At 71.5% G+C, this 54176-nt stretch carries 56 protein-coding genes and 1 pseudogene (1 of these 57 running past the window's edge); 22 read left to right on the top strand and 35 right to left on the bottom strand.

The annotated features are described in order from the left end of the window. Positions 1-1034, top strand: partial view of an NPCBM/NEW2 domain-containing protein gene (locus tag ACFYO9_RS32110; protein WP_358775440.1) — the 3' portion only. 1015 nt of this gene lie to the left of the window's left edge; the window shows 1034 of its 2049 coding nt (coding positions 1016-2049); its start codon lies beyond the left edge, outside the window; its stop codon occupies positions 1032-1034. 1 nt (position 1035) lies between these two features. On the opposite strand, the gene ACFYO9_RS32105 is transcribed toward ACFYO9_RS32110, so the two are convergent. Further along, entirely contained in the window at positions 1036-1167 is a 132-nt protein-coding gene (locus tag ACFYO9_RS32105; RefSeq protein WP_358775438.1) for a hypothetical protein, read from the bottom strand. A gap of 79 nt (positions 1168-1246) precedes the next feature. Continuing rightward, positions 1247-2215: an ROK family protein gene (locus ACFYO9_RS32100; protein WP_358775436.1), complete on the bottom strand. Its 969-nt coding sequence runs from the start codon at positions 2213-2215 to the stop codon at positions 1247-1249. A gap of 191 nt (positions 2216-2406) precedes the next feature. Here ACFYO9_RS32100 and ACFYO9_RS32095 point away from each other — a divergent pair, with 191 nt between their 5' ends. Together ACFYO9_RS32095 and ACFYO9_RS32090 are read left to right on the top strand one after the other, a co-directional pair. Continuing rightward, positions 2407-3474 (top strand): LacI family DNA-binding transcriptional regulator, encoded by a 1068-nt coding sequence (locus tag ACFYO9_RS32095; RefSeq protein ID WP_358775434.1) that lies wholly within the window; start codon positions 2407-2409, stop codon positions 3472-3474. Positions 3475-4154: 680 nt separating this feature from the next. Beyond that, positions 4155-4709 (top strand): hypothetical protein, encoded by a 555-nt coding sequence (locus tag ACFYO9_RS32090; RefSeq protein WP_358775432.1) that lies wholly within the window; start codon positions 4155-4157, stop codon positions 4707-4709. A gap of 750 nt (positions 4710-5459) precedes the next feature. Here ACFYO9_RS32090 and ACFYO9_RS32085 read toward each other — a convergent pair. The 3 genes from ACFYO9_RS32085 to ACFYO9_RS32075 all read right to left on the bottom strand — a co-directional run bounded on the left by ACFYO9_RS32085 (position 5460) and on the right by ACFYO9_RS32075 (position 9210). Continuing rightward, positions 5460-5942 (bottom strand): hypothetical protein, encoded by a 483-nt coding sequence (locus tag ACFYO9_RS32085; protein ID WP_358775430.1) that lies wholly within the window; start codon positions 5940-5942, stop codon positions 5460-5462. Between the two features lie 25 nt (positions 5943-5967). Next, positions 5968-7812: a serine/threonine-protein kinase gene (locus tag ACFYO9_RS32080; protein ID WP_358775428.1), complete on the bottom strand. Its 1845-nt coding sequence runs from the start codon at positions 7810-7812 to the stop codon at positions 5968-5970. A gap of 105 nt (positions 7813-7917) precedes the next feature. Beyond that, entirely contained in the window at positions 7918-9210 is a 1293-nt protein-coding gene (locus ACFYO9_RS32075; protein ID WP_358775426.1) for a DUF6986 family protein, read from the bottom strand. A 252-nt stretch (positions 9211-9462) separates the two neighbouring features. Here ACFYO9_RS32075 and ACFYO9_RS32070 point away from each other — a divergent pair, with 252 nt between their 5' ends. Continuing rightward, positions 9463-10362, top strand: a complete 900-nt coding sequence (locus ACFYO9_RS32070) for an endonuclease/exonuclease/phosphatase family protein (RefSeq protein ID WP_355813061.1) — start codon at positions 9463-9465, stop codon at positions 10360-10362. A gap of 77 nt (positions 10363-10439) precedes the next feature. On the opposite strand, the gene ACFYO9_RS32065 is transcribed toward ACFYO9_RS32070, so the two are convergent. The 4 genes from ACFYO9_RS32065 to ACFYO9_RS32050 form a co-directional block, all read right to left on the bottom strand. After that, the gene (locus tag ACFYO9_RS32065; protein WP_355813064.1) at positions 10440-11402 is read right to left on the bottom strand and encodes an electron transfer flavoprotein subunit alpha/FixB family protein; all 963 of its coding nucleotides are present in this window, start codon (positions 11400-11402) and stop codon (positions 10440-10442) included. A gap of 59 nt (positions 11403-11461) precedes the next feature. Beyond that, positions 11462-12247: an electron transfer flavoprotein subunit beta/FixA family protein gene (locus ACFYO9_RS32060; RefSeq protein ID WP_358775423.1), complete on the bottom strand. Its 786-nt coding sequence runs from the start codon at positions 12245-12247 to the stop codon at positions 11462-11464. A gap of 231 nt (positions 12248-12478) precedes the next feature. After that, positions 12479-12988: a flavin reductase family protein gene (locus tag ACFYO9_RS32055; RefSeq protein ID WP_358775421.1), complete on the bottom strand. Its 510-nt coding sequence runs from the start codon at positions 12986-12988 to the stop codon at positions 12479-12481. A gap of 234 nt (positions 12989-13222) precedes the next feature. Beyond that, the gene (locus tag ACFYO9_RS32050; protein ID WP_358775419.1) at positions 13223-13588 is read right to left on the bottom strand and encodes a thioredoxin family protein; all 366 of its coding nucleotides are present in this window, start codon (positions 13586-13588) and stop codon (positions 13223-13225) included. Positions 13589-13776: 188 nt separating this feature from the next. Between ACFYO9_RS32050 and ACFYO9_RS32045 the strand changes: the two genes are divergently transcribed. Continuing rightward, positions 13777-14505 (top strand): lysophospholipid acyltransferase family protein, encoded by a 729-nt coding sequence (locus ACFYO9_RS32045; RefSeq protein WP_358775417.1) that lies wholly within the window; start codon positions 13777-13779, stop codon positions 14503-14505. On the opposite strand, the gene ACFYO9_RS32040 is transcribed toward ACFYO9_RS32045, so the two are convergent. The 7 genes from ACFYO9_RS32040 to ACFYO9_RS32010 form a co-directional block, all read right to left on the bottom strand. After that, positions 14506-15210: a phenylalanine--tRNA ligase beta subunit-related protein gene (locus ACFYO9_RS32040; RefSeq protein WP_355813078.1), complete on the bottom strand. Its 705-nt coding sequence runs from the start codon at positions 15208-15210 to the stop codon at positions 14506-14508. A gap of 26 nt (positions 15211-15236) precedes the next feature. Then, entirely contained in the window at positions 15237-15830 is a 594-nt protein-coding gene (locus ACFYO9_RS32035) for a transglutaminase domain-containing protein (protein ID WP_358775415.1), read from the bottom strand. 69 nt (positions 15831-15899) lie between these two features. Beyond that, on the bottom strand, positions 15900-16970 hold the full coding sequence (locus ACFYO9_RS32030) for a low specificity L-threonine aldolase (protein ID WP_355813084.1): 1071 nt from the start codon (positions 16968-16970) through the stop codon (positions 15900-15902). Further along, positions 16967-17707, bottom strand: coding sequence for an SDR family NAD(P)-dependent oxidoreductase (locus ACFYO9_RS32025; RefSeq protein WP_358775413.1), 741 nt, complete (start codon positions 17705-17707; stop codon positions 16967-16969). The genes ACFYO9_RS32030 and ACFYO9_RS32025 overlap by 4 nt, the downstream gene beginning before the upstream one ends. A gap of 26 nt (positions 17708-17733) precedes the next feature. Beyond that, entirely contained in the window at positions 17734-19137 is a 1404-nt protein-coding gene (locus tag ACFYO9_RS32020; protein ID WP_355813090.1) for a DUF6421 family protein, read from the bottom strand. An 81-nt stretch (positions 19138-19218) separates the two neighbouring features. Continuing rightward, positions 19219-20325, bottom strand: a complete 1107-nt coding sequence (locus tag ACFYO9_RS32015) for an alpha/beta hydrolase (RefSeq protein WP_358775410.1) — start codon at positions 20323-20325, stop codon at positions 19219-19221. Further along, entirely contained in the window at positions 20325-21461 is a 1137-nt protein-coding gene (locus ACFYO9_RS32010; protein WP_358775408.1) for an LLM class flavin-dependent oxidoreductase, read from the bottom strand. Before ACFYO9_RS32010 ends, ACFYO9_RS32015 begins: the two co-directional genes overlap by 1 nt. Positions 21462-21790: 329 nt before the next feature. Here ACFYO9_RS32010 and ACFYO9_RS32005 point away from each other — a divergent pair, with 329 nt between their 5' ends. After that, complete coding sequence (locus ACFYO9_RS32005) at positions 21791-22621, top strand: ANTAR domain-containing protein (RefSeq protein ID WP_358775406.1); 831 nt, start codon at positions 21791-21793, stop codon at positions 22619-22621. A 62-nt stretch (positions 22622-22683) separates the two neighbouring features. Here ACFYO9_RS32005 and ACFYO9_RS32000 read toward each other — a convergent pair whose 3' ends face one another. The 4 genes from ACFYO9_RS32000 to ACFYO9_RS31985 all read right to left on the bottom strand — a co-directional run bounded on the left by ACFYO9_RS32000 (position 22684) and on the right by ACFYO9_RS31985 (position 27381). Continuing rightward, positions 22684-23886, bottom strand: coding sequence for a GDSL-type esterase/lipase family protein (locus ACFYO9_RS32000; RefSeq protein ID WP_358775404.1), 1203 nt, complete (start codon positions 23884-23886; stop codon positions 22684-22686). A 66-nt stretch (positions 23887-23952) separates the two neighbouring features. Beyond that, positions 23953-24522, bottom strand: a complete 570-nt coding sequence (locus tag ACFYO9_RS31995; protein WP_355813102.1) for a WHG domain-containing protein — start codon at positions 24520-24522, stop codon at positions 23953-23955. Between the two features lie 73 nt (positions 24523-24595). Then, the gene (locus tag ACFYO9_RS31990; protein WP_355813105.1) at positions 24596-25588 is read right to left on the bottom strand and encodes a helix-turn-helix domain-containing GNAT family N-acetyltransferase; all 993 of its coding nucleotides are present in this window, start codon (positions 25586-25588) and stop codon (positions 24596-24598) included. 56 nt (positions 25589-25644) lie between these two features. Continuing rightward, positions 25645-27381: a dihydroxyacetone kinase family protein gene (locus ACFYO9_RS31985; RefSeq protein WP_358775402.1), complete on the bottom strand. Its 1737-nt coding sequence runs from the start codon at positions 27379-27381 to the stop codon at positions 25645-25647. Between the two features lie 364 nt (positions 27382-27745). Between ACFYO9_RS31985 and ACFYO9_RS31980 the strand changes: the two genes are divergently transcribed. Beyond that, the gene (locus ACFYO9_RS31980; RefSeq protein WP_358775400.1) at positions 27746-28543 is read left to right on the top strand and encodes a hypothetical protein; all 798 of its coding nucleotides are present in this window, start codon (positions 27746-27748) and stop codon (positions 28541-28543) included. 43 nt (positions 28544-28586) lie between these two features. Here ACFYO9_RS31980 and ACFYO9_RS31975 read toward each other — a convergent pair whose 3' ends face one another. The 7 genes from ACFYO9_RS31975 to ACFYO9_RS31945 form a co-directional block, all read right to left on the bottom strand. Next, positions 28587-29729 (bottom strand): alpha/beta hydrolase, encoded by a 1143-nt coding sequence (locus ACFYO9_RS31975; RefSeq protein WP_358775398.1) that lies wholly within the window; start codon positions 29727-29729, stop codon positions 28587-28589. Between the two features lie 106 nt (positions 29730-29835). Continuing rightward, entirely contained in the window at positions 29836-30663 is an 828-nt protein-coding gene (locus ACFYO9_RS31970) for a formylglycine-generating enzyme family protein (protein ID WP_358775653.1), read from the bottom strand. Positions 30664-30813: 150 nt separating this feature from the next. Continuing rightward, positions 30814-31362 carry a cysteine hydrolase gene (locus ACFYO9_RS31965; protein WP_358775396.1) on the bottom strand — a complete coding sequence of 183 codons (549 nt, stop codon included), beginning with the start codon at positions 31360-31362 and terminating at the stop codon, positions 30814-30816. Positions 31363-31431: 69 nt separating this feature from the next. Continuing rightward, positions 31432-31818, bottom strand: coding sequence for a hypothetical protein (locus ACFYO9_RS31960; protein WP_358775394.1), 387 nt, complete (start codon positions 31816-31818; stop codon positions 31432-31434). Positions 31819-31933: 115 nt separating this feature from the next. Then, the gene (locus ACFYO9_RS31955; RefSeq protein ID WP_358775392.1) at positions 31934-32893 is read right to left on the bottom strand and encodes an alpha/beta hydrolase; all 960 of its coding nucleotides are present in this window, start codon (positions 32891-32893) and stop codon (positions 31934-31936) included. A 168-nt stretch (positions 32894-33061) separates the two neighbouring features. After that, positions 33062-33856, bottom strand: coding sequence for an SDR family oxidoreductase (locus ACFYO9_RS31950; RefSeq protein WP_358775390.1), 795 nt, complete (start codon positions 33854-33856; stop codon positions 33062-33064). A 79-nt stretch (positions 33857-33935) separates the two neighbouring features. Continuing rightward, entirely contained in the window at positions 33936-34313 is a 378-nt protein-coding gene (locus ACFYO9_RS31945) for a DUF488 family protein (protein WP_358775388.1), read from the bottom strand. 133 nt (positions 34314-34446) lie between these two features. On the opposite strand from ACFYO9_RS31945, the gene ACFYO9_RS31940 reads away from it, so the two are divergent. Then, entirely contained in the window at positions 34447-35997 is a 1551-nt protein-coding gene (locus ACFYO9_RS31940; protein WP_358775386.1) for a phosphatase PAP2 family protein, read from the top strand. Positions 35998-36054: 57 nt separating this feature from the next. Here ACFYO9_RS31940 and ACFYO9_RS31935 read toward each other — a convergent pair whose 3' ends face one another. Both ACFYO9_RS31935 and ACFYO9_RS31930 read right to left on the bottom strand, forming a co-directional pair. Then, positions 36055-37464 carry an MFS transporter gene (locus tag ACFYO9_RS31935; protein ID WP_355813131.1) on the bottom strand — a complete coding sequence of 470 codons (1410 nt, stop codon included), beginning with the start codon at positions 37462-37464 and terminating at the stop codon, positions 36055-36057. Then, positions 37461-37586 (bottom strand): hypothetical protein, encoded by a 126-nt coding sequence (locus tag ACFYO9_RS31930; RefSeq protein ID WP_355813133.1) that lies wholly within the window; start codon positions 37584-37586, stop codon positions 37461-37463. The genes ACFYO9_RS31935 and ACFYO9_RS31930 overlap by 4 nt, the downstream gene beginning before the upstream one ends. A gap of 260 nt (positions 37587-37846) precedes the next feature. On the opposite strand from ACFYO9_RS31930, the gene ACFYO9_RS31925 reads away from it, so the two are divergent. The 3 genes from ACFYO9_RS31925 to ACFYO9_RS31915 all read left to right on the top strand — a co-directional run bounded on the left by ACFYO9_RS31925 (position 37847) and on the right by ACFYO9_RS31915 (position 39632). Then, positions 37847-38668, top strand: a complete 822-nt coding sequence (locus ACFYO9_RS31925; protein ID WP_358775383.1) for a PadR family transcriptional regulator — start codon at positions 37847-37849, stop codon at positions 38666-38668. Positions 38669-38745: 77 nt separating this feature from the next. Next, complete coding sequence (locus tag ACFYO9_RS31920; protein WP_355813138.1) at positions 38746-38871, top strand: hypothetical protein; 126 nt, start codon at positions 38746-38748, stop codon at positions 38869-38871. Between the two features lie 77 nt (positions 38872-38948). Beyond that, positions 38949-39632 carry a glycerophosphodiester phosphodiesterase family protein gene (locus ACFYO9_RS31915; protein WP_358775381.1) on the top strand — a complete coding sequence of 228 codons (684 nt, stop codon included), beginning with the start codon at positions 38949-38951 and terminating at the stop codon, positions 39630-39632. Positions 39633-39641: 9 nt separating this feature from the next. On the opposite strand, the gene ACFYO9_RS31910 is transcribed toward ACFYO9_RS31915, so the two are convergent. Beyond that, positions 39642-40193 (bottom strand): GNAT family N-acetyltransferase, encoded by a 552-nt coding sequence (locus ACFYO9_RS31910; protein WP_358707760.1) that lies wholly within the window; start codon positions 40191-40193, stop codon positions 39642-39644. 80 nt (positions 40194-40273) lie between these two features. On the opposite strand from ACFYO9_RS31910, the gene ACFYO9_RS31905 reads away from it, so the two are divergent. Both ACFYO9_RS31905 and ACFYO9_RS31900 read left to right on the top strand, forming a co-directional pair. Continuing rightward, a complete protein-coding gene (locus ACFYO9_RS31905) occupies positions 40274-40666 on the top strand; it encodes a VOC family protein (protein WP_355813147.1) in 393 nt (130 codons plus the stop codon). 205 nt (positions 40667-40871) lie between these two features. After that, complete coding sequence (locus ACFYO9_RS31900) at positions 40872-42221, top strand: NAD(P)/FAD-dependent oxidoreductase (RefSeq protein WP_358775379.1); 1350 nt, start codon at positions 40872-40874, stop codon at positions 42219-42221. A gap of 96 nt (positions 42222-42317) precedes the next feature. Here the strand turns inward: ACFYO9_RS31900 and ACFYO9_RS31895 are convergent, their stop codons facing one another. Next, the gene (locus ACFYO9_RS31895; protein WP_355813152.1) at positions 42318-43076 is read right to left on the bottom strand and encodes a GntR family transcriptional regulator; all 759 of its coding nucleotides are present in this window, start codon (positions 43074-43076) and stop codon (positions 42318-42320) included. Between the two features lie 231 nt (positions 43077-43307). On the opposite strand from ACFYO9_RS31895, the gene ACFYO9_RS31890 reads away from it, so the two are divergent. From ACFYO9_RS31890 to ACFYO9_RS31880, 3 genes are all read left to right on the top strand, one after another. Further along, the gene (locus ACFYO9_RS31890; protein WP_358775377.1) at positions 43308-44618 is read left to right on the top strand and encodes a PTS transporter subunit EIIC; all 1311 of its coding nucleotides are present in this window, start codon (positions 43308-43310) and stop codon (positions 44616-44618) included. A 48-nt stretch (positions 44619-44666) separates the two neighbouring features. Next, on the top strand, positions 44667-45722 hold the full coding sequence (locus ACFYO9_RS31885; RefSeq protein ID WP_358775375.1) for a hypothetical protein: 1056 nt from the start codon (positions 44667-44669) through the stop codon (positions 45720-45722). A gap of 109 nt (positions 45723-45831) precedes the next feature. After that, complete coding sequence (locus ACFYO9_RS31880) at positions 45832-46413, top strand: SMI1/KNR4 family protein (protein ID WP_358775373.1); 582 nt, start codon at positions 45832-45834, stop codon at positions 46411-46413. Positions 46414-46419: 6 nt separating this feature from the next. On the opposite strand, the pseudogene ACFYO9_RS31875 reads toward ACFYO9_RS31880, so the two are convergent. Both ACFYO9_RS31875 and ACFYO9_RS31870 read right to left on the bottom strand, forming a co-directional pair. Beyond that, a pseudogene (locus tag ACFYO9_RS31875) lies at positions 46420-46785 on the bottom strand (transposase); the annotation flags it as partial. A gap of 326 nt (positions 46786-47111) precedes the next feature. Then, positions 47112-47906, bottom strand: a complete 795-nt coding sequence (locus ACFYO9_RS31870; protein WP_355813164.1) for an MBL fold metallo-hydrolase — start codon at positions 47904-47906, stop codon at positions 47112-47114. An 82-nt stretch (positions 47907-47988) separates the two neighbouring features. Between ACFYO9_RS31870 and ACFYO9_RS31865 the strand changes: the two genes are divergently transcribed. The 5 genes from ACFYO9_RS31865 (at position 47989) to ACFYO9_RS31845 (ending at position 50914) form a co-directional block, all read left to right on the top strand. Continuing rightward, positions 47989-48591, top strand: a complete 603-nt coding sequence (locus ACFYO9_RS31865; protein WP_358775371.1) for a CGNR zinc finger domain-containing protein — start codon at positions 47989-47991, stop codon at positions 48589-48591. 241 nt (positions 48592-48832) lie between these two features. After that, on the top strand, positions 48833-49783 hold the full coding sequence (locus ACFYO9_RS31860; RefSeq protein WP_358775370.1) for an ISL3 family transposase: 951 nt from the start codon (positions 48833-48835) through the stop codon (positions 49781-49783). Further along, positions 49780-50142 carry a hypothetical protein gene (locus tag ACFYO9_RS31855; protein ID WP_358775368.1) on the top strand — a complete coding sequence of 121 codons (363 nt, stop codon included), beginning with the start codon at positions 49780-49782 and terminating at the stop codon, positions 50140-50142. Before ACFYO9_RS31860 ends, ACFYO9_RS31855 begins: the two co-directional genes overlap by 4 nt. After that, positions 50064-50432 (top strand): transposase, encoded by a 369-nt coding sequence (locus tag ACFYO9_RS31850; RefSeq protein WP_358775651.1) that lies wholly within the window; start codon positions 50064-50066, stop codon positions 50430-50432. Before ACFYO9_RS31855 ends, ACFYO9_RS31850 begins: the two co-directional genes overlap by 79 nt. Before the next feature lie 62 nt (positions 50433-50494). Continuing rightward, the gene (locus ACFYO9_RS31845) at positions 50495-50914 is read left to right on the top strand and encodes a DUF4259 domain-containing protein (RefSeq protein ID WP_358775367.1); all 420 of its coding nucleotides are present in this window, start codon (positions 50495-50497) and stop codon (positions 50912-50914) included. Positions 50915-51019: 105 nt separating this feature from the next. On the opposite strand, the gene ACFYO9_RS31840 is transcribed toward ACFYO9_RS31845, so the two are convergent. Beyond that, on the bottom strand, positions 51020-51598 hold the full coding sequence (locus ACFYO9_RS31840; protein ID WP_358775365.1) for a TetR/AcrR family transcriptional regulator: 579 nt from the start codon (positions 51596-51598) through the stop codon (positions 51020-51022). A gap of 98 nt (positions 51599-51696) precedes the next feature. Between ACFYO9_RS31840 and ACFYO9_RS31835 the strand changes: the two genes are divergently transcribed. Next, positions 51697-52083: a nuclear transport factor 2 family protein gene (locus ACFYO9_RS31835; RefSeq protein ID WP_355813179.1), complete on the top strand. Its 387-nt coding sequence runs from the start codon at positions 51697-51699 to the stop codon at positions 52081-52083. A gap of 203 nt (positions 52084-52286) precedes the next feature. On the opposite strand, the gene ACFYO9_RS31830 is transcribed toward ACFYO9_RS31835, so the two are convergent. Continuing rightward, positions 52287-53216: an immunity 49 family protein gene (locus ACFYO9_RS31830; protein ID WP_358775363.1), complete on the bottom strand. Its 930-nt coding sequence runs from the start codon at positions 53214-53216 to the stop codon at positions 52287-52289. Between the last annotated feature and the right edge of the window lie 960 nt (positions 53217-54176).

Genomic DNA, 54176 nt, shown 5'->3' with positions numbered 1-54176 from the left:
AGGACGGGCGCTGGGTCGTCGCCAAGGAGATGAAGGACGGCAGCCGGGCCGTCGCCCTGTTCAACGAGACCGGCAGCCCGCAGACCGTCGCCACGACGGCACAGGAGACGGGCCTGCCCGACGCCGAGGCGTACACGCTGCGCGATCTGTGGCAGCACAGGAGCTACAACACCGCGGGCCGCATCGCGGCGACGGTTCCCGCGCACGGCACCGTACTGCTGCGCGTGACCGCGGACGGCGCGTGGGAGCACCAGCCGCCGGCCACCGAACTCGGCCTGGACGGCGACCTGTTGGTGGAGGCGGGAACGCCCGCCGAGGTCGCCTCCGAGGTCACCAACGCGGGCCGCACGTCCGCCCAGCGGGTCTCCGTGACGCTCGACGTCCCCAAGGGGTGGGCCGCGAAGGCCACGTCGCCGAACACGGTGAAGTCACTGCGGACCGGCGCGTCGCTCGCCACGTCCTGGAAGGTCACCGCGCCCGCCGACGCGAAGCCGGGGCCGTACGACGTGACCCTGAAGGCCACGTACCGCTCACCGCGTGGCGCGCACGCCGAACGGGTGCTGCCGCTCACCGCGCAGGTGGTCGTCGCACCGCCCTCGGGCACGTCGTCACTGGGCGACCAGCCGTGGCTCTCGGCGACCAACGGCTGGGGACCCGTCGAGCGCGACACCAGCAACGGCGAGCAGGAGGCGGGCGACGGCAACCCGCTCACCATCGGCGGGACGGTGTACGAGAAGGGTCTCGGCGTACACGCGGAGAGCGCCGTCGAGTACTACACCGGAGCGGCCTGCGAGAAGGTCACCGCGCAGGTCGGCGTCGACGACGAGAAGAGCGCGAAGGGTTCGGTCGCCTTCGAGATCTGGGCGGACGGGAAGAAGGCGGCCTCGACCGGCGTGCTCACCCCCGCCATGCCGGCGCAACCGCTGTCGGCGGACGTGCGCGGCGCCCGGGTCGTACGGCTCGTCGCCACGGACGGCGGGGACGGCGTCGACTCGGACCACGGCGACTGGGCGGACGCCAGGCTGAGTTGCTGAGTCACTGAGTGAGGGGGCGGGGAGGGAAGGCGCTGGGCAAGGTCCCGGCGCACGCCTCGTGGGCGAGGTCCCCCATGTACGCCTGGTGGGCGAGGTCCACCGCGCACACCTCGTCGGCAAGCCACCCGCGCACGCCTCGTACGCAAAGTCCCCCGCACACGCCTAGTACGGCCCCTCGTCTCATACGGTCAGCCCCCGCCCCGCCCGCACCCTCAGCCGCCCACCGCCGGCCGCAGGCCCACCGTCGCGCTCGGTTCCAGGGCGAGCGCGGCGGACGCCGCCCCCACCAGGCCCGCGTCCGTACCCGTCAGCGCGGGCGCGACGGTCAGCTGCCGTACGAAGGAGAGCGTGGCGTAGTCCCGCAGGTACCGGCGCAGCGGGGTGAAGAGCACGTCGCCCGCCTTCGCCACTCCCCCGCCGATCACGGCGATGTCGATCTCGACGAGCGTGGCCGTGGCGGCGATGCCCGCGGCCAGCGCCTGCGCCGCCCGCTCGAACGAGGCGAGCGCGACCGGGTCCCCGGCGCGCGCCGCCTCCGCCACCGCGGCGGCCGAGGTGTCGCCGTCGGGGCCCGGGTCCCAGCCGCCCTCCAGGGCGCGCCGCGCGATGTTCGGGCCACTGGCTATCCGCTCGACGCAGCCGCGCGCCCCGCACGGGCAGGGGTCGCCGTCGAGGTCCACGCTGATGTGACCGATGTGGCCAGCGTTGCCCGTGGGGCCGGGGTGGAGCTTGCCGCCCAGGACGAGCCCGCCGCCGACGCCCGTGGAGACGACCATGCACAGCGCGTTGTCGTGACCGCGGGCCGCGCCCTGCCAGTGCTCGGCCGCCGTCATCGCCACGCCGTCGCCGACCAGGGCGACGGGGAGTCCGCCGGTGGCCGCGCGGACCCGCTCGACCAGCGGATAGCCGCGCCAGCCGGGGACGTTGACGGGGCTGACCGTACCGGCCGACGCGTCCACGGGACCCGCGCTGCCGATGCCCACGGCCGTCGCCCGGCCCCACAGGTCGCTTGAGGCCAGTTCTCCGAGGACCTCCTCGACCGCCCGCATCACCGTGTCGCCGTCCTCGCGCGCGGGCGTCGGCCGCTGCGCGCGCAGGAGGAGCCGGCCGCGGCCGTCCACCAGGGCTCCGGCGATCTTGGTGCCGCCGATGTCGAGGGCGGCGACGAGGTCCATGTGCATCTGTGTCGGGTCTCCTGGTGTATCGGCAGGCCGGAGAGTGCGAAGGTCAGTCTCCCTTGCATCTGACAACGTTGTCCAGGCCCTATGCTCGACGCCACATGCTCATGCCCGTACCCGTGGAAGAAGCGTGGGCGTCCCGTGGGAACACTGTGGACGACTCCACGGACCCGAACCTCCGCGGACGGACTTTCGTGGACGACAGGACAGGACAGCGCACCGTGGCCGAGACCGCCGCCCGACGACCCGAGAACCGTTACGGCAACCGGCCGACCATGAAGGACGTCGCCGCGCGCGCGGGAGTCGGCCTGAAGACCGTCTCGCGCGTCGTGAACGGCGAGCCCGGCGTCACGCCCGACACCGAACGGCGGGTCCAGGAGGCCATCGACGCCCTGGGCTTCCGCCGCAACGACAGCGCGCGCGTGCTGCGCAAGGGGCGCACCGCCAGCATCGGCCTCGTCCTGGAGGACCTCGCCGACCCCTTCTACGGGCCGCTGAGCCGCGCGGTCGAGGAGGTGGCCCGCGAGCACGGGGCGCTGCTCATCAACGGGTCGAGCGCCGAGGACCCGGAGCGGGAGCAGGAGTTGGTGCTCGCGCTCTGCGCCCGGCGGGTGGACGGGCTCGTGGTGATCCCGGCCGGGGACGACCACCGCTACCTGGAGCCGGAGATCGCCGCGGGCGTCGCCACGGTCTTCGTCGACCGGCCCGCCGGGAAGATCGACGCGGACGTGGTGCTCTCCGACAGCTTCGGCGGCGCGCGGGACGGCGTCGCGCACCTCATCGCCCACGGGCACCGCCGCATCGGCTTCATCGGCGACCAGCCGCGCATCCACACCGCCATAGAGCGGCTGCGCGGCTACCGCGCGGCGATGGAGGACGCGGGCATCCCGGTCGACGAGGCGTGGGTGTCGCTCGGCGTCACCGACCCGGAGCGGGTGCGGACGGCGGCCGAGGCGATGCTGAGCGCACCCGACCCCGTCACGGCCGTCTTCGCGGGCAACAACCGTGTGACGGTCACCGTCGTCCGCGTCCTGGCGGCGCTCGACCGTCCCGTGGCGCTCGTCGGCTTCGACGACATCGAGTTGGCGGACCTGCTGAGCCCCGGCGTGACCGTGGTGGCACAGGACGCGGCGCAGCTGGGCAGGACGGCCGCGGAACGGCTGTTCCGCCAGCTGGACGGGGCGTCGGAGAGGCCGGAGCGGGTCGAACTGCCGACGCGGCTCATCACCCGCGGGTCGGGGGAACTGCCGCCGTCGCGGTGAGGGCACCCGTCCGGATCAGGGCGAGGATGGCGGCCCTCGGTCGGGGCCGGATCGCGGTCCCCGGTGGTGCGACATCCCGCGAGTTCCCCTGAAAACCCATCTTTGAACCGGTGCTGATCTTGCACACGCGCCCCGATGGCGGACTCGCTGCCCATGCGGCTCTGTGCCCGCGGTGGTTCGGCAGTGGGCTCTGCGGAGAGCTTTCGGGTGCTCCCTACGCCTTGGCGGAACGTCTTTCTGCGCCGGTACCTGCTGTGGTGGCCCCGTGGGCATGCGGGCCAACGTTGTGGTTGGCGCAGTTGGTGCCGCGGACGGGGAGAGGGGGATGCCGGTGGGCAAGACGAAGCAGATGTTGGCCATGCCGGTCCGGGGCCAGTGGTTTGCCCTGGACCAACTTCGGCGCCGATACGGACAGCAACGGCTCGATCAGCGCCCACAGTTCATCCGACACGGTCCACGGCCGTAGCTGGCCCGTCACTACCCAGACCTGTGCGCAAAGCGGCTGCACGTTTCATGATCAGCAACTGTTGTAAAAGCCAGTCGACTGCTCGACTTGAGTACGGCTACTCAGGCGTCGGCCACAGCCGCCGCCTACCGTCAGCCGCATGTTAAGGATTCGTCCAAGGAGCGCCCGACTTTCCGGCCGGTCCCTCCGGTACGCCGCCGCAGGGCTGGTCACCGTGACGCTGCTGATCGGCAGCGCCGTCATGGTGCGGGCCGTCTTGAGCGACGTGTGGAACGGGTCACCGTATCCGTCGGCCGAGCCGGACGCCGTCGCGCAGCGGCTCATGGTCCGTTCCGACGACGTGTACGACAGCTTCGCGGTCGACGTAGCGGTAGATGTCTCCGGCAGGGTCGAGACCGGAGCCTGCTATTACCGCGGGCTGCGCGGCATCGCCCACATCGACGAAGCGCGCGACGACGTCCGCAGCTTCGGAATCGACTGGAGCGTGCCCGACGTCCCCGAAGCTACCGCCCGCGAGGCGCAGTTGCGCGTGCGCGAACGGCTCGAGCGGCGGCACTGGAAGCTCACACATGAAGACGACCGCGCAGGTTCGACCTTGCGTGAGCGGGGCTTCCGGTATGAGGACCCTCAGGGCGGCGATCAGGTCGACGTACGGTGGAACGACTCGACGAGGACGCTGTTCGTCAGCGTCTATGCGCCCTGCACCCGGGTTCCGGATGCGTTCGACGAGTATGACTGGCCCGAGGCTGAGTGGCGTCCGAAGGGGTGAGCGGGCACTCCTTTGCCAGGTAGGAGGCGATATAACCGCGTGGCCTTGGCGATCAAGCGCGTCAGCCCGAGTCGACGTCCGCCGCCTAGTGCCAGTTCGAGCGGAGCAACTCGCTCTACGCGGCCGCCAAGGCGGGGCATCACAGCCGTACTCGCCGCCTGGAGCGTTCAGATAGCCACCACCGTCCTGGCCTCCGCCACGGGTCCCGCCTGAACGCTCCGGACGAGCGGGCGCCCGGCCCACCGCTCCATCCACACCCCGCAGCCGCACGCGGCCATACGGCAGATCGACCGGACCATCACAGTCCGTCAAGTCGCCGCCACCGTCCCGAAGTCAACGTCAGACTATGACGCCGGGAAGATCCACGACAGCACCGCCGGGCGCGAAATACTGTTCCGGCTTCGCCTGACGCACCCCGAAATCGCCATCGCCTGGGCGAAGTCCTTACTCGACCTGAGCACCAAGACCGTGAGCAGGCCAAAAGGCGTACAAGGCTTCGACGCTGCGGGACTAAGAGACACTCCCGCAGCACTCGGAAGGGATGCTCACCATCGCGGCCAACACGCTCATGACCAGCAGGAAGCGGCCGAGCTCAGCCAGTCCCGCCGCCCCGGCGGCAAGCTCATGCTCGTCCTGTGATCGCCCTGCCGGCCTGACAGAGAAGAGCGTTCCTGGACCCTCGGGTCCCGCTGAAGAACCTTCAGTTTCCGTGAACTCGCGGGGGTCCGGGGGCCGGACCGCGATCCCCGGTCAGAGCCAGAAGGCGATGGCCAGCTCGATCAGGGTGCTGAGAGCGATCAGGCCGCCCGCGACGCCGGCGATGACGGCCGCTCTCGCGGTGGCCGGCCTGCGTTCGCGCCAGCCCAGCTCCTCGGCCGCGCCCCGGATCAGGCGGTGGCCGTCGGACGACGAGAAGGAGAAGCGGGTGCCGCCCGGCGATGTGCCCCAGGTCCGGTATCTGCTGCGGCCGATCTCCACCTTGAGGCCCTGCCCGGCGAGCGAGCCGTGCTGCCGGGTGCGGACCACGTCCGTCAGGGTGAACGTGCCTTCCCGCGCGAGGAGTTCGACGCGGTACGTGTGCAGCACCTCCACGCTGCGGGTCGACTGCGGGACGTCCACGACGAGGTCGAAGCCGCGCTCCGTCCGCCGCAGGCGGTACGCCGACCCGGCGGTCGCGGCGGCCAGCCGGGCGTACAGCGCCTCGGGGCCACCGCCCGCGCGGGGCGTGTTCATCCGATCGCTCCCCTTCTCGTCCGGCTCAGCAGGTCGGCAGGCCCGGCAGCGGCTTGTCGTTGTCGCCGCCCTTGAGGTAGACGTCGCTGACGAAGACGTTGGTGTTGCCGCTGTCGTCGTCCGTCTTCGCCCACCAGACGTTGGTCCACCGCCCGTACGTCTCGCGGCGGCCCAGGTTCTGCTGGCAGTAGAAGTAGTTGGCGCCCTTGTTGAGGGTGCCGACCTGCGCGCCGCCCGCCGTGTACGACTGCGCGGTGCGCCACACGTCGCAGTTGAACTTGCCGCCACCCGCCGGATGACAGACGGGGGCCGGTGCCGAACCGCCGCCGCCACCGCCTGACGGACCGCCCGAACCGCCCTTCGTCGGCTTGGAGTTGGGGTCGGGGCGTGCGCCGGACGGGTCGCCGTCCTTGCCCTTCCCCTTCCTCCCGCCCTCGCCCTTCTCCGCGCCGGACGAGTCCTTGTCGGCAGCGTCCTTCGCGTCGTCGGCGTGTTTCCCGTCCGGCTTGCGGGACTTCCCGTCCCCCTGCTGCGAGGGCTTGGGGCGCTTCGATGCGCCGCCGAGCGGGCCGCGGCTGTCGTCGTCATCGGACGAGCCCGCGCGCCCCGGGGCTGCCGCGTCCTGCCGAGCTTGACTGCCGCCGTCCTCCTTGGCGTTGAGGACGGCGACGGTGACACCGGTCGCCGCGAGGACGACGGCCACCGCGGCGGCGACCGGCACGGCGCGGCCGCGGCGCGGGCGGTTGCGGGTGGCCCGGGTCTCGGCGCGACTGGGGGACGCGGGCGCCGGCGCGGGCCCGGCCGACATCTGGTGTTGTACGTGTTGTACGTGTTGTACGTAGGGGTCGCGGGCCTGCGGCGCGGGGCTCGCCATCTGTCCGGGCCCGGACCCGTGCCCGTATCCCGCTCCCGTTCCCCCGACCGCTCCCCCGCCCGCGAGCGGCGGTCCGAAGCCCGGCGGGGGCGCGCTGGAAATACTGCGTTCCGTGGTCGCGTACGGCGCCGCCACCGACGCCACCGACGCCACCCCGGCGAGCAGCCGCCCCGCGGCGTCCGCGTCCGGGCGCGTCTGCGGGTCCTTGTGCATGAGCTGCTGCAGTACGGGCGTCAGCGGCCCCGCACGCCGGGGCTCGGGCAGCGGGTCGGCCACGATCGCGGTGAGCGTGGACCACGTCGACGTACGACGGAAGGGCGATGCGCCCTCGACCGCGGCGTACAGCGTGGCGCCGAGTGCCCAGACGTCGGAGGCGGGGCCCGGGTCGTGGCCCTGGGCGCGCTCGGGCGCCAAGTAGTCCAGGGAGCCGACCAGTTCACCGCTGCGGGTGAGGTGCGTGGCCGAGCCGTCGCCCGGGTCGTCCATCGTGGCGATGCCGAAGTCGGTGAGGACGACGCGGCCCCCGGCCTCCAGCAGGATGTTGCCCGGCTTCACGTCGCGGTGCAGGACGCCCACCCGGTGCGCGGCGGCCAGGGCCTCCATGACCTTGGCGCCGATACCGGCGGCCTCGCGGGGGTCGAGCGTGCCTCGGTCGCGCAACACGTCGTCCAGGGAGGGGCCGTCCACGAGTTCCATGACGATGAGGGGGCGCCCGTCGACCTCCGTCACGTCGTGCACCGCGACGACGCCGGCGTGCCGCACGCGGGCGGCCGCGCGCGCCTCGCGCTGCATCCGCAGGCGCAGATCGGCCAGTTCGGGTCCTGCCGCGTCCGTGTAGGTGCGCAGCTCCTTGACCGCGACCTCGCGGTGCAGCACCTCGTCGACGGCGCGCCACACGACCCCCATGCCGCCGCGCCCCAGTTGTGCCACGACGCGATAGCGCCCGGCGAGGAGTCTGCCGACCCCGTCCGTCTGTTCCTGGTCCCCCGAATGCACCGCTGCCCCGTTCCTGCGACACCACGTTCCGTGGCGTACAGAGTACGGGGCAGTTGTGACAGGCAGGGACCGCTGTTACGTGCCTGACACCGGCAGGCCGTCCGGCTACTTGCCCGACACGGTGAGGTCGCCGCGGCGCGGGCCCGAGAAGCCCTGCAGACGGGCCAGGGTGAGGCCGGTGAGGCGGGTCACCTCGCCGGCGTCCAAGGCGCCGCAGTCCAGGCCGCGCAGCAGATAGCCGGCGAGGGCCTTGGCGGTGGCGGGCTCGTCGGCGACGCCGCCGCCCTCGTGGTGACCGGCGTAGGCGGCCAGGCGCGCGGCGGCCGCCTCGAAGCCCTCGCGGTAGAACGCGAACACGGCGGCGTAGCGGGTGGGGATGTGGCCGGGGTGCATGTCCCAGCCCTGGTAGTACGCGCGGGCCAGGGCGCGCCGGGTGAGGCCGTAGTGCAGCCGCCAGGCGTCGTGGACCTGCTCGGCGGTGCCGACGGGCAGCACGTTGGTGGAGCCGTCGGAGACGCGGACGCCGGTACCGGCGGCGGCGACCTGCATGACGGCCTTGGCGTGGTCGGCGGCCGGGTGGTCGCTGGCCTGGTAGGCGGCGCTGACGTGCAGACAGGCGCTGTAGTCGAAGGTGCCGTAGTGCAGGCCGGTGGCGCGGCCCTCGGCGGCCTGGATCATCCGGGCGACGGCGGCGGTGCCGTCCGTGGCCATGATCGACTGGCTGGTCTCGATCTGGATCTCGAAGCCGATGCGCCCGCGCTCCAGGCCGCGCGCCTTCTCGAACTCCTCCAGGAGCCGCACCATCGCGGTGACCTGCTCGGGGTACGTCACCTTGGGCAGCGTCAGGACGAGGCCGTCGGGGAGGCCGCCGGCCTCCATGAGGCCGGACAGGAAGATGTCGAGGGTGCGGATGCCGCGGTCGCGTACCGCCTCCTCCATGCACTTCATGCGGATGCCCATGTACGGGGCGGCGGTGCCGTTCTTGTACGCCTCGGCGACGAGCCGGGCCGCGCGGGCGGCGTCCTGGTCCTCGTCGGCGCCCTTGTAGCCGTCCTCGAAGTCGATGCGCAGGTCCTCGACCGGCTCGCGCTCCAGCTTGGCGCGCACGCGCGTGTAGACGTCGTCGGCGAGCGCGCCGTCCAGGCCGAGGACGGCGGCGAAGGCGGCCGCGTCGGGGGCGTGCTCGTCGAGCATCTCCAGGGCCTTGTCGCCCCAGGTGCGCAGGGAGTCCGCGGTGAACTGTTCACCGGGCACGTACACGGTGTGGACGGGCTGGCGGGTGCCTGGGTCTCCCGGGTAGAGGCGCTCCAGCTTCGCGTCGACGGGGGCGAGGGAAGCGCTGATGCCCTCGCTGACCGTGCCGGCGAGGCTCGTTGCCACCTTCTCTTGCTGACCCATTCCTGCATCCTCCACACGCTCGGTGCCGCGCCCGGCATTTCCGCTCCACGGAATCAACAATCCGTATAGCGAAGTTATCCGTGACCTTCGTGCAGGTCAACACCCTCCCGTGTCCTGCATCCGTACCCGACCTCGCGGCTTCACGCGTGTCCCGGGCCGCGCGGGGCGCCGACGCCGACAGGGTGGCCCCATCCTCCCCGCGTGCCCCGGTGCGTCCCCACGCGGGTCCGAACCCAAGGAGACCGCGTACCGATGCCGATCGACTCCCCCTTCACGCGCCGTTCCGGACTGCGCGCGCTCGCCGCGGGCGCGGCCCTCCCGCTGTTCGGCTCGGCACTGTCGGCGACCCCCGCGCACGCCGCCCCGGCGCCGGAGGCGGCCCGGCTGGAGGTCATGTCGTTCAACCTGCGCTTCGCCAGCAGCAAACCGCCGCACACCTGGGCCGAGCGCCGCCCGGTGACGCGGGAGCTGCTGCTGCGCGCCAAGCCGCACGTCATCGGCTCCCAGGAGGGCCTCTACTTCCAGCTGCAGGACATCGAGGCCGATCTCGGCGCCGACTACGACTGGGTCGGCACCGGCGTCGGCGGCGGCAGCCGCGACGAGTTCATGGCCGTCTTTTATGACAACCGCCGCTTGTTCCCGCTCGAATACGAACACTTCTGGCTCTCGGACACGCCGTACACCATCGCCTCGAACACCTGGGGCGCCAACTCGCCCCGCATGGCCACCTGGGTGCGCTTCCTCGACCTGGTCACCAACACCCAGTTGTACGTCCTCAACACGCACCTCGACCACGTCAGCCAGAACGCGCGCGAGCGTTCGGCGACCCTCATGGCCGAGCGCATCGCCTTGATGAAGACGAGCACGCCGCTCATCGTGACGGGCGACTTCAACGCGACGGCGCACGACAGCGCCGTGTACACCACGATGCTGGGCGCCGGCCTCGTCGACACCTGGGACGCCGCGAAGGAACGCGGGCCGGCCTACGGCACGTTCGGCGGCCACAAACCGCCCGTCGTGGGGGCCGGGCGCATCGACTGGATCCTGACCAGGCCGACGGCGCAGGTGCACTCGGCCTCGGTGAACACGTTCACGCTCGGCGGGCAGTACCCGAGCGACCATCTGCCGATCCAGGCGACGCTGACGCTGTGACGCGCGCGGGCGCCGCCCGACGCACCGAGGCCCCCGTTCCGCGCGGTGCGGGACGAGGGCCTCAGGGACCGACGGGGTCAGCCCTTGCGGGCCTTGACCTCTTCGGTGAGCGCGGGGACGACCTCGAAGAGGTCGCCGACCACGCCGTAGTCGACCAGGTCGAAGATCGGGGCCTCGGCGTCCTTGTTGACGGCCACGATGGTCTTCGAGGTCTGCATGCCCGCGCGGTGCTGGATCGCGCCGGAGATGCCGGAGGCGATGTACAGCTGCGGGGAGACCGACTTGCCGGTCTGGCCCACCTGGTTGGAGTGCGGGTACCAGCCGGCGTCGACCGCGGCGCGCGAGGCGCCGACGGCGGCACCGAGCGAGTCGGCGAGCGCCTCGATGATCGCGAAGTTCTCGGCGCCGTTGACGCCGCGGCCGCCGGAGACCACGATCGCGGCCTCGGTCAGCTCGGGGCGCCCCGTCGACTCGCGCGGGGTGCGCGAGACGACCTTGGTGCCGGTGGACTTCTCGGAGAACGAGACGGTGAGGGCCTCGACGGTGCCCGCGGCCGGGGCGGCCTCCACGGCGGCCGAGTTCGGCTTGACCGTGATGACCGGGGTGCCCTTGGAGACCCGGGACTTGGTGGTGTACGAGGCGGCGAACGCGGACTGCGTGGCCACCGGACCCTCGTCGCCGGCCTCGAGGTCGACGGCGTCGGTGATGATGCCGGAGCCGATGCGGACGGCGAGGCGGCCGGCGATCTCCTTGGCCTCGGCGGACGACGGGACGAGCACGGCGACCGGCGAGACGGCCTCGTACGCGGCCTGCAGCGCGTCCACCTTCGGTACGACGAGGTAGTCGGAGAACTCGGGGGCGTCGGCGGTGAGGACCTTGACCGCGCCGTGCTCGGCGAGCGTGGCGGCGGTGGCCTCGGCGCCGGTGCCGAGGGCGACGGCGACGGGCTCGCCGACGCGGCGGGCCAGGGTCAGCAGCTCCAGGGTGGGCTTGCGGACGGCGCCGTCCACGTGGTCGACGTAGACGAGAACTTCAGCCATGGGACTTCAATCTCCTGCGATTACGAAGAAGTTGGGGCGGTTGAGGGGGTGACTGAAGCTCAGATGAACTTCTGGCCGGCGAGGTACTCAGCCAGCTGCTTGCCGCCCTCGCCCTCGTCCTTGACGATCGTTCCGGCCGTGCGGGCCGGACGCTCGGCGGCGGAGTCGACCTTGGTCCAGGCACCCGCGAGGCCGACCTCTTCGGCCTCCAGGTCCAGGTCGTCCAGGTCGAGCGACTCCACCGGCTTCTTCTTGGCGGCCATGATGCCCTTGAAGGACGGGTAGCGGGCCTCGCCCGACTGGTCCGTCACGGACACGACGGCCGGCAGGGAGGCCTCCAGCTGCTCGCTGGCGGCGTCGCCGTCACGGCGGCCCTTGACGGTGCCGTCCGCGACGGAGACCTCGGAGAGCAGCGTGACCTGCGGGACGCCCAGGCGCTCGGCGAGGATCGCCGGCAGCACGCCCATGGTGCCGTCCGTCGAGGCCATGCCGGTGATGACCAGGTCGTAGCCGGTCTTCTCGATGGCCTTGGCGAGCACCAGCGAGGTGCCCATCACATCGGTGCCGTGCAGGTCGTCGTCCTCGACGTGGACGGCCTTGTCGGCGCCCATGGAGAGCGCCTTGCGCAGCGCGTCCTTGGCGTCCTCGGGGCCGACGGTCAGCACGGTGATCTCCGCGTCGTCCGCCTCGTCGGCGATCTGCAGCGCCTGCTCGACCGCGTACTCGTCGAGCTCCGAAAGGAGGCCGTCGACGTCGTCGCGGTCGACGGTCAGGTCATCGGCGAAGTGCCGGTCGCCGGTGGCGTCGGGCACGTACTTCACACAGACAACGATCCTCAAGCTCACGCCGGCTCTCCTACTGCATCGTCTTTACTGGGCTGCTGCCTTGGCTTATGGCTACTGCCTTCTTGCAGCAGCATAGGCGCCTGAAGCGGCGGATCCCGGTCGGGGCGGCCCGCGCTCCGACCGAAATATTACTCATGAGTACACCCAGTTCATTCCCGCTGAGCAAGCGCTTTGAACTGTGACGTTCCCAACGCTCCGTGAGCGCCCGACAGCCGCCCCCACCGGGAACTTTCAGTCGCGCAGCGCGTTGAAGCGGCCCTGGTGGTACAGGAGCGGGCGCCCCTCGCCCGCGCGGTCGCCGACGACCGCCTCCGCCAGGACGATGCGGTGATCACCCGCGGGTACGCGCGCGACGATCCGGCAGACCAGCCAGGCGAGCACCCCGTCGAGCACGGGCACCCCTTCCGGCCCCTCGCGCCACTGGGTGGCCGGGCCGAAACGGTCGGCTCCGCTGCGCGCGAACGTGGCCGCGAGCTCCTGCTGGTGCTCGCCGAATATGTGCACGCCGACGTGGGTGGCCTCGGAGACAGCGGGCCAGCTGGAGGAGCCGGTGCCGATGCCGAAGGAGACCACCGGGGGCGTGGCGGAGACCGAGGTGAGCGAGGTGGCGGTGAAGCCGACGGGGCGCGTGCCCTGGGCGGCGGTGATCACCGCGACGCCCGCCGCGTGCTGCCGGAAGACCGAGCGCAGCAGGTCGGGGGTGGCGAGTTGGGGTGTGCCGAGGGCCGTCGATGCCGTCATGGAGTTGTCCTTCTGCCGGAGGTACGAGCGAAGACGTCGGTGCTCAGCGGCGCGGACAGCGCGCGCTGGCGTGGCGGGCGAGGTCCACGTGGACGCGCTCGTACAGAAGGAGGTCCCGAGGCATGACAGCAGGCTCCCGACAGATGCCGCATGCGGTCAAGTCCTTTCCGGGAGATGAAAGATGCGTCACGCCCCACGGGCCCCGCCACCCCCGGTGACCTGCGGGTCGAGCGGTCACACCGCCTCGCCGAGCGCGGCGATCACATCGGCCTTGCGGGGCTGTCCGGCGGCACGGCGCACCTCGTGACCTGCCGCGTCCAGGACGAGCACGGTGGGGGTCTTCACCACGCGCAGTTCGCGGACGAGGTCGAGCCGGGCCTCGGCGTCGATCTCGACGTGGGCCACGCCGGGGACCAGTGCGGCCACGTCCGCGAGGACTCTGCGCGTCGCCCGGCAAGGCTGGCAGAAGGCGCTGGAGAACTGAACGAGCGTCGCCCGCTCCCCCAGCCGCTCGCCGATGTCGCTCGCGCCGAGCGGCCGCCCGCCGTCGCGTCCTGGCACGTCCTTGCCTCCCGCCCCGAGGGCCTGGTTCCCGATCATTCCCCTGTACAGCACGGGTGGGCCCGCAAACATTCCTACGTGACGAGAATCTCCCGGATCTGCGGCACCAAGGCTGGTCAGCCGTCCGTTCTTGGGGCACGATCTGCGCAACGCCGAAAAACCTACGGCTGCGTAACCTCCCGCCGGGAGCCCCCTCCCCAGGCAGAAACGAAGGGCCCTCCCCACCCATGGCAGAGCTTGTCTACCGTCCGGTCATCGGTGCCGCGAAAACCCTGTTCAAGGCATGGGACCTGAAGATCGACTGCAAAGGGTCGGAGAATATCCCACGCTCCGGCGGTGCGGTCCTCGTCAGCAACCACATCAGCTATCTCGACTTCATCTTCGACGGTCTCGCCGCCCTGCCGCAGAAGCGCCTGGTCCGCTTCATGGCGAAGGACTCGGTGTTCCGGCACAAGATCTCGGGGCCGCTGATGCGCGGGATGAAGCACATCCCCGTCGACCGCGCGCAGGGCGAGACGGCGTACACGCACGCGCTCGACTCGCTGCGCTCCGGGGAGATCATCGGGGTCTTCCCCGAGGCCACGATCTCGCAGTCGTTCACCCTGAAGACGTTCAAGTCCGGCGCCGCGCGGCTGGCCCAGGAGGCCGGGGTGCCGCTGATCCCGATGGCCCTGTGGGGAACCCAGCGGCTGTGGACCAAGGGCCACCCGCGCAACTTCCGGCGCAGCCACCTGCCGATCACGATCCGTGTGGGCGAGCCGGTGGAGGCCCCCAAGGACCAGTACGCGGGCGCGATCACGCGGCGGCTGCGCGAGCGCTGCCAGGAGCTCCTCGAGGCCGCCCAGCGCGCCTATCCGGTGCGCCCCAAGGGCCCGGACGACACGTGGTGGATGCCGGCCCACCTCGGCGGGACCGCGCCGACCCCGGCCGAGGTGAAGGCCGCAGAGGCGACCTGACTACTCCGGCGCGCGGACGCTGATCCGGGCGCCGGGGCTGAACTTCGCCAGGAGCTCGGCGAGTTCGGCGCCCGCGGCCTCCAGGCCGGCGTCCGGACCCATGCCCTCCAGCAGGAAGACCGCGTTCACCGACTCCTCGGTGAGAGCGGTGCGTGGACCCTGGCGCCAGTTCCACCGCCGGCAGGTGACGCCCTTGCCGTCACACCACACGACCTCGCCCGCGCCGGGGTTCTCGACGACCCGCTCGCCCCCCGCGGTGGTCACGAACTCCTCGTCGCCGGTGGCCCGCACCAGCCGCATGCCGCCCTCGATCCGGTCCAGGTCCTCGCCGCCCACGGGGATCAGGTGGGCCACGCTGATCGCGTTGTAGAGGTCGACGAGGACGTTGATCCGGGGCAGCCCGCCCTCGGCGAGCGCCCGCTTGGCCAGCGCCTCGGCGGAGTTGCGGGTACGCGAGGGCTTCGCGCCGAACGCGCTGTAGGCGGCGCGCCACGCGACCATGTGCGGGTCCTCGTGCGGGGCACGCCCGTCGAGGCGTGCGGCAAGGCGGCGGGCCGCGTCGTCGAGGAGCGCCGAAGTGTCGTCGGTGCTGGGGCCGTTGACGAGCCCGTGGGCCTCGATGGCGACGTGGGTGAAGCCGGGCGCGAGGGCGCGCACCTCGTCGGAGACGGTGAGCGCGAGGGGTTCGGAGGACGGAAGGGTCATCGGATGCCTTGCTGCGTCGGGGCTGCTCAGAGCGCGTCGGGAAGGTTCTCCCACAGATACAGCCGGTCCGGGGCGTCCTTCAGGACGCGCAGGACCGCCGGATGCGGTGCAGCAAAGAGTACGGGATGGTCCATCTCACTGTCCTTGGCGTCCGGCGCGTAGGCCAACTGCTCGCCGCTCAGGGAGAACTGGGCGTCGACGCCCGGTTTGTTGCCGCGGCAGTCCTGCCGGTGCCACGCGCCGTGGAAGCGCACGGCGACCAGGCCGTGCAGACAGTGCCCGGTGCCCGCGTCGTGGGTCAGCCGCTGGTAGCAGAGCGCGGTGGGGATGTCCTCGGCCCGCAGGAGCGCGGCGAGGGCGTGTGCCTTGGCGTGACAGATTCCGGTGCGCTTCGCCAGCACGTCCGAGGCGCGCCAGGTGACGCGCGGATCGCCGCTGTCCGCGGAGTGCGGGATGCTGTCGCGCACGAATTCGTAGGCAGCCTGGGCGTATACGTATGAATCGGCCGCGTGCTCCGCGAGGCGCGCGGAGGTCTCGCGAACGAGCGGGTGATGGTGGTCTATGACCTCATCGGCCGCCAAGTACGCCGAGAGGTCGGGGTTCTCCTGGATGAGCTGCATGGCACCGGAGCATAGGAATACGGCCGACCGTACGTCAATGACTTTACGGTCAACCGTATATCTATGCAGTCAGCGCGCCATCTCCTCCTTGAGCGCCACGAGGAAGCCGTCGACGTCCTCCTCGCGGGTGTCGAACGCGCACATCCAGCGGACGTCACCCGCCGCCTCGTCCCAGAAGTAGAAGCGGTAGCGCTTCTGCAGGCGCTCGCTCACGTCGTGCGGCAGCCGCGCGAAGACGGCGTTGGCCTGCACGGGGTAGAGGATCTCCACGCCGTGCACGGACCGGACGCCCTCCGCGAGGCGCTGGGCCATCTCGTTGGCGTGCCGGGCGTTGCGCAGCCACAGGTCCTTGCCGAGCAGGGCCTCCAACTGCACCGAGACGAAACGCATCTTGGAGGCGAGCTGCATGGACATCTTGCGCAGGTGCTTCATGTGGCGGACGGCGTCCTGGTTGATGACCACCACCGCCTCGCCGAACAGCGCGCCGTTCTTGGTGCCGCCGAGGGAGAGGATGTCGACGCCCACCGCGTTCGTGAACGTCCGCATGGGGACGTCGAGCGCGGCCGCGGCGTTGGCTATCCGGGCGCCGTCGAGGTGCACCTTCATGCCCAGCTGGTGGGCGTGGTCGCAGATCGCGCGGATCTCGTCGGGCGTGTAGAGCGTGCCCAGCTCGGTGTTCTGCGCGATCGAGACGACCTGCGGCATCGCGCGGTGCTCGTCGTCCCAGCCGAAGGCCTGTTTGTCGATCAGCTCGGGGGTGAGCTTGCCGTCCGGCGTGGGCACGGTCAGCAGCTTGAGGCCGGCCATGCGCTCGGGGGCGCCGCCCTCGTCCACGTTGATGTGCGCGGACTCGGCGCAGATCACCGCGCCCCAGCGGTCGGCGACCGCCTGGAGCGCCACGACGTTGGCACCCGTGCCGTTGAAGACCGGGAAGGCCTCGGCGGTGGGGCCGAAGTGGCCGCGGATCACCTGCTGGAGGTGGGCCGTGTAGTCGTCCTCGCCGTACGCGATCTGGTGGCCGCCGTTGGCGAGCGCGAGCGCGGCCATCACCTCCGGGTGGGCGCCCGCGTAGTTGTCGCTCGCGAAGCCGCGGACGTCCGGGTCGTGGTGGCGCCGGGCGTCGGTCTTCGGAGGGTTCACGGCTTCTCGGTCAGCCACAGGCGGTTTCCGTTCACTTCTGCGGCGGGCCGCTCCCAGACGCCGGCGATGGCCTCGGCCAGCTCCTTGACGTCCGTGAAGCCCGCGAACTTCGCGTTGGGCCGCTCCGCGCGCATCGCGTCGTGCACCAGCGCCTTGACCACCAGGATCGCAGCCGCCGCCCGCGGCCCGTCCTCGCCCCCCGCCTTGCGGAAGGCGTCCGCGAGGGCGAGCGTCCAGGCCTCGGCGGCCGCCTTGGAGGCGGAGTACGCCGCGTTGCCCGCGGTGGGCTTGCCGGCCCCCGCCGCGCTGATCAGCAGATAGCGGCCGCGGTCGCTGCGCCGCAGGCCGTCCTCGAACGCGAGCGAGGTGTGCTGCACGGTGCGGATCAGGAGCTTTTCGAGCAGGTCCCAGTCGGCGAGGTCGGTCTCGGCGAAGCTCTTGCTGCCGCGCCAGCCGCCGACGAGGTGGACCAGGCCGTCGATCCGCCCGAACTCCCTCTCCGTGCGCGTGGCCCACTCGCGGGTCGCGTCCAGATCCAGCAGGTCGACCGTGTCACCGATCACCGTCGCGCCGCCGTGCGCGTACCGCGCGGCGTCCACCGCTTCGGCGAGGCGTCCGGCGTCGGCGTCCGAGGCCACGACGGTGGCGCCCGCCTCGGCCAGCCTGAGCAGTGTGGCCTGTCCCGCGGGCCCGGCCGCGCCGGCCACCGCGATCACGGCTCCATCGAGTGCGGACATGGTCCTCGCCTCCTCCTGGCGGCCGCTCACGCGGCGACCTTCTCGGCGTCCGAGGAAGCAGTGATCCCCTTCGTGGAGGCGATCACGTTCTTGAGCTTCTTGGAGAGCGCCTCATAGAACATGCTGAGCGGAAACTCGTCGGGAAGCACCTCGTCGACGAGTTTGCGCGGCGGAAGCGAGGTGTCCAGGGCGTCCGGGCCCTTGGCCCAGCGCGATCCGGGGTGCGGGGCGAGGTAGCGGGAGACCAGGTCGTACGCCGCGAACCAGTGGACCAGCTTCGGGCGGTCGATGCCGGCCCGGTAGAGGTCCTCGATCTCGGCGCACAGCTGGTTGGTGACCAGCGGGGCGCGCTCCCAGTCGATCCGGAGCTGGTTGTCGGTCCAGCGGACCACGTCGTGCTTGTGCAGGTAGGCGAAGAGGAGCTGGCCGCCGAGGCCGTCGTAGTTCTTGACGCGGTCGCCGGTGACCGGGAAGCGGAACATCCGGTCGAAGAGCACGGCGTACTGCACGTCGCGCGCCTGCGGGACGCCCTCGGCCTCCAGCTTCACGGCCTCCTTGAAGGCGGTGAGGTCGCAGCGCAGCTCCTCCAGGCCGTACATCCAGAACGGCTGGCGCTGCTTGATCATGAACGGGTCGAACGGCAGGTCGCCGTGGCTGTGGGTGCGGTCGTGGACCATGTCCCACAGGACGAACGCCTGCTGGCAGCGGTCCTGGTCGCCGACCATCTCACGGATGTCGTCGGGCAGTTCGAGCCCGAGGAGGTCCACGGCGGCCTCGGTGACGCGGCGGAAGCGGGCCGCCTCGCGGTCGCAGAAGATGCCGCCCCAGGAGAAGCGCTCGGGGGCCTCGCGCACGGCGATGGTCTCGGGGAAGAGGACGGCCGAGTTCGTGTCGTACCCGGCGGTGAAGTCCTCGAAGGTGATGCCGCAGAAGAGCGGGTTGTCGTAGCGCGTGCGCTCCAGCTCGGCCAGCCACTCGGGCCAGACCATGCGCAGCACGACCGCCTCGAGGTTGCGGTCGGGGTTGCCGTTCTGCGTGTACATCGGGAAGACCACGAGGTGCTGCAGGCCGTCCTCGCGGTGCGCCGCGGGCTGGAAGGCGAGCAGCGAGTCGAGGAAGTCCGGCACCCGGAAACCGCCGTCGGCCCAGCGGCGCAGGTCCGCGACGAGCGCCCGGTGGTACGCGGCGTCGTGCGGGAGGAGCGGGGAGAGCTCCTCGACCGCGGATATGACGCGTCCCACGGCGAGTTCGGCGGTGCCCTGCGCCGGGGCGCCGTCCGCCTCGAAGTCGATGGAACCGTCGGCCGACTGCCAGGGCCGGATGTCCTCCACGGCGTCCTTGAGCACCGGCCACGCCGGGTGGTCCACCACACGCCCTTCAGCGGAAGGAACCGCACCCTCCGTACCCGACTGCACAAGAATTTCCGTCATAACCCATCCTCCACGGGAGAACCTCGCGTCAGCACACCGTATGCGGGCGAGGTTCTCCGGGACAAGGGGGGTCCCGGGAAATCATCCTGTGCGACCCCCTGCCCCACCGCTGTTTTTCCTGCGGGTCGCCGTCGAACCGATCGCTTCTGCCACATCGGCCAGCGCACTCCCGGCGTCGGGCAGCAGCTCCGGGAAGCCCAGGAAGCCGTGGAACATCCCCGGGTGGTGGGCCAGGGCGACGTGCACACCGGCTGCCCGCAACCGCTCCGCGTACGCCAGCCCTTCGTCGCGCAGCGGGTCGCAGCCGGCGGTGACGAGGTGGGCGGGCGGCAGCCCGGTGAGGTCGGCGGCTCGCAGCGGGGAGGCGAGGGGGTGAGTGCCGCCGCCGTCGGGGCCGAGGTACTGCCGCCAGAACCAGCGCAGGTGCGCGGCGGTCAGGAAGTACCCGTGCGCGTTCTCGCGGTACGAGGCGGTGTTCTGGGCGGCATCCAGGAGCGGGTAGATCAGCACCTGCAGGGCGAGCGCGGGGCCGCCCGCGTCGCGCGCCCGGAGCGCCACGGCGGCGGCGAGCCCGCCCCCGCTGCTGTCTCCTGCGGTGACGAGAGCGCCCGGGTCACCGCCGAGCGCGGCGCTCCGGTCCGCGGCCCAGCACAGCGCCGCGTACGCGTCGTCGACGGCCGCCGGGAAGCGGTGTTCGGGCGCCAAGCGGTACGCGACGGAGACGACCGCGGCGCCCGATCGCGCGGTCAGCCGACGGGCCGTGGCGTCGTGGGAGTCGAGGCCGCAGAGCGTGTAGCCGCCGCCGTGGAAGAAGACGACGGTCGGGCGCGGCCCGGGGCGGCGCCGCGGGTCCGGGAGGTAGACGCGTACGGGGATCTCGGGCGCGCCCGGCGGCCCCGGGACGGTCCGGTCCGCCACCGAGCCGACGGCGGGCCGCTCGGCCCTCCTGTGCGCCGCCGTGTGGGAGGCGGCGAGGATCCGCCGCGCCTCGGCGGCGTCGGTGACGGCGCCACCGAGGTCGGGGAAGCCGGCGCTCAGGGCGGAGACCAGGGGGCGGGCGAGGGGGTCGAGACGGTCCGGCGCGGAGGGAGGGCGAGCCTGTGCGCACGGAGGGTGAGCCGGGGCGGGGGTGCGGTGGTCCGGCGCGGGGGTGCGGTGGTCCGGGGTGTTCGCCGCTTCGGACCGCATCAGGACGTGGCCGCTTCCTGGGCGCGGAAGTACGGGATGACCTTCTCGCCCCACTGCCGCAGGGTCTCCAGGCAGGCCTCCTGCGGGACGGTGCCCATCTGGACGAGGCACATGATCTCGTCGGCGCCCGCGTCGCGCAGACGCTCCACGTGGGCGATGGCGTCGTCCGCGGTGCCGTAGGCGTGGTCGGCGTTGAACGTGGCGGTCGAGGTGGGCCGCACCGGTATGTCGTGTTCGTGCAGCCGCGCGACGACCTGCTCGGCGGCCCTGCGCATCTCGGCCGCCTCGTCGCTGCCCTCGACGACGGCCTCGTCGGGGATGCCCGCGCCGCCGTACCAGTGCCCGATGGACTGGGCGAAGAACCGCTGCCCCCGGATGCCCACGCGCCGCGCCGCCTCCCGGTCGTCCAGCACGATGGTCGGGCAGAGCACGGAGAAGTGGTCGTTGACCGCGCTCGACACGAACCGCGCGCCGGTGCGGGCCGCGAGGGCGGTGTCGTACGCCCGGCGCATGTCGGCGATCGCATCGGGGCCCGCGAACCCCATGACCAGGGCGCCGACGCCGAGTTCGGCGGCCTGCCGAAGCGTCTCGGTGCGGCTGCACGCGAGGAAGAGCGGGGGGTGCGGGGTCTGCGCGGGGCGGGGCAGGATCGGGTGCGGGCCGATGTCGAGGAGCGCGCCGTGGTGCTCCAGCTCCTCCTTCTCCCAGGCCTTGCCGATGATCCGCAGCGCCTCTTCGACCTCCTGCGTCGTACGGTCCCTGTCGACCCCGCACAGCGACGTCTCCTGCTCGGTGCCGCCCCGGCCCGCGCCCAGGTCGAGCCGTCCGCCGGAGAGCAGGTCCAGCATGGCGGCGCGCTCGGCGACCCGCGCCGGGTGGTTGAAGTTGAACGGCATGCAGACGACGCCGTGCCCGATCCTGATGGTGCTGGTGCGCGCGGCGACCCAGGTCAGGAAGATCTCCGGCGCGCTCATGTGCGCGTACCACTTGAGCGAGTGGTGCTCCACCGCCCATATCCGGTCGAAGCCCATGGCCTCGGCGAGTACGGCCTGTTCGACGCAGTCGTGGATGAGCCGGTGCTCGCGTTCGACGGTGGGGTCGGCGAGCTGCGCCTCGAAGATGACGGAGAACTTCATGTGCCCTCCAGGGTGTGGTGCCCTCGGTGCCATGCCCGCGGTGCCCGCACGGCACGGCCTTTGTTTCGATCAGCCATATGACTAGTCGTCACATCGTCAACATGCAAGGGATCCCACAGGGGCATTTCTCGTTGCGGCCCCTGGCCTGGAAGCGCCTCGGCGGGTCGCGGAGCCACCGGGCGGGGCATGACATCGGCAACCGGTCGCGTTACGGTCACGGAAGTGTGAAGGAGCAGGCCCCTCCTGTGGACGGAGCCGGGCACGGTCGACCCCGGTGTCGCGACCACTGCCGTTCACGGACGACGAGCAGGCCGGAGCAGGGTGCAGCCATGGAAGACCGTTCGATCAATCAGCCTGCGCTCTTGTCCGACGCCGAGCAGCTGCGCGACCAGGTGACCGAGTTGCGGGTGCAGTCGCGTGCGCGCGCGAGGGTCGCGCTGGCCGAGGGCATCCTGGTGGAGCGGTACCGTCTGGCCGACGCACAGGCCGCGTTCGCGCTGCTGCGCCAGGCGTCCCAGCGGGCCAACGTCAAGCTGCACCAGCTCGCCGCCGCGGTCGCCCGCACGCCGGGGCCGGCCCCGGGAGAGGAGACGTGGATCGTCAGACGGGCCCCGCTTCCGGCCCCCGACCTCGCCGTGCTCGGCGCGGGTCAGCTCGACGCGACGAACCAGGGCGAGGTCCTCGGCGCCGCGCTGCGCCGTGTGTTGTCCGTCACCGACACGGACATGGGGAACGTCCAGCTCGTCGAGGACGACATCCTGCGCATGGCGAAACACGCGGGTCTCCCCCGCCAGTTCACCGACTACTTCGCGTTCGTCGACGGGAACACCTCGTGCGCACGGGCGGCCGCCGCCAGCCACCAGGTCACCGTCAAGGAGGTGGCCTCGTCGGCCGGTTTCGACGACGACACCCGCCGGGTCATCCTCTCCTCCGGCAGCCGCGCCTGCCACAGCGTCCCGCTCGTGGACGACCAGAACACGGTCCGCGGCGTGATCTCCTCCCACCACGCCCGCCCCCTCGCCGGTTTCTCCCAGACCCAGCTGAGGGCACTGGACGGCACGAGCCGCGCGCTCGGCACCTGGATCAGGTGGCACCGGCAGACCGTGCTCGTCGACGCGCTGCAGGACCTGCACCGGCTCGCGCTCGCGTCCCGCGGGTAGCGACCGACGGGCGCACCGGGCCCACCGAGCTCACCGGACTTCGGACTCACCGGACTTCGGGCTCAGCCGGCTTCCGCGAAGGCGCCTCCCGCGGTGAAGGCCCGTTCCGCGAAACGCTCGCCCATGCGACGGTGCGCGGCCGCGTTCGGGTGGAGCTGGTCGGGCAGCGGCAGTTCGACGGAGTCCGCGGCGCCGTAGAGCTCGCGACCGTCGAGGTAGTACAGATTCGGGTCGTCGGCCGACCGCTGCTCGACGATCCTGGCCAGCTCGTCGCGGATCACGTTGAGCGTGAGCTTTCCGCTCGCCCGCTCCGCCGGGTCGCCCATGGCCTTGAACGTGAGCCTGCCCTCGCCGAAGTCGCTGAAGTCGGGCGCGCTCGGGCCGGGGGTGTCCTCGTGCATCGGGCACAGGATGGGCGAGATCACCAGGAGCGGGGCGTCGGGGTGTCCCTCGCGGATGGTGTCGAGGAAGCCGTGCATCGCCGGGGCGAAGGCGCGCAGCCGCATCACGTCGGCATTGACCACATTGATGCCCATCTTGACGCTGATCAGGTCGGCCGGGGTGTCCCGGAGCGTGCGCGCCGTGAACGGGTCGAGCAGGGCGCTGCCCGCCAGGCCCAGGTTGATCAGCTCCACCCCGCCCAGCGAGGCGGCGAGCGCGGGCCAGATGGTGGTGGGGCTCGCCGCGTCGGAGCCGTGGCTGATCGAACTGCCGTGGTGCAGCCAGACCTTGCGTCCCGGGTCCCGGGCCGGCTCGACGGGGGCGTCGGTGCGCAGGGCGATGAGTTCGGTGGTCTCGTTGTGCGGCAGCCAGATCTCGACGTCCTTGACGCCGTCCGGCAGCTCGGTGAAGCGGAGGGTGCAGGGCTGCCCCTCGGTGCGCTCGGTGGTGCCGGTGGTCAGGTCGATGGTCAGGACGTGGCCGCCGGTCGCGCTCAGCTGTCCGGCGGGGCGTCCGTCGACGAGCAGGTCGTAGCGGCCGTCGGGGCGCGGCGGGGCCCCCGTGTAGGAGCGCTTCGTGGGCAGTGTGTCGAGCTCGATGGTGGTGGCGCCGGTGCGGAACACCAGGCGTACGCCGGAAGGCTGGGACTCGGCCATGGCCAGCTGTCCGTCGGTGTTCTGCGCGCGGGCCCATGCGGGCAGCCGGTGCGGCAGTACGCCGTGCTCGGTGCGCTCGACGTCGAGGGCACCGCGCAGGAGGTCGGCGGTGACGGGTGTGGTGATCCATTGCTGATCGGTGTTCGCGGTGTTCATTGCGGTGTCCATTGCCTCAACCTGTTGATCAATGTGAAGGGGGTACGCACCGGACGCGGGCCGGCCCCGGGCGGCCGGTCACGCGGCGGGCCAGTTGCGGAGGAGGGCGTCGAGGGCGTCGATGACGCGGGTCCAGGTCTCCTGCGAGTCGGGGGCGCTGTGGCTGAACCCGCCACCCAGTTCCAGGCTCACGTAGCCGTGGAAGACGCTGCCGAGCAGGCGGACCGCGTGCGTCTGGTCCGGTTCCGTCAGGTCGTACCCGCGCAGGATCGCCCGGGTCATCTCCGCGTGCCTGCCGCCCGCACTGGCCGCGGCCGCCTCCGGGGTGAGCCGCAGCTGCGCCGCGGCGTACCGGCCGGGATGCTCGCGGGCGTAGTCGCGGTAGACGTTGGCCAGCGCGGCCAGGGCGTCCTTGCCGGCGCGCCCGGCCAGCGCCTCGCTCCCCCGGTCGGCGAGTTCCGCCAGGGCGAGCAGGGCGATGCCGGTCTTGAGGTCCTGGGAGTTCTTGACGTGCGAGTAGAGGCTCGCGACCTTGACGTCGAAGCGCCGGGCGAGCGCCGACACGGTCACCTGGTCGAAGCCGACCTCGTCGGCCAGCTCCGCCCCGGCCCGGACCAGCCGCTCCGTGGTCAGTCCTACGCGCGCCATGGGAACCTCCTCACTCGTTCTGCGTAACCGAGTATGCATTTGCCTAAAGCCTTTAGGCAAGAGGGTATCCGCTTTAGCTTGACGGGTTGTACGGCTTCCCTGCCCCGGCCCCGATCCGCTTCTCGAACCAGTGGTGGGCGTACGGCTCGTCGTTGAAGGCGGCCACCTCCTCGAAGCCGCAGGAGCGGTACAGGCCGATCGCGGCCGCCAGCGCCTTGTTGGTGTCGAGGCGCAGGAGATCGCGTCCGTGCCGGACGGCCAGCCCCTCCAGTTCGGTGAGGAAGCGGCGGCCGAGGCCCAGGCCGCGCGCCGCGGGCGCGACCCACATCCGCTTGATCTCCGCCGGGGAGTCGGCCGGCAGCTTGAGGCCGGCGCAGCCGAGCGCTTCGCCGTGTGCCCGGGCGACGAGGAAGAGTCCGCGCGGTGGCCGCAGGCTGCCCGCGTCGGGCAACAGGCTCTGCGCGGGGTCGAAGCCGGTGTCGAAGCGCTCCTGCAGTTCGGTGAAGTACGCCCGCAGGCAGTACCGGGCGTCGGGGTGGTCGGGGTCGACGGTGTCCAGCGTGACCGTCCCCGCGGTGAGAAGACGGTCGACCTCGGCCATGGCGGCGACGAGCCGGGTCCGCTGCGTCGCGTTGAGCGGCTCCAGGAGCGAGCCCGCGAGCTCGTCGCTGCGCTCGTCGAGCAGGGCGCGCTCGCGGCGGCCGACGTCGGTCAGCCGGACGGTGCGGACTCTGCGGTCCCCGGGGTGCGGCTCGACCACCACCAGCCCGTCGGCCTCCAGGGCCCGCAGCAACCGGCTGACGTAACCGGAGTCGAGCCCGAGGCGCTCGCGCAGCCCGCGGACGTCGGGTCCGTGCCCGTGCCCGTGACCATCGCCGTATTCGCAGCCATCTTCGGTGACCCGCTCGCCGATCTCCCACAGCAGCCGGGCCTCACCGATGGGGCGGTCGCGGCCGAGGTAGCGGTCGTGCAGCACCCCCACGCGCTCGGTGACGGTGCGGTTGAACCGCCGCACCTGCTCGATCTGCCCCCGCTGCCTCTGCACCTGTCCCGCACGTGGATCCATTCTCTGACCTTAGTCAGAGAATGGACCCGGGGCCGGTGAGCGGTCCCCGTGCGCCGTCAGGGCACGGTGATGTGGCCGGGCGCGGGCAGGCGCGGGGCCGTGGCGGGTTCGTGGATGTCCGCGAGCGCCATGAACAGCAGCGCCACGGCCAGGGCGCCGGGGTCCGGAACGCCGAGGGCGTGGTCACCGACATAGCTGGCGCGGCCTCGCCGGGGGCGCAGGGACGCGGTGGCCAGGGCGCCGCGGATGGCGGCCTGGGCGGCCTCGGTGAGCGGGGCCTCGGTCTCCGCGTCCCGGGACGCGGCCAGCGACTCGGCGGCGGGCGCGAGGGCGTCGACGAGCGTGCAGTCCCCCGGGACCGCGCCGCCCACCCGGTGGATGGCGGCGTGCCCCGCCGCGGCGGCCTCCGCGAGCGCGGCGACCGAAGGGGTCCCGCCCTCGGCGGGCGAGGCGGCGGCCAGATGCTGGAAGAAGAGCCCGAAGAGCGGGCCGCTGGTGCCGCCGACGTCGTTGAGGAACGCCTCGGCGAGGGCGGTCGTACCGTCGGCTCCCGTCTCGTCGGCCAGCTTCACCGCGCGCCGGACGCCGCCCGCGAGGTTGTCGCCGAAGTCGCCGTCGCCGACGAGCTGGTCGAGCTTGGTGAGGTTGTCGCGCACCTGCGTGACGGTGAGCGCGTACCGGTCGAGCAGCGCGCGGTCGCCGGCCTCGCCGCCCGTACGGGGCGTACGTACCGGGGAGTTCGTGGCCGTCGTCTGCGTGGCCGTCGGCGCGGCCGCCTCGGACCGGTCCGGGGTGCGGGAGGGGCGCGGCAGGACGAGCGGGGTGCGGGTGGGGGTCGTCCACAGCTCGGCCCATCCCTCTTCGAGGCGGGTGAGGGTGAGCGAGAAGCCGGCCATGTCCAGGGCCGCGGTGAAGGTGCCGGGGACGACCAGGACCGGCCGCAGGCCTCGGGCGGTGAGCTCGTCGCCGAGCAGGACGGCGATCGCGTTGAGCTCGAGCTCGGTGGTGGCGCCGAGGCCGTTGACGAGGGCGAGCACCTCGTCGGGGCCCTCCGGCAGGGCGTCCAGGAGATCGTCGGTCATGCGCCGGACGAGGTCGCCGGTGGCGGGGCGGGCGATGGTGCGGATGCCGCGCTCTCCGTGGATGCCGACGCCGTAGTCGAGGGTGTCCTGGTCGAGCGCGAAGGCGGGGGCCAGGGTGGTGGGCGAGGTCTGGGCGCGGGCGGCGACGGCGATGCTGCGGGACCGCTCCACGACGCGCCGGCCCAGGTCGGCGAGGTCCTCCAGGGTGGCGCCCCGGTCGGCGGCGGCGCCGAGGAGCTTCTCGACGACGACGGTGGCGGCGGTGCCCCGGCGACCGGTGGCGCTGTCCGCGCTGTCGGTGGCCAGGTCGTCCTCGACCAGGACCGTGGCGACCGGGATGCCGTCGTGGCGCAGCCGCTCCGCCGCGATCTGGAAGTTGATGACGTCGCCGGTGTAGTTCTTCACGATGTGCAGGACGCCGTCGCGCTTGGCGGCCGCGGCGCTCGCCTCGTAGATCTGGCGGTTGTGCGGGGAGGCGAAGATCTCGCCGGGACAGACCGCGTCCAGGCCGCCGCGTCCCAGGAGCCCGGTGTGCAGGGGCTCGTGCCCGGAGCCGCCGCCCGAGACGAGGGCGACCGTGCGGGCGGGGTCGGCGTCGCGGGCCCGCAGGTAGAGGGGGCTGCTGTTCACCTCGATCAGTCCGGCGTGCGCCTGGGCCAGCCCTCGGGCGGCGGTCAGCACGGCGTCGTTCTCCGGCAGGAAGTGGCTCATCGGGATCTCCGGGGTGTGCGGCGGACGAGGTGGTGGCGGTGGTCGAGGCGGCTTCTTTACGGGGGCGGCAAGCGGGACTCAAGAGTTTTCAAGGTCGATACCCAGCACCCGGAGTTTCCTCCCGGCCGGGCACCCGGCACGCGAGAGTGCCGACCCCGTCGGCAAGGCCGGGCGGCGGTGGACCCGGCGCTCACCATGGCCGCCCGTCCCGGCCGAAGGTCGGCACCCCGCCGTACCGGCACTCCCGCGTTCCGGTCCACCACCCCGTGTGCGAGGCTGACACCGTGCCCCGGCTCGGGCGGTGATCCGCGAAGGGCGCGCGAACCCTTCGTACGACAGCCCCTTCTTTGCGAGGTCTTTACAGGTGCCGGACGCGCGACGCGAGGATCTGGGACGGATGCTGCGCTCCTGGCGGATGGCGCGGGACCCGGGGTCGCTGCCCGGCCCCGTACCGTTCCGCGGCCACCGCAGCTATCTCACCCAGCTCGACATGGCGCTGCTCCTCGGCGTCTCCGAACGCTGGTACCGCGCCCTGGAGCGAGGCGAGGACCGCGGGTACGCGCGGGAGATGATCGCCGGCATCGCCCGCATCCTGGACCTCACCCCGCGCCAGGCGGCCACGCTCCACCGCGGCACCGGCCACGAGCCGCCGAGCGAGAGGACCGAGGCGGTCCGGCCCGACGCCGCGATGCTGGATCTGCTGCACGGGCTGCGCCGGGTGAGCTGGATCTGCGACCAGGCCTGGGACGTGCTCGCCGTCAACGCCGTCGCGGCGCGGCACTGCCCGTGGCTGGCGCGCGCGGATGCGAACGTCATGACCTGGGCGTTCTCCCCGGAGGCCCGGTACCAGCTGCGCGACTGGGACACGCGGTGGGCCGTGCCGCTCCTCGCCCGGCTGCGCCTCGCCTGGCAGCGCAGGCCGGACGACGAGCGGCTCGACGAGGTGGTGCGGACGGTGCGGCGCGCGCCGGGCGTCGCCGAGCTCTGGGACCGCACCGCCGACGACCGCGAGGCCGCGGACGACGGCCCGCACCCCATGTACTTCCCGCTGGTCGCGCCCGACCCGGTCGACGTGCGCGTCACGACGTACGGCCGCTACGACGACGCGGCGCTGCGCTGGCTGGTCCTGACCCCGGCGGACCCGGCCATCACGTTCCCCTGACGTCGGGATCCGGCCGGTCCACGTGGTGTGGAGAGGTCCCGTGTCACAAGCTCTTGGGCCGCTTTTCCCGGGCCGTCACCCACGCGGCGAAGTCCTCGACGCCGCCGATGAGCGCCTCGAACCGGAATGAATGGAAGAGGTCGAAGGCGTGGTGGGCACCCGGTAGTTCGACGTACACGACCGGCGAGGCGGAGACCGATTGCAGAGCGGTGACAAGAGCCCTGGGGTTCTCCGTGTCCACCAGCTCGTCCAGGTCCCCGTGCGCGATGAGGAAGGGTGGTGCGTCCGTCCGGACGAGGTTCACCGGCGAGGTCGCCGGGTCGCCGTCGAAGTACTCCGCGAGAAAACCGTTGAGTACGACGGCGGCGGTCACGGAGGTGTCCGCCTCCTCGAACCCGGGCTGGTAGGCCGGTTCATTGGGGGTGAGTGCCGCCTGAGCCGCCATGTGCCCGCCCGCGGAGCTCCCCGCCACGAACACGGCCGCCGCAGGCGCCGCGCCGTACTCCGCCGCGTGTTCGCGCGCCCAGGAGATGACCTTCTTCGCGTCGATCAGATGGGCGGGATGCGGGAAGTCGGGGCGCAGCCGGTAATTGGCGCTGATGCAGACCCAGCCCTGGCTGGCGAGCCGGTAGAGCAGGGGCAGCGACTGCGTGTCCTTCCGACCCTGGTCGTAGTGGCCCCCATGAAAGTGGATCAGTACGGAGCCGCCCTCGGGGCGCGAGCGGTGGTGGTAGACGTCGAGGAGGTTGCGACGGCCTGCGTCCCCGTAGCTGAGGTTCCTCACCCGCTTGACGTCACGGCGACGGCGGAAGACGGGCCGGAGCAGGATGCGTGCCAGCGGCGGCCGGCGGTGCGTCGCCGTCCCGACGCCGAGCGCGTCATCCAAGGCGACACGCACCACGGGCGCCGCCCGCATTCCGCGCAGGGTGACCACCACAAGTCCGGCAGCCGCGGCCCCTGCCACCCCGACGTTCACCCGGTCCGAGGTCGTGGTGATGTCGCCCTCGGAGAAGGCCAGTGCCGTCGAGGCCACCAACGCGTAGAGCGCGACGTGCGGGATCTCGTTGAAGACCAGGCCGAGCCGGTAGCTGACGTAGAAGAGCGGTTTCGGCCCGCGTATGTGAACCAGACAGAACACCACGATCAGCACGGCCAACACCACCGTCAACAGGTAGCCCACAGCCACCACATCACCCCGTTCGACACTCGACCTGACAAATTGCTTCTGTGGTACCACGGTTGGAATGACGTGGGCACGGCGACGACGCAGCCGACCCCATCTCCTTCCGGGTTCAGGGCAGAAGGTCGATCGGACGAGCCGGGCGCGCGGTCGGTGCCGGTGCCGGAGCGGGTGCCGGAGCCGGGACCACAGCCGGTGCCGCCAGGCGGAAGCCGACGCCGATCGCTTCGAGGTTCTGCTCGTACGCGCCGTGCCGGCGGGCGCAGCGGGCCAGGTCCCGGTCGTGGCGGTAGGCGCCACCCCGGGTGACGTGGCGGTCGAACGCCCAGTCCTCGGTGAGCGGCACCTCGGCGGGCGCGCCGGGGTAGGGAGCGTAAAGCGTGGAGGTCCACTCGTCGGCGTTGCCCGCCATGTCCAGCACACCGAACGGACTGGCCCCCTCGGGGAACGAACCGACGGGCGTCGTCGTACCGATGCCGAGGTCCGCGAGGTTGGCCAGTCCGGTGCGGTATGCGTCGCCCCACGGGAACTCCCGGCCGTCGTCGCCCCGTGCGGCGCGCTCCCACTCGTCCTCCGTGGGCAGCCGCACGTCGATGCCGAGCCGTTCACCGAGCCACCGGCAGTACGCGTTCGCCGCCTCCCAGGTCACCCCGACGACCGGATGCACCCCCGGCCCCCGGGGCGCCGGCCGGTCGGTGGCCGCCGCGAACCGGGCCCACTGGGCGACCGTGACCTGCGTACGGGCGATCCGGAAGGCCGGTACGTGGACCTCCGCGCGCGGCGCCTCCTTCAGGTACCACTCCGCCGGCACGCCGGTATCCGCGTAGCGGCGGGCCACCGCGGCCAACTCCTCGGCCGGCGTTCCCCGGAGCAACGTCCCGGCCGGGACCTCGACCCAGTCGACCCAGTCCACCTGCTCCAACTGGTCGGCCTGGTCCATCCGTTCCACTTGACCCACCCGCTCCTCCGGTACCGCACGTCCGCCTTGATGATCACTTCGATGATCAGTTCCGGCGATGCGGGCGGCATCGGCCGAAGGGACCGTCCCGGCAGGGACGTTGGGACCAGGACCGGCCCCGGGGTCCCGTCGCTACCCCAGCCGCCACCCCGCGCAGGTGACGACCTCGAAGCCCCGGCTCGGGAACACGGCGTCCATGAAGAAGTCGTGCATCGACGGGTCGCCGTCGGCGCAACCGTCGCGCAGCACCGTCACGTTGTAGCCGCGGTCCGCCGCGTCGTAACACGTGGCCGCCACCATGGCGCTGGTCGCGACGCCGGCGACGGCGAGGGTGGTGAAGCCGCGGGCGCGGAGCACGAGGTCGAGGTCCGTGCCGGCGAACGCGCTGGCGCGGCGCTTCAGTACGACGACGTCCTCGTCGGCGACCGGCAGCGCGAGCTCCGTACCGGCCGACCCCTCGTGGAAACCGTCACCCGCTTCGAAGAAGGTCCTGAGCAGGGCGTTGTCCGGGGGCACGTCGGCCCCGTTGCCCCGGAAGGCGAAGTGCACGAACACCACGAGGGCGCCGGACTCGCGGGCGCGCGGCAGCAGTTGGGTGAGCGGTGACACGACGGGCTTGGTGAACGGGTAGTTGTCGGTGATGCCTCGCTGGATGTCGCCGATGATCAATGCGGTGGTCATGGGCGGTCACTATAGGGCGGCGCCTGTGTCAAATCGTCGTCGCTGGACGGCAGTTCGGGCCGTGCAAGCTCAGGTGCGCGCTTGGCGACGCGCGCGCAGCACCAAGAGCACGACGGCGACCACGGCGGCCGCCCCCGCGTACCCGATGACCATGTCCTTCTCGACCGGCGACTCGGCGATGTGGGCGTCGCCGCGCCGCGACACCCAGACGCGTTCGCCGGTGATGTCGCTCGTGCCCTCCCCCTCCTCGTCCCAGACGCCGTCCTCCGGGACGCCCTGGATGGCGCCGCGCACCGTGCGGCCCCGCGGGTCCTTCCACACGAAGTGGTCGAGGTCGTCGCCGTCGGTGACCGTCGCCCAGTACCCGGACACGTACATGTGCGTGGCGACGAGGGCGTGCCGCAGCGGCATGACGAAGGCCGTCACCGCCACCAGCCACCACACGGCCGCCACCACCGCGCCGCGTACCCCACGACGCCCGTTCCGTCCGCCCCGCCCACGCCGCCCGTCGCTCACACCGGCCCCCCGCCGCCCGGATCCCCCGCCCGGCCGCCACCCTACGGCGGCGCCGTCAGCCCGGCAGGCCCGCGAGCCACTCGGTCAGGAGCCGGTTGACCTCCTCGGGGCGTTCCTGCTGGACCCAGTGGCCGCAGCCGTCCAGGACGTGCGAGGAGCGCAGGCCCGGCAGGGTGTCCGGGAAGGCCTCGATCGCGTCGGCGAGCCAGGTCGTGGAGGCGTCCAGGGCGCCGCCGACGAACAGCGACGGCTGAGTGACCGGGGCGCCCGCATAACCAGGGGTGAGGTCCGCCCAGTCGCGGTCCATGGCGCGGTAGCGGTTGAGCGCGCCAGTCAGGCCGGTCCGCTCGAACGCCCCGGCGTAGACGTCGAGATCGCGCTCGTCGAGCCAGCCGGGCAGCCGGCCCACGGGGAACCGGTCGCGCAGTCGGCCGCCTCGGCGCACGAAGTGCGGGTCCGGCGCGCCCGGTTCGGGCATGGTGTCCGCGGAGAGCGCGGCGTAGAAGCCGGCCAGCCAGCCCCGGACGTCGGGCTCGATCTCGGCCTCCGCGCGCCCCGGCTCCTGGAAGTACGAGACGTAGAACTCCTCTTCGCCGCCCATCCCCGCGAACACCTCCCCGGGGCGCGGGCCGCCCGGCGGCGTGTACGGGACGCTCAACAGGCCGACCGCGCGGAAGACGTCCGGCCGTACGAGGGCGGAGTGCGCGGCGATGGTCGCGCCCCAGTCGTGCCCGACGATCACCGCGTTCTCGGCGCCCAGCGCGCGCACCACGGCGACGTTGTCCTCGACGAGGTCGAGCATCCGGTACGCGTCCGTCCCCGCGGGCCGCGACGACCTGCCGTAACCGCGTACGTCGACGGCGACCGCGCGGTACCCCGCCGCCGCGAGCACCGGCAGCTGGTGGCGCCAGGAGTACCAGGACTCGGGGAATCCGTGGACCAGGAGGACGAGTGGCCCCGCGCCCTGCTCCACCAGATGGGTGCGGCCCGCGGGTGAGTCGACGAGGCGGTGCATGAAGATGAACCCTCCTGTGGTTCCGGCGAACGGCTCCGGCGAGCGGCCACGGTCCGACCGCCGGCCGGGCACCCGCTCCGGCCACGATCATCCGGCGCGCGCACGCGAGGAGGCGACGTTCGTTGCCGATCCGGCAAACACCGCACGCCTCACCCCGAAGCCTCCGCCTCACGGAACGATCGAGTCCACGTATCCGCCGTCGACCCGCACCGCCCCGCCCGTCGTGGCCGACGCCAGCGGTGAGCTGAGGTAGACGACCATGTTCGCGATCTCCTCGGGCTCGATGAGTCGCTGGATCAGGGACTGGGGGCGGTGCTTGGTCATGAACTCCCGCTGCGCCTCCTCCCAGGGCAGCGCGCGGTCGACCAGTTCGTAGACGAAGTCCTCCACGCCTCCGGTGTGCGTCGGGCCAGCGATCACCGAGTTGACGGTCACGCCCGTGCCCGCCGCCTCCTTCGCGAAGCCCCGCGCGACGGCGAGCAGCGCGGTCTTCGACATGCCGTAGTGGATCATCTCGGCGGGCGTGACGAGCGCCGAGTCGCTGGCGATGTTCTGGATCCGTCCCCAGGAGCGGTCCTTCATGCCGGGCAGGTAGTGGCGGATCATGCGCACCGCGGTCAGGACGTTGACCTCGAAGTAGCGCCGCCACTCGTCGTCGGTGATGTCGAGGGCGGGTTCCGCGCCGAAGACACCGAGGTTGTTGACCAGGATGTCGGCCCGCGGCACGGCGTCGAAGACCTGCGCCGCTCCCTCGTCGGTCGCGATGTCCCCGGGCGCCGCGAGGAACTCGGCTCCGCCGCACTCGTTCCCCAGCCGGTCCACGGCGGCGTCCACGGAGTCGCGGGACCGCCCGTTGACCGCCACCCGGGCGCCGGCCCCGGCCAGGCCGACGGCGATCGCCGCGCCGATGCCCTGGGTCGATCCCGTGACGAGCGCGGTCTTGCCGGAAAGGTCGACGAGCACGGTGCTTACCTCCTGCTGTGTGGGCGACGTGTGACCCCTCTGGGGTCTCTCCTCCCCCTGTTGCCTGCCGCCCCCATCCTTACCCCTTCCCCCGCCGCAACGCGTCGACGAGCACGCGCACGTGCCCGTGCGGCAGGTCCTTCGTCGCCGTGAGCAGGGTCAGCCGGCCCTTGCGCGCCAGGGTCCGCAGCCGGTCGAGTTCCGCGGCCCGGTCCGCGTCGGTGAGTTCGTGGCGGTAGCGCTCGGCGAACTCCTCGTACCGTTCGGGCTCGTGGCCGTACCAGCGCCGCAGCTCGTTGGACGGGGCCAGTTCCTTGTCCCACGCGTCGAGCCGCGCCCGCTCCTTGGAGAGCCCTCGCGGCCACAGCCGGTCGACCAGGACGCGGGTGCCGTCGTCGGGCGACGCCTCGTCGTAGACGCGCTTGACCTGTACGTCGGGGGATCGACTCGGCGTCATCCTCTGCTCTCCGTTTCTCCGTCCGGCGGGGGTCATCCCCAGGCTGCGGGTGGTGCCGCGCCGCTGCCAACGGCCGTACCCGTTCGGGCGAGCATCACGGGCCGCCGCCGGGCCGTCCTGATCAAGTGAGGCCATGACGGGACGCATCGGCAGCATCGACCGGCGGTGGTTCGAACGGGTGGCGTCGGCGCGGCTGCCGGGCGCCGAGCAGTTGCTGCCGCCACTGAGTTCTGCGGCCGACCACGGGCGGCTCTGGCTCGGGACGGCGGGGGCCATCGCGGCGCTCGGCGGCCCCGCGGCCCGGCGCGCCGCGCGGCGCGGGACGGGCGCCCTCGCGCTGGCCTCGCTGACCACGAACGTCCTGGCCAAGTACGCCGTGCGGCGGCACCGGCCCGGCCTGGACACGGTCCCCGTGGTGCGGCGCCTGGCCAAGGATCCATGGACGTCGTCGTTCCCGTCCGGCCACTCCGCGTCGGCCGCCGCCTTCGCCGTCGGGGTGGCCCTGGAGGCGCCCCGGTACGGCGTGCTGGTCGCGCCGCTCGCCGCCGCCGTGGCCTTCTCCCGGGTGTACGTGGGTGTCCACTACCCCGGCGACGTGCTCGCTGGGTGCGCGCTCGGCGCGGCCGCCGCCGCGGTCACCTGCTACTGGTGGCCGCCGCGCCCCTCGCCCGCCCGGCTCCGCCGGACCAGGGTGACGGCGCCCGCGCTGCCGGACGGCGAAGGCCTGGTGGTGGTCCTCAACTCCGGTGCCGGCAAGGGCGTTCCGGGGCGGCTGCCCGCGCGCGAGCACCTGGAGCTGCTGCTGCCGCAGGCCGAGATCCTGGCCCGCGAACCGGGGGACGACCTCGACGCCGTCCTGGACCGGGCCGTGGCGCGGGCGACCGCGTCGGGCGGCGTGCTCGGGGTCTGTGGCGGTGACGGCACGGTGAACGCGACCGCCCGCCGCGCGGCGTCGGCCGGGCTGCCGCTCGCGGTGTTCCCCGGCGGCACCCTCAACCACTTCGCCCTGGACGCCGGCACGCCCACCTTCGAGGACACCGCGCACGCCGTGCAACGCGGCGAGGCCGTCCGCGTCGACCTGGGCCGGGTGCGGGACGGCGACGGCGCGGAGGTCACCGGCTTCGTCAACACCTTCAGCATCGGGCTCTACCCGGACCTGGTGCACAAGCGCGAGAAGCTGGAGGGGCGCATCGGCAAGTGGCCCGCGGCGGCCGTGTCGTTCGTGGAGGTGCTGCGGACGGCGACGCCGCTGCGGGTCAGGATCGACGGTCGCGACCGCGTCCTGTGGCTGCTCTTCGCGGGCAACGGCCGGTACGTGCCGGACGGTCTCGCGCCCGCGCACCGGCCGCGCATGGACGACGGGCTCCTCGACGTCCGTACGGTCGACGCGGAGGCGACGCTGGCCCGTACCCGCGTCGCCCTCTCCGCGTTGGGCGGCGCGCTGCGGCGCTCCCGGGTCTTCCGGGCCGAGCGGGTCGAGGAGGTGCGGCTCGGCGGCCTGGAGGACGTGGCGTCCCTCGCGTACGACGGGGAGACCGCACCGGCGCCGGACGCCCTGGTCCTCGACAAGCGGAACGCCGCGCTGACGGTCTACAGCCCCGCGGCGCCGCTGGACGAGATCGCGCAGCGGGCCCGCACCCTGACCCTGTCGGCGAACCGCGGGTCGCGCGGCGCGCACGCCTGACGGCAGGGCGTGGCCGTGAACTCCGCCCCGAGCCGGCTCCGCGTCCGCGCCGTGAACTCATCGACGCGTGCGGAGAACGGCACGTCCGGCTCGTGGCAGTGTCAGCGTCGCACCGGCACCGGCCAGTAGCCCTGCCGCGGCGAGCAGCACGCTCCAGCGCATTCCCGCAAGGAACGTGTGCGCGCCGGCCAGCAGCGCTCCGAAGGCGGCCACGGCAATGGCCCCGCCCACCTGGCGTGCGGTGTTGAGTACGGCCCCGGCGGTGCCCGCGCGGTCGGCGGGTACGGCGTCGAGGAGCATCGCGGTCAGTGCGGGTACCGCGAGTGCGCCGCCGAGGCCGACCGGCACCATCAGCGCCGCCACGTTCCACACGGGGGTGTGCGTGCCCACGGTGAGCAGGGACAGCAGGCCCGCAGCGCCGACGAGTTGCCCGACGATCATCGGGACGCGTGGACCGTACCGGGCGGCGAGGCGTGCGGAGGCCAGGTTCACCACGGCGACCAGGGCCGTCATCGGGATGAACATCAGACCCGCGTACAGCGCCGTATGGCCGCGTTCCTGCTGGAGATAGAGGCTGAAGTCGAACACCCCTCCGTAGTAGGCGGCATTGAGCATGAAGCCCACCACCAACGACACCGCCACCACGCGCGTCCGGAACAGGGGCAGCGGCAGCATCGGGTGGGTGCCCCGTGCCTGCGCCACGACGAAACCCACGGCCGCGGCCACGGCCACGGCAAGGGAGGCGACCACCCCCGGATGTCCGAAGCCCTCGGCTCCTCCCTCGATCACCCCGTACGTGAGCCCGCCCATGGCCAGGACCGCGGTCACCTGTCCGGGCCAGTCGAGTCGCGCCGGCAGCCGCCGGGAGGCGGGGACACGGGCCAGGAGGGCCAGCGCCAGCAGGGCGGCCGGCAGGTTGACGTAGAAGATCCACCGCCAGCCGGCCCACGCGGTGAGCGTCCCGCCCACCACCGGCCCGGCGGCAACGGCGACCGCGCCGCCGACCGTCCAGAGCGCGATCGCGCGCGCTCGTTCGGCCTGCTCGGGGAAGCCCTGCCGGACCAGAGCCAGCGAGGCCGGCATCATCACCGCGGCCGCCGCACCCTGCACCAGCCGGGCCGCGACGAGCACCGCGAGTCCGGGCGCCAGCCCGCACGCGGCCGAGGCCACCGCGAAGAGCATCAGACCGCCGCCGAAAGCCCGCTTCGCGCCGACGCGGTCGGACAGCGCGCCCGCGGAGAGCATCAGGGCGGCGAACATCAGTGTGTAGCCGTCCACCACCCACTGCAGGCCGGACATGCCCGTACCGAGGCTGCGCCCGATATCGGGCAGGGCGACCGTGACGATCAGGGCGTCCAGGGAGATGAGGAAGAAGCCCAGCAGGGCGGCGCCCAGCACGGCGCGGGGCGCGCCGCGCGGTGTGACCGGCGGTGACGCGATGCCGTTCGCCGTGGGGTCGGCCGTCATCGGCAGGCCGGCGTGAGGAAGTCGGCCGCGTCGCGCAGGGCCGCATCGGCGTCGGGCAGGTGAAGATGACCGGCGAGCCTGCCCTTGGGGCCGACGACGTTCACCTGTTCACGTATGGGCACGTGCAACTCCTCAGGAAGGGGGGGAGGATGACGCCCCCTACGCTCGCAGCTGGCCCCCTGCGGAACAACGCCGAATAGGTAAAAGGATGTTGAGCGGGGCTGGACCTGAGGGACGGAGGCGAGGGGGCCTGCTCCGCGGCGGTCCGGAACGAGTCGAGCCGCCCCTGCCCGCCGCCACGAGCAGGAGCACGCCCTGCCGGCCGCCCGCGGGCGGCCCGGGGCCTTGCGCCCGAGGCGCGCCGTTCCGTTCAATGCGGCGTATGGCAGCCCGTCGCACGACCTCGCACAGCACGTCGCCGCAGCAAGAGGGCGGTGCGGCCGAGGAGTTGCCGCCCACCGCCCGGGCGGTGCTCGGACTGCTCTCCTTCCCCGGGGAGCGGACCGGCTACGAACTCAAGAAGTGGGCCGACGCCTCGCTCCGCTTCTTCTACTGGTCACCCGCCATCAGCCAGATCTACGCGGAGCTGCGCCGCCTGGAAGCGCTCGGTTACGCGACCTCGCGGCGCTCGGGGCCCGAGGAGCCGCGCGCCAAGCGGTCGTACGCCATCACCGAGGAGGGCAGGGCGGCGCTCGCGGCGTGGGCGGGCGGCGGGCGGGACGCCGGGCCTCCCGTCCTGAAGCACCCGTTGCTGTTGCGGGTCTGGCTCGGGCATCTGACGGCGCCGGACCATCTCCGGGCCCTGGTCACGGAGCACATCGCGCAGACGGAGCGTGAACTGGCGGAGGTGCGGGAGGCGCTCGCGCTGGCCACGGGGACCGAGGCGTGGTCCCACCCTCAGGTCGCCCTGCGCTGGAGCGAGCGGCGCCTGGTGGCGGAGGTGGAGCTGGCGGAGGCGATGCTCGGTGACCTCGCGGGGCCGGGGGCGGCCGGGGCTTCCGCGGATTCGGCACAGGGTGCGCCCGGGGCTGACGCGGACCCGACGCAGGGTGCGCCCGGGACTTCCATGGCCCCGGCACCCGCCGCGCTCGCGCTCCCCGTACCGCACCAGACCCAGCCACCCCACAAAGCCCAACCACCCCGCAGACCTCAGCCACCCCACCCCCCGCGTCAACCCTCCGAGGACGCGCCCACGCCCGGGTGAAGCGGCTCGCCCCCGTGGGGCCCCGGGCGGTAGGACGGGCGGGGTCAGCCGTCCCCGCCATCCGGAGCAGCGCACCCGTGAGCACCCGTGCCGTCCTTGTCGCCGCCCTGATCACCGGGCTCCTGCTCGGCATCGCCGGAACCAGGGCAGAGGGTTCCGGTCACCCTCGTCCGCACGGTTCCCTCACCGTCCCCGGCCATTAGGCTGCGACATTGCCGCGCGGCTCCATCCGTCCTCGTCGCGCGGTCGCCGAGCCTCCGTCGACGGAAGCGAGTGGATCTTGAACTTCCTCACCATCGGTCATCGCGGGGTCATGGGCGTCGAGCCCGAGAACACCCTGCGTTCCTTCGTCGCCGCGCAAGCGGCGGGCCTCGATCTCATCGAGCTGGATCTGCATCTGAGCAAGGACGGCGCCCTGGTCGTCATGCACGATGCCGACGTGGCCCGTACGACCGACGGCAAGGGACCGATCGCCGAGAAGACCCTCTCCGAACTGCGCGAGCTCGACGCGGGGCGCGGCGAGCGGGTGCCCACCTTCGAGGAGGTCCTGGACGCCGTGAAGGCGCCACTGCAGGCGGAGATCAAGGATGTCGCGGCCGCCCGCGCCCTCGCCGAGGTCATGCTCCGCCGCGATCTGGTCGCCCGCGTCGAGGTGCTGTCCTTCCACGACGAGGCGGTCGCGGAGATCGCGCGCCTGGTCCCTGGGGTGCGCACCGCGCTCGTCGCCAGCCGCTTCGGCACCGACGTGGTGGACCGCGCCACCGCCGTCGGCGCGACCACTCTGGTCCTCAACATCCGGCGGCTGACGCTGGAGATCGTCGAGCGGGCCAGGAAGGCCGACCTGCGGATCATCGGCTGGGTCGTGAACACCCAGGACGATCTGCGTCTGGTGCGGGCGCTGCAGCTGGACGGCGCGACCACCGACTATCCCGAGATCAAGCGCACGGGCCGCTTCACGGCCTGACCACCGGCCTTAGACGAGCTCCTTGACCAGGAGTTCGAACTCCAGGTCGGCGCGCTGCGGGATGCCGAAGCGCTCGTCGCCGTACGGGAAGGGGGTCGTCTCTCCCGTACGGCGGTAGCCGCGGCGCTCGTACCAGGCGATGAGGTCCTCGCGGGCGTTGATCACGGTCATGTGCATCTCGCGGACGCCCCACGTCGCGCGGGCGATGCGCTCGGCCTCGGCGATGATCTCCTTGCCGAGCCCCGCGCCCTGCAGCACCGGGCTCACCGCGAACATCCCGAAGTAGGCGTGGTCGCCGCGGTGTTCGAGCTGGCAGCAGGCGACGAGCGCGCCGTCCCGCTCGACGGCGAGGAGGCGGCTCTCGGTCTTCTCGATGACCGCGGCGACGCCCTGCGGGTCGGTCCGCTGCCCTTCGAGGATGTCCGCCTCGGTGGTCCACCCGGCCCGGCTCGAGTCCCCCCGGTACGCCGACTCGATCAGCGCGACGAGCGCGTCGACGTCGGCGGCGGTGGCGTCCCGGTAGGTGAGCTCGCCGGGGGTGGGGCGCAGGGCGCTGTCCATGGTGCTGACTCTCCGATGCTCGGCACGGTGTGGCTGAGCCGAGCCTAACCTCTCGCCCGGAGCCGCTAGGGTGCGGCCGCATGGTGTATGTACTGAGCAGCAGGACCCTGGTACGCCCCACCGATCCGGAGCGCTCCCGCGCCTTCTACGGGGAGGCGCTCGGTCTCGCCGTCTACCGCGAGTTCGGCACGGGCCCCGAGCGCGGCACGGTCTACTTCCTCGGCGGCGGCTTCCTGGAGGTCTCCGGCCGCTCCGAGGCGCCTCCCACGCCGGGGCTGCGGTTGTGGCTCCAGGTGGCGGACGTCCGGGCGGCGCACGATGAGCTGGTCCGCGCCGGCGTCGAGGTGCTGCGGCCGCCGGAGCGCGAGCCGTGGGGGCTCGTGGAGATGTGGATCTCCGATCCGGACGGGATCAGGATCGTCCTCGTCGAGGTCCCGCAGGACCATCCGATCCGCTTCCGCCCCGGGATCTGAGGAGCGGCGGCACGGGAAGGGCGTGAGTGCACCGCCTCGCGACACCCCACGCACACCTCACGCCCTGTGAAGCACGTCACACGAGCAATCCATCCGGGATGCAGGGGTACAAGGCCACGGGTACGGTCCGCAGAAGATCAAATACAGCTTTGACCGATCTGACGGCCCTGAAGTCGATCTCCCCACAGCTCAGGAGAGACATCACATGGCAGCTCCCCGGATCCTCATCGTCGGCGGCGGTTTCGCCGGCATGGAGTGCGCTCACAAGCTGGAGAAGAAGCTCTCCCCCCACGAGGCGGAGCTGCGGCTGATCAGCCCACAGGACCACCAGCTGTATCTGCCCCTGCTGCCGCACGTCGCGTCCGGAGTGCTCACTCCGCAGTCGGTCGCCGTGCCGCTGCGCCGGATGCTGCGCCGCACCAAGATCGTGCCGGGCGGCGCCGTCGGCATCGATCCCAAGGCCAAGGCCGTGGTCGTACGGAAGATCAACGGCGAGGAGGTCGTGGAGCGCTACGACTACCTGGTCCTGACGCCCGGCAGCGTCACCCGGCAGTTCGACATCCCCGGCGTCGCCGAGCACGCGGTGGGCGTCAAGACGCTCGCGGAGGCCGCCTGGATCCGCGACCACGTCATCTCCCAGCTGGACCTGGCCGCGGCGAGCTCCAGCCGCGAGGAGCGGGAGCAGCGGCTGCAGTTCGTGGTGGTCGGCGGCGGTTACGCGGGCGTGGAGACGGCCGCGTACCTGCAGCGCCTGACGTGCGCGGCGGTCAAGCGCTATCCGGGCCTTGACGTGTCGCAGATCAAGTGGCACGTGGTCGACGTCGCCCCGAAGCTGATGCCGGAGCTCGGCGATCGGCTCGGCGAGAAGGCGATGGAGATCATGCAGCGCCGCGGGGTGCACGTCTCGCTCGGGGTGTCCGTCGCCAAGGCGACCGAGGACACCGTCACCCTCACCGACGACCGGGTCCTGCCGTGCCGCACGCTGATCTGGACGGCGGGCGTCGCGCCGAGCCCGCTCATCGCGACGCTGGACGCCGAGACGAACAAGGGCCGGCTCGTCGTCCGGCCCGACCTGACGGTTCCCGGGGTCGACGGCGTCTTCGCGCTCGGCGACGCGGCGGCCGTGCCGGACCTCGCCAAGGGCGGCGACGCGATCTGCCCGCCCACCGCGCAGCACGCGATGCGCCAGGGCTGGGCGGCGGCGAAGAACGTCCTGGCCGCGCTGCGCGGCTTCCCGCTCACCGACTACCGGCACAAGGACATGGGGCTGGTCGTCGACCTCGGCGGGATCCAGGCCGTGTCGAAGCCGCTGGGCGTGCAGCTGACCGGGCTGCCCGCCCAGGTCGTGGCGCGCGGCTACCACCTCGGCGCCCTGCGCACGGTCACCGCCCGCTTCCGCACGGCCGCCAACTGGGGCCTCAACGCGCTCGCCGGCGACGACTACGTACGCACCGGTTTCCAGGCCCAGCGTCCCGCCACGCTCGCGGACTTCGAGAAGACGGACGCGTATCTGACGCAGGAGCAGATCGACGAACGGATCGCTGCCTCGGTGTGACGGTGCGACGTGTGGTGAGGGCCCGGGGGTAGTCCGTCCGGGCCCTCACCCGTGGGAGAGGGGCCCATCGGCCCATCGGCCCGCGGGCCGTGCGGGTCAGCTCTGTTGGAACGTGGTGCGCAAGCGGTAGCGCTCGCCGCTGTACTCGACGGTCGAGAGCAGCAGGGGCCGCTGTTCTCGGGTGTAGATGGTCTGGTCGAGGGCGAGCACCGGTGAGCCGGTCGGAATCCGCAGATGACCGGCGAGTGCGGGGTCGGCGTTGCGGGCCTCGATGGTCACCTCGGAGCGGTCCAACTCGACGCCGCGGGAACGGAGTTCCTCGAAGAGGGAGGCTGAGGCGAAGTCGGCGTCCTCGATGCCGGGCGCGAACCGGGTGACGAGGAGCGTGCGGTCGACGGCGACGCGGACGTCGTCGAGGAGCCGGACCCGGTCGAGCCGCAGCAGCGCGGTGCCCGCCGGCACGTCGAGCCGGTCGGCGTCGTCGAGGGAGGCCACGGCCGCCTCCTGGCGCAGGACGAGGGAGCCAGGGGTCATGTGCTTGCGGCGGGCGGTCGCGGTGAACGACTCCAGGTCGTTGGGCCACTCCCGGGCGGGGACGGGCTCGGCGACGAACCAGCCGCGCCCGTGCGAGGCGGTGAGCAGCCCCTGCTCGACGAGGTGCAGCAGGGACTTGCGCAGGGTGACGCGGGAGATGTCGAAGCGGGCGCAGAGGTCCCGCTCGGAGGGCAGCCGGGCTCCGGGGCCGAGTCCGCGCCGGTCGATCTCCTCGCGGATCAGGTCGGCCGCCTGCGACCACAGGGGCTGAGCACCACTGGCGCGCTGGGGCGCCCGGCCCGACGGGGCCTGCTCCGGCATGCGTGAACCTCCAGGTCAGCGAGGGGCAACAATACCACTGTCTACCACCTGGGACCGGCCGTAGATCCCGGCCCGGAAAGGGCCTAGGACCCGAACCCGACCCGCACAAGACCTCAACCCTCGACCGATCGAATACCACTATTGACCAGTTGCAGACCACTGCTTACCTTGTGAGGGCAGCGCGAGTGCCGCGAGTGCACCGACGCGACCCAGCACGACGGAGGAACACGGATGAGTACGGCGACCGCGAAGAAGCGAGCCGGCAGCGGAGTCATGGCGGTCATGCAGCGCATCGGGCGCAGCCTGATGCTGCCCGTGGCCGTGCTGCCCGCCGCCGCCGTCCTGCTGCGCCTCGGCAAGGACGACCTCCTCGGCCGTGAGGCGTTCCCCGAGGTCATCCGGAAGTTCGGCATGATCCTGTCCTCCGGCGGCCAGGCGGTCTTCGACAATCTGCCGCTGCTCTTCGCGATAGGTGTCGCCATCGGCTTCGCCAAGAAGGCGGACGGCTCGACGGCTCTCGCCGCCGCCGTCGGCTACATCGTCTTCAAGAACGTCCTGGCCAGCCCGGCCTTCCCGCACGGCGTCGACGGCAAGCCGCTGGACGCCAAGGTGCTCGGCGGCATCGTGATGGGCCTGGTCTGCGCCCTGCTCTACCAGCGGTTCAGCCGCACCAAGCTGCCCGAGTGGCTGGGCTTCTTCGGCGGCCGCCGGCTGGTGCCGATCCTCAGCGCCTTCGCGGGCGTCGTCATCGGCACGGCCTTCGGTCTCATCTGGCCGACCGTCGGCAGCTGGTTCTTCCACTTCGGCGAGTGGCTCGTGGGCACCGGGGCCTGGGGCGCGGGCCTGTTCGGCCTGGTCATCCGCGCGCTGATCCCGGTCGGGATGCACCACTTCTTCTCGTTCTTCCCGTGGTTCGAGGCCGGCAGCTTCACCAACCCGCAGACGGGCGCGCAGGCGCACGGCGACATCGCCCGCTTCCTCGCCGGCGACCCGAGCGCGGGCCAGTTCATGACCGGCGGCTTCCCCATCTACATGTTCGCGCTGCCCGCCGCGGCCCTCGCGATGGCGCACACCGCACGCCCCGAGAACCGCAAGGTCGTCAAGGGCATGATGATCTCGGTCGCGCTGACCTCCTTCGTCACGGGCGTGACCGAGCCGCTCGAGTTCAGCTTCATGTTCGTGGCGCCCGTCCTCTACGCGATCCACGCGGTGCTCTTCGGCGTCTCGATGGCCGTCTGCTACGCGCTCGGGATCCGGGACGGCTTCGGCTTCTCGTCCGGTGCGATCGACTACGTACTCAACTACGGCATCGCCACGAAGCCATGGCTGCTCATCCCCATCGGCCTGGTCTTCGCCGCGCTCTATTACGTGCTCTTCCGGTTCGCCATCGTCAGGTTCGACCTGCCCACACCGGGCCGGGAACGGATCGAGGACCCGGCCGACGAGCCCACCCCGGCCGCCGGCGACCCCGCCGCACCGAGCCCCGAGCCGACCGGCACCGCCCCGGCCGCCCCCAACTCCCCCACGCCGCCGAAGGCTTGACGCCCCCACCTCCAGCCCGAGCGGCACCCCCGAAAGGAACCACCCCCCATGTCCGGATCCCGCATCACCTTCCAGGCCGGCCAGGACGCACAGCCCGAGGCCCTGGAGCGGATCGCCGCGCACCTGCGCACCCAGCTCGCCGCCGCCTCCCTGGCCGGCCTGCGCTCGGTCCGGCGCCCGCTGTTCACCGGCATCGGCGCCTCGTACGCGGCGCTCGCCGTGCCGGTCGCGGTGCTCCGCGCCCACGGTGTGGCCGCCCAGCGCGCCCAGTCCGACGAGGTCGAGACCGGGCTGACCGGCTTCGACACGGATCTGCTGCTCGGCGTCTCGCAGGGCGGCCGCAGCTCCGAGACGCTCGCCGCGTTCAAGGCGGCCGGTGACGCGTCGACCCTCGCGGTCCTGAACGTCACCCCGTCCCCGCTCGGCGACCTCGCCGAGCTCCGCGTCGACCTGGGCAACGAGCCCGACTCGTACGCCTCCACCGTGGGCTTCACCGGCACGGTCGTCGCCCTCGACCTGCTCGCGGGGGCCATCGCGGGCCGCGGCGAGGACCCCTGGCACGGCATCGCCGCGCAGCTGAGGACGGTCCGCGAACGGGCCGCCGAGGCGATCGCCCCGGTGAGCGCCCGGGCCGGCGGCTGCGTCGCCGCCGACTGTGTCGCGAGCGGCGCCTCACGCGCCGCCGCCGAGGAGACGGCCCTGCTGCTGCGCGAGGTGCCGCGGATGCCCGCCGCCGCCTCGACGACCCGCACCTATCTGCACGGCGAGATGGAGTCGGCGGGCAACACCCTCCACGTCGTCCTCGGCGACGGCCGCGAGGTCGACCTGGCCCGCTCGCTGTCCGGGGCCGGTCACCTCACGCTCCTCGTCACCACCGAGGAGGTGCCCGCCACCGACGACCTCGCGGTGGTCCGCCTCCCCCGGACCGCGGCCGCCCCGCGCGTCGTCCTCGAGACGGTGGTGGCCCAGGAGCTGGTCCGTGCGCTGAGCGCCGAACGCGGCGTGCCCATCGAGGCGTTCGTGTTCGCCAACGACGACACCAAGGAGGGCGGCGTGGACCCCGGCGACTTCGCCATCGGCTCACCGGAGCTGACCCGCGCCTGACCCGTCACTCGGCCGTCGACTACGACGCCGGCACGTCCTGCCGTCCGGATGGCGCAGGACGTCTCGAATCCTTCGGTTCAGCGGTGCATCGAACTGGCACGATCCCAGGATGACTTCGTCGATATCCGAGTCGTGGATCCGTATAGAGGCTTGGCTCGTCCTGCACGCACCTCGAACGTTTGCTGCCCTTGAACCCCCGGCGGAGCGCTCGGCAATTGCTGTGGCTGAACAGGCCGTCCGACAGTCATTCCCCGAGCCGTTGGTGGAGTCCTTGTTGCGGCACAACGGCATGGGCCACTACGACCTGCTGCCGCCGTTCTGGTCTTTGCTCGATGTACAGGGCATCGCGAGGGCCTGGCAGACAAGCATGAAGATCTATGGAGACGAGCTGGCGGGTGCAGAGGAAGGCGATCCGGACGGGGAGTACGGGCCGTGGTGGCATGCCCAGTGGATCCCCTTCGCCTTTGACGGTTCAGGAGATTACCTCGTCATCGATCAGCGTCCCTACCGTCGCCGGGGAAGGATCGGCAATGCCGATCATGAAACAGGATGCTCCTTTTCGCGCCACCCCATGTGGGAGTCGCTTCCGTCTCTCCTGAATGCGACAGCTACGGCTCTGGAGACTGGCGAGTCAGTCGACGGTTACAGGCCTGTCGCGGTCGATGAGGATGAACTGGACTGGGAGTTCTGATGCTCAGGCTGCTACGACGGCCTGGGGGAAGCGGGGCTTGGCTGCATTCGGGTGGATGGGCGGCCGAGTGAGGCGGCGTGTCATGAGCGTGATCGAGGCGAGGGTGAGCATCGCCTCGGAGTGTGCGGGCCGGCTCTCGTGATCCCGGACATTCCGACGCGCATGCAACAACCACGCCGGCGACCTCTCCACCACCCAGCGCCTCGGGAGAATCACGAAGCCCTTCGCATCCTTGGGCCTACTCACGGTCTTGATGGTCAGGTGGAGGAAGGACTTGGCCCAGGCGACGAGCGTGTCCGCGTAGGCCAGGTCGGCCCGGACGATGGTGATTTCGGGGTGCATCAGCCGTAGCCGGAAGAGAGCTCCACGCGCCGCACGCAATCAGCTGAATAGTGGAGGGGTGTTGAGACCTGCTGGCTGGCCGCCCGGGGAACAGGAACCGTGTGCCGTCAGAGGCTTCATGGAACATCGAGGAGCTTCCCGGCCCGCTGATCTGCTGCTCAGTGAGACGGGCCAGCTTGGGCGGCAGAAGGACGGGGTTGCTGCCGATGGTGAGGTAAGCGTCGTCCCCGTCCCGGTGGTGCGGCCCTTGGGTGGTGCGGGAGGCGCGGCCGGGGCCGGACGCCCGCCGACAACCGCGGCGGGTCTGTCGGCAGGCGCCCGGCCATCTGCGGCGTACGGGCCCTATCGGCGTGGGGTCAGCCGCGGACACCGAAGTCGACGCGGTCGGCCAGACCGGCGGCGGCAAAGGCGGCGACGAGCTCGTCGCGGCCCTCGGTGAAGTGGGCCCAGCTGTCGTAGTGGACGGGGACGACGCGGCCGGCATCGAGGATTTTCGCGGCCTGGGCGGCCTGGGCGCTGTTAAGGACGATCACCTGGCCGTTGAAGACGTCGGGGAAGCGGGGAGCTCCGGCGAAGAGCAGGGCCGTGTCCACCGGGGCGAAACGCTCGGCGATCTCCTGGACCGCGTCGAGAGAGGCATTGTCGCCGCTGACGTAGACGGTGGGCAAGCCCTCGCCGGTCAGGACGAATCCGACGACCTCGCCGCAGATCGGCTCGACGTCCTCGCGCTTGCCGGGTCCGTGGATGGCGGGCACGCCGGTCACGGTGATCATGCCGGGCCCGCCGTCCCGACGCTCCAGCTCGATCGACTGCCAGTCGGCGAGGCCAGTGGCCGACTGCCCCAGACGCTCCCCGCCGCCAGGGGTGGTGAGCGTGAGCGGGACGTCAGCGAGCAGGGCCCGGCCGGAGACGTCGAGGTTGTCGGCGTGCTCGTCGTGCGAGAGCAGGACCACGTCGACGCGGCCGAGATCAGCCGGGCTGCCGTCAGCCGCCGCCGTCTTGGTCAGCACGACGGCCGGCGCCTGGTGCTCGCCGGGACCGTCGAAGGTCGGGTCGGTGACAAAGCGCAGGCCGCCGTACTCAAAGAGGGCCGTCGGGCCGCCGAAGACGCGGACGGGGAACGGGGCGGTCTGCAGGGTAGGGGAAGACACGAAAGAAGTTCCTCACGGATGGAGTGCGTGTTAACCGTGACACGACAGTAGACGCGCCTCACGGATGAACGCAACCCGTACCATGAGAAGCGTGGAAGAGATCGCGATGGAAGAAGCAGCCCTCCCGCCCGCGCCGGGCGAAGCAGAGCACCTCGCTCTAGCCCTGGCCAACAGCGCCGTCGCACTGCCCGGCAGGCACACGGCCGACCTCCTGGGCACCCCGGAGCGGGCCGAGCAATGGTTGGCGCAGCGCGACCTCGCCCCAACCGGAGCAGGCTTGGCGGAGGTCTGCGCTACACAGCTGCGCTCACTCCGTGAACAGGTCAGGTCACTCCTGGCTTGCCGCGTCGCCGATCAGCCCGCCCTGCCCGCCGCCGTTACGGCGATCAACAACGCGATGACCTGCGTCCCGACCGCCCCCCTGCTCGTGTGGGACGAGGAGACCGGCCCCTACCGCGCCACCCCCCACCCCACCACCGCGATCGTCGAGCACGCCCTGGCGGTCATCGCTGCCGGCACCGCCGACCTGCTCACCTCCCCCGACGCCGCCCGCCTGGCCGCCTGCGCCTCCCCTCCGTGCAACCGCTTCCTGCTCAAGCACGGCCGCCGCCAGTGGTGCTCTACTCGCTGCGGCGACCGCGCCCGCGCCGCCCGCGCCTACGCCCGCCGCACCCCGATGGACTGACATGATCCTTGCGGATTGCCGTACACAGCTCGACCTTCGACTGCGAGTTACCCATCAGGCCCCCAGCAGCAGCGGCACACCCCCCAGTCACACCGCAAGCCCCGGCTGACGTCAAAACAGAGGCTCTGGTCCACTTCTTGTGGGTGCGTACGCAGGGTGCCCGTTGATCTTCGCGTGATGCCGGTTGAGTTCGCCCGAAAATCGTCCAACTGGATGGCGGCGTGGTCGACAGTTTTTCGCCGTGAACGAAGTGCTGCCACAGCTGGATGAGCTGTTGTTCTCCTCGGTCGAGGGCGTGTTGGTGGAGTCGGTCGAGGTGACCGACACGGCCGTCCGGATCGAGGCTCGTACGACCACAGGGCGGGCGGCCTGCCCAGGGTGCGGGTGCTGGGCGGGCCGAATACATGGCTCTTACCTGCGATTTCCGCATGACCTGCCGACAGCGGGCAAGCTCGTTGTGGTGTCTCTACGCGTGCGGCGGTTCGTCTGCGCGGAGGACTGCTGCCCGCGCAAGACCTTCGCCGAGCAAATCCCGGGACTCACCCGCAGGTTCGGGCGACGGACCGAGCGGCTGCGGTCGACTCTGGTGGCGGTCGGTCTTGCGCTCGCGGGCCGGGCCGGTGCCCGGGTGGCGGGCGCCTTCAAGGTTCCGGTCAGCCGGAACCCCCTGTTGAGGCTGATCGCCTCCCTTCCGGACCCCGCCGTCGCAGCACCCCGCGTGGTCGGCGTGGACGAGTACGCCCAGCGCAAGGGCCGTGTCTACGGAACCGTGCTCGTCGACGTCGAGACACGTCGGCCGGTCGACCTCCTTCCCGACCGGGAGGCTGACACGCTCGCGGCCTGGCTCGCCGAGCGGCCCGGCATCGAGATCATCTGCCGTGACCGGACAACCTTCTTCGCCGAAGGAGCCACCCGCGGCGCCCCACAGGCCCTCCAGGTCGCCGATCGATGGCACCTCTGGCACAACCTGGGAGAAACCGTCGAAAATCGCGTCTACCGGCACCGCGGCTGCTTGCGCCCCACGCCGGCTCAGCCGGAGCAACCGCAGGAAGAGAGGCGGAGCCGACCGCGTCGTCGCCCTGGCCGACAGGGCACCGGTTCGCCGAACGAACCCGCGCCAAACACGCCACCATCCACGCGCTCCTCGCCGCCGGTCACAGCAAGCGGTCCGTCGCCCGGCAACTCGGGATGACCCTCAACACGATCTTGCGCTTCTCCCGCGCCACGACTCCGGAAGAGATGTTCACCGGTCAGTGGCAAAGCCGTGCCACCAGGCTCGACGACTACAAGCCTTACCTCGATCAGCGCTGGCAGGAAGGCTGCACCAACGCCTGGAAACTGTGGGAGGAGATCAAGGAACAGGGCTATCCACGCGGATACGCAAGCGTCCGCGACTACGTCAGCAGGCCCCTTCGCGGTAAGCCCCAACCGGTCGGCCCCCGGCACCATCCGCCCGCGCCGTCACCCGCTGGATCCTCACGCACCCCGACGCGCTACCCGAAGGCGACCGGATCCAGCTCAAAGCCGCTCTGGCCAACTGCCCCGAGCTGACGGCACTCACCGAACACGTGCGCTCCTCCGCCCACATACTCACGCACCTGCACGGCGACCAGCTCGCCGAATGGATCGAAGCATCCAGCGCCACCACTGAACTGCCCAGCCTCCGCCACTTCGCTCAGCACCTCCTGCGCGATCTCGACGCTGTCACCGCCGGCCTCACCCTCCCCTGGAACTCCGGCGTCGTGGAGGGCCATGTCAACCGGATCAAAATGCTCAAGCGTCAGATGTTCGGCCGTGCAGGATTCGCCTTGCTTCGCAAACGAGTCCTCCTGGCCACCTGAGCGTTTGCCAGTGTCTGCTGGAATGCTGGCTCCGTCCGCGAGAGCGATACCAGGAGCCGTGCATGGGAACGTGGGGAACAGGCCCATTCGACAGCGATCTCGCTGCGGACTTCGTCGACGAACTCGAGGGAATGACTTCTCAGAAGGTCATCGAAGTGCTCGAGCAAGCATTCCAGCGAGTCACAGATTCCGGAGCACGCGTGGACGGCGGCACCGGCACCGAAGCGGTGGCCGCCGCGGCTCTCGTTGCCGGCTCCATCCCGGGCAGCAGGATTGTGATCGACCCTGATGATGGACCCAGAGAACCTCTGCCGCAGCTTCCGCTGGCTCTCCGCTCGTCAGCCGTGCTCGCTCTGCAACGTGTACTCCAAGACGGATCTGGACTGGTGACCGGCTGGGTGGACAGTGCCGACGCCGCTCAGTGGCGCCACGAGGTCCAACGGATCACGGAGGCCCTGGGACCGTTCGAGCACGATCAGTAGCCGCGCCACACCAAGTGGACCAGAGCCCCAACTGACGTTCACAGCCAGGGGCCCGAGGTGTGCGCGGCTTCGGGCGGGTTCCGCTGGAGCGAGGAGCCGAGAAGTTCACCGCTCAGGTTGAAGCTTCCCGGACAACTCCGCGACAAGGTCGCGGACGTACGCCTCATCCGTACCGGGGATCGAGAAGACCACCCGGAAGTAGAGCGGCGCAACGATCCGATCCAAGACCCGCTCCATGGATGGGGGCGCATCGCCGCGCTCGCGCGCCGCGTCGAGAACGGGGCGGAAGCGCTCGCTGACCCTGCGCAGGCATTCACGCAGTCCGTCGTGCCGCTCGTCGACGTCGGGCGCGACCTCGGCGCGGAAGAACGCGATGCCACCGGGCCGGGAGAGCTCCGCCAGCGTCCAGACCGCCTGATTCTCCAGGTCGGTGCGCAGGTCTCCGACGAGCGGGGGCGCGCCGGCGTCGCCGCGGTGCTGGGCGACGTCGGCCAGAAGCGCGGCGACCGTACCCCAACGCCGGTAGAGGGTACTGGAGTTGACCCCTGCGCGCCGCGCCACGGCGGGGAGGGTCACCTGGTCGGCGCCGACCTCACCCACCAGCGCGACCGCGGCACTGTGCACGGCGGCACGGACGCGGGTGCTACGGCCGCCGGGCCGCTTCGTCGATGCGTCTGCGTTCACCCCTCCACCCTAAAGCAAAGAGTTGCGCCTTAGCGAGTACAGGGCTTACGGTCACACTAAAGCGGAGATCACCGCTTTAGTGCTGTGAAAGGAATGCCATGTCCACCAACGAAGCCCCCCTCGCCCTCGGGCGCACCTTCCACCAGGCCCTTGTCTCGGGCGACTGGGAGGGCATCCGGGCCCTGCTGCACGACGACGCCACCTGGACCCTGCCCGGCGACAACACCATCTCCGGCACAGCCGACGGCGCCGACGCGGTGGTGGAGCGCGCTCAGCTGATCGCCTCGTACGGCCTCGACTTCGAGCTGCTGCATCTCCTGGTCAGCAGGGAGAACATGGCTCTCTCCCTGCACAACACCGCGCACCGGGAGGACGCCGTGCTGGACGAGTACCTGGCCACGGTCTGCCGGCTCCGCGACGGAAAGATCGCGAGTATCGAGACCTATCTCTCCGACGTGCCCGGGATGAACGCCTTCTTCGTCTGACGACTCCGGCTTGGGTTCTGACCTTGGACCGGCTCCTCGCTCCAGCGCGCCCATGACTCGGCTCGCTCGTCATCTGCCCGAGCCGGGAGATGGGTGGCGGATACCGCGGAGACGGGGCCAGCAAGTCGTCTGAGGTTGAGACCCAAGCTCAGCTTGAATTTTAACCTTCGGCCGGCATGTCGAGGCGACAGTGAGCCGCTGGTTCAGCCACTTACCGAAGGCGCGCCTTCAGGGGCACTCAGCATGGCCGGTGGCAGATAGGCCGATTGAACCCGCAAGTCCCAGCCGTGTACCTGGACTGCCAGTGCGGTCAGGGCGATGGCCTTGTGCGGTAGGAGGCTGCGGGGCGGCGCATCGGCGGGTGCACTCTCCCGGTGATGGACAAGACGGTGCTCCAGGGCTTGTTCGAAAGCCACTTGGTCATCCTCCAAGAGCACGCGCAGCAGACGCTGATCCGGCGTCAGCGCATCGAGCGCATCCAGCTGCCGCTGCGCATCGGCGCGCTCGCCGGCAGTCGGCCTGCACAGCGTCTCCGACGGCAAGTGGCGGGGAAGGTGCCCTTCAGCCCGTGGGGTGAGGTAGCCGCACAAGGCGTCCATCTCCGCCAGCTCGCCCGGGTCCGACTTCGATTCCAGCTTCGAGTGCGGCACACCACGGCGGATGTCAGGCGCGATGTCGCCGCGCAGCAGCAGCCCGAGGGCCAAGCCCCGTTCCCAGATCATGCCGCTGCTCATAGCCAACGCGAACGCGTCCAGCCATGTCCTCGCGGTGGCCACCTGCTCTACAACGGCCCCGAAGTCCGTCTCCTCGCTGCTGAGTTTCCGGTCGATGAGGGCGAAGGAGACCTCCTGGTCGCCATTGGGGTAGCAGCCGAGGTCCAGGAGTCCCAGGGCGCACTGGGCCGCGGTACGCAGGATGATGTGTGACGGGGCGGTGCCGGGCTCGGGGTCCGCGACCGTGCGGGCGGCTATGTGGTCGAGGAGCTCGTCGCGCATCTTCTGCAACTCCCCATCGGAGTAACAGTCGTACTCCATCGTGTGCCAGCGACTGAAGGCCCGACCCCAGATGTCCTCCAGCGCCTCTTCGATCTGCTGCTCGCTCACGTCATGCCGGGCTACGTCCTTGATCGTCATAACCCTCATCCTGGCAGCCGCCACTGACACCGCAGGGCCCAGGCGTGACCATGCCCGTGGATCCGGTGGTTGCAGGGTCGTGCGGGGGCGAATCCAGCAAAGGTTAAAACTCAAGCCGAGAACCTGTGTCCGAACTACGGGGTGGAGCTCTGGCTGGACACCGCGGTCCTCGCTGATGAGCCGCCGCCTGGCCCGCGTTGTCCTCATCCCCCACAGCAGCGGCCTCCGGCCCGGCGAGCTCGTGCAGGCTGCGTGAGAGCGGGTGCGCGGGCCCCACACGCGGCTGCGCCGGGCGAGGCACGGATGCCAGTGCCGGTGGGCGGCCAGCGCAAGGGCAGGAGACGCCACTCTCGCGTGGTCGAAGCTGAGGTCACTCTCACGGTTCCGGCCGCCGTGATCCTGCATCGGGACGACTTCCAGCGCACCGTCGCCGATGATGAACGAACTCTTCGACAACTACTCGACGGCCTCGCGCAGCCTCTCCACGATCTGCCCGTATCGCCCGATGCTGACGCTACCGATCTGCTCCATACTGGGCATGGCACCCACCTCCTGCCGGGCCGGAGCACGGCCCCATGGCCGTGAACGGGAACCCCGGCCCCCCCCTGGTACGGGCAGAGTCCGCCCGCCGCCGCACCTCGGAAAGGTGCGCCGTCGCGGAGCGCGAAGCGCCCGAAAGCTCTCCGCAAGGCCCGCTGCCGGGCCACTGCGAACGGAGAGCTTGGCGCATACAGAAACCTCTACTGAGGCGCGTGTACGAGATCAACCGGGGTTCAAAGATGGGCTCTCAGAGGTCGTTTTCCTCTGTGCTGCGGTGTTATCTGTAGGTATGCGCCCGATGATGATCTGATGCTGGTGAGTCTGCAGTGCGGCTCGTGGTTGACGAGGCGGATGGTGTGACCTCTGGGGTGAGAGCCGACTTACGCCTGTCTCATTCCAGGACGCCCGGATCTGTGCCGT

Source organism: Streptomyces sp. NPDC005863, assembly GCF_042871345.1.
GTDB lineage: Bacteria > Actinomycetota > Actinomycetes > Streptomycetales > Streptomycetaceae > Streptomyces.
The sequence above is the reverse complement of the archived record's forward strand: the minus strand, read 5'-3'. Positions and strand labels throughout refer to the sequence as shown.

What these genes read in the sequence shown, in the direction of transcription:
- ACFYO9_RS31945 (WP_358775388.1), bottom strand. Translation starts at nt 34,313, where the DNA reads ATGACGCCGAGTCGATCCCCCGACGTACAGGTCAAGCGCGTCTACGAC.
- ACFYO9_RS32050 (WP_358775419.1), bottom strand. Translation starts at nt 13,588, where the DNA reads ATGATCGGGAACCAGGCCCTCGGGGCGGGAGGCAAGGACGTGCCAGGA.
- ACFYO9_RS32065 (WP_355813064.1), bottom strand. Translation starts at nt 11,402, where the DNA reads ATGGCTGAAGTTCTCGTCTACGTCGACCACGTGGACGGCGCCGTCCGC.
- ACFYO9_RS31995 (WP_355813102.1), bottom strand. Translation starts at nt 24,522, where the DNA reads ATGGCGCGCGTAGGACTGACCACGGAGCGGCTGGTCCGGGCCGGGGCG.
- ACFYO9_RS32005 (WP_358775406.1), top strand. Translation starts at nt 21,791, where the DNA reads ATGGAAGACCGTTCGATCAATCAGCCTGCGCTCTTGTCCGACGCCGAG.
- ACFYO9_RS32040 (WP_355813078.1), bottom strand. Translation starts at nt 15,210, where the DNA reads ATGACCCTTCCGTCCTCCGAACCCCTCGCGCTCACCGTCTCCGACGAG.
- ACFYO9_RS32010 (WP_358775408.1), bottom strand. Translation starts at nt 21,461, where the DNA reads ATGAAGTTCTCCGTCATCTTCGAGGCGCAGCTCGCCGACCCCACCGTC.
- ACFYO9_RS31865 (WP_358775371.1), top strand. Translation starts at nt 47,989, where the DNA reads ATGAGAAGCGTGGAAGAGATCGCGATGGAAGAAGCAGCCCTCCCGCCC.
- ACFYO9_RS31910 (WP_358707760.1), bottom strand. Translation starts at nt 40,193, where the DNA reads ATGGACAGCGCCCTGCGCCCCACCCCCGGCGAGCTCACCTACCGGGAC.
- ACFYO9_RS31970 (WP_358775653.1), bottom strand. Translation starts at nt 30,663, where the DNA reads ATGGACCAGGCCGACCAGTTGGAGCAGGTGGACTGGGTCGACTGGGTC.
- ACFYO9_RS32020 (WP_355813090.1), bottom strand. Translation starts at nt 19,137, where the DNA reads ATGACGGAAATTCTTGTGCAGTCGGGTACGGAGGGTGCGGTTCCTTCC.
- ACFYO9_RS31935 (WP_355813131.1), bottom strand. Translation starts at nt 37,464, where the DNA reads ATGACGGCCGACCCCACGGCGAACGGCATCGCGTCACCGCCGGTCACA.
- ACFYO9_RS31845 (WP_358775367.1), top strand. Translation starts at nt 50,495, where the DNA reads ATGGGAACGTGGGGAACAGGCCCATTCGACAGCGATCTCGCTGCGGAC.
- ACFYO9_RS31985 (WP_358775402.1), bottom strand. Translation starts at nt 27,381, where the DNA reads ATGAGCCACTTCCTGCCGGAGAACGACGCCGTGCTGACCGCCGCCCGA.
- ACFYO9_RS32000 (WP_358775404.1), bottom strand. Translation starts at nt 23,886, where the DNA reads ATGGACACCGCAATGAACACCGCGAACACCGATCAGCAATGGATCACC.
- ACFYO9_RS32055 (WP_358775421.1), bottom strand. Translation starts at nt 12,988, where the DNA reads ATGACGGCATCGACGGCCCTCGGCACACCCCAACTCGCCACCCCCGAC.
- ACFYO9_RS31890 (WP_358775377.1), top strand. Translation starts at nt 43,308, where the DNA reads ATGAGTACGGCGACCGCGAAGAAGCGAGCCGGCAGCGGAGTCATGGCG.
- ACFYO9_RS31830 (WP_358775363.1), bottom strand. Translation starts at nt 53,216, where the DNA reads ATGACGATCAAGGACGTAGCCCGGCATGACGTGAGCGAGCAGCAGATC.
- ACFYO9_RS32075 (WP_358775426.1), bottom strand. Translation starts at nt 9,210, where the DNA reads ATGGGTCAGCAAGAGAAGGTGGCAACGAGCCTCGCCGGCACGGTCAGC.
- ACFYO9_RS32045 (WP_358775417.1), top strand. Translation starts at nt 13,777, where the DNA reads ATGGCAGAGCTTGTCTACCGTCCGGTCATCGGTGCCGCGAAAACCCTG.
- ACFYO9_RS31835 (WP_355813179.1), top strand. Translation starts at nt 51,697, where the DNA reads ATGTCCACCAACGAAGCCCCCCTCGCCCTCGGGCGCACCTTCCACCAG.
- ACFYO9_RS32100 (WP_358775436.1), bottom strand. Translation starts at nt 2,215, where the DNA reads ATGCACATGGACCTCGTCGCCGCCCTCGACATCGGCGGCACCAAGATC.
- ACFYO9_RS31900 (WP_358775379.1), top strand. Translation starts at nt 40,872, where the DNA reads ATGGCAGCTCCCCGGATCCTCATCGTCGGCGGCGGTTTCGCCGGCATG.
- ACFYO9_RS32025 (WP_358775413.1), bottom strand. Translation starts at nt 17,707, where the DNA reads ATGTCCGCACTCGATGGAGCCGTGATCGCGGTGGCCGGCGCGGCCGGG.
- ACFYO9_RS31965 (WP_358775396.1), bottom strand. Translation starts at nt 31,362, where the DNA reads ATGACCACCGCATTGATCATCGGCGACATCCAGCGAGGCATCACCGAC.
- ACFYO9_RS31895 (WP_355813152.1), bottom strand. Translation starts at nt 43,076, where the DNA reads ATGCCGGAGCAGGCCCCGTCGGGCCGGGCGCCCCAGCGCGCCAGTGGT.
- ACFYO9_RS32070 (WP_355813061.1), top strand. Translation starts at nt 9,463, where the DNA reads ATGCCGATCGACTCCCCCTTCACGCGCCGTTCCGGACTGCGCGCGCTC.
- ACFYO9_RS32015 (WP_358775410.1), bottom strand. Translation starts at nt 20,325, where the DNA reads ATGCGGTCCGAAGCGGCGAACACCCCGGACCACCGCACCCCCGCGCCG.
- ACFYO9_RS31925 (WP_358775383.1), top strand. Translation starts at nt 37,847, where the DNA reads ATGGCAGCCCGTCGCACGACCTCGCACAGCACGTCGCCGCAGCAAGAG.
- ACFYO9_RS31955 (WP_358775392.1), bottom strand. Translation starts at nt 32,893, where the DNA reads ATGCACCGCCTCGTCGACTCACCCGCGGGCCGCACCCATCTGGTGGAG.
- ACFYO9_RS31880 (WP_358775373.1), top strand. Translation starts at nt 45,832, where the DNA reads ATGACTTCGTCGATATCCGAGTCGTGGATCCGTATAGAGGCTTGGCTC.
- ACFYO9_RS32035 (WP_358775415.1), bottom strand. Translation starts at nt 15,830, where the DNA reads ATGCAGCTCATCCAGGAGAACCCCGACCTCTCGGCGTACTTGGCGGCC.
- ACFYO9_RS31885 (WP_358775375.1), top strand. Translation starts at nt 44,667, where the DNA reads ATGTCCGGATCCCGCATCACCTTCCAGGCCGGCCAGGACGCACAGCCC.
- ACFYO9_RS32085 (WP_358775430.1), bottom strand. Translation starts at nt 5,942, where the DNA reads ATGAACACGCCCCGCGCGGGCGGTGGCCCCGAGGCGCTGTACGCCCGG.
- ACFYO9_RS31990 (WP_355813105.1), bottom strand. Translation starts at nt 25,588, where the DNA reads ATGGATCCACGTGCGGGACAGGTGCAGAGGCAGCGGGGGCAGATCGAG.
- ACFYO9_RS31940 (WP_358775386.1), top strand. Translation starts at nt 34,447, where the DNA reads ATGACGGGACGCATCGGCAGCATCGACCGGCGGTGGTTCGAACGGGTG.
- ACFYO9_RS31905 (WP_355813147.1), top strand. Translation starts at nt 40,274, where the DNA reads ATGGTGTATGTACTGAGCAGCAGGACCCTGGTACGCCCCACCGATCCG.
- ACFYO9_RS31855 (WP_358775368.1), top strand. Translation starts at nt 49,780, where the DNA reads ATGACCCTCAACACGATCTTGCGCTTCTCCCGCGCCACGACTCCGGAA.